The sequence below is a fragment of the Marinospirillum alkaliphilum DSM 21637 genome, assembly GCF_900119735.1.
Lineage (GTDB): Bacteria > Pseudomonadota > Gammaproteobacteria > Pseudomonadales > Halomonadaceae > Marinospirillum > Marinospirillum alkaliphilum.
Map to the genome: position 1 here is coordinate 55,915 of NZ_FPJW01000001.1, position 57,213 is coordinate 113,127.

Sequence of the window (57,213 nt, forward strand, 5' to 3'; positions counted from 1 at the left end):
GTTTGTTTAACCTGAGAAATGGCGGTGGGTGAATCATCCACCATCAGTATTTCCATGCCACGTGCGGCACTGACGATCTCTTCTTCCAGTTGCTCCGGGTCCAGCACGATGGTGTAGGGATTGATTTCAGCCAGCACTTTTTCAACATCAATGATCTCGATGATCTTTTCATCCAGCCGGGTAATGGCTGTGAGGTAGTGCTGGCGGCCGGTGGTGCGAGGTGGCGGCATGATGTCTTCCCAGTTCAGGTTGACAATCCGATCCACGCCGCCAACCAGAAAAGCCTGAATGGTGGAGTTGTATTCAGTGACAATCAGGTTGCTTTCCGGCTTGGCCTCCAGTGCAGGCATGCCAACAGCCTGAGCCAGATTGATCACAGGAACGGCCTGTCCACGCAGGTGGGCAACACCAACCACGTGAGGATGGTGCCCCGGCAGGCTGGTCAGCTTGGGGAGTCGCAGGACTTCCTGGACCTTGAAGACGTTGATGGCAAACAGCTGGCTGGAATGCAGCTTGAACATCAGCAGTTCAAGACGGTTTTGTCCAACCAGACGGGTGCGTGAGTCGACACTATCCAGTACCCCGGCCATGGGCGTTTCCTCGTTGTATTCTTCTGTCGGTGGAAATTTCTGACATACTAGAGAATATTTTGATGCCTGACTACTTCCTGTGGAGTTGTCAGGCCGGTTTGCCGTGTTTTTTATGAAGGTTTCTGATGCAAGTACCCCTGCCTTACGAGCAACCTCTATTTCCGCTGGTGGATATTGGCGTTAATCTGACCGACCGGGCTTTTGCCGAAGATGTTGATACTGTGCTGCAGCGAGCGATGCAGGCGGGTTTAACCGGTTTGTTGTTAACAGGCACCAATGGTTTGGTTTCTGAAACATCACTCAAGTTGGCAGAAAGCCACCCCGCACTTTTGAGAGCCACTGCGGGTGTGCATCCTCATCATGCCTCTGAGTGGTCTGCGTCATTGGCTGCAGATATTCGAGGGCTGTTGCAGCATCCACTGTGTGTGGCAGTGGGTGAAACCGGGCTGGATTTTAATCGCAACTTTTCCACCCCGACTGAGCAGGAAACAGCTTTTGAAGCTCAGCTTGGGTTGGCTGTGGAAAGTGGCAAGCCTTTGTTTATTCATGAGCGGGATGCCGGGCAACGCATGCTGGAAATCCTGCGTCACTGGCGTGATGACCTTTCCGGTGCAGTGGTGCATTGTTTCACCGGTGACAAAACCAGCCTGTTCGGTTATCTGGACCTGGATCTGTACATCGGCTTGACCGGCTGGGTTTGTGATGAGCGCCGAGGCACGCACCTGTGGCCTCTGGTGTCTTCAATCCCCGAGCAGCGGTTATTGATTGAAAGTGATGCCCCCTGGTTGTTGCCACGTAACCTGCGCCCGAAACCCAAAAAAGGCCGCAATGAGCCGGCATTTTTACCCTGGGTGCTGGTGCAGCTGGCACAATTACGGAGTGTTGAGCCACTGCAGCTGGCACAACAAACCAGCCAAAATGCCTGTAAGCTGTTTCATTTGCCTGATGACCTGCTGGAGATCAAAACCCCATGAGTCTGCCAACCTTTATTGCCATTGAAGCAGCCGCTGCGGATGCGCAGAGTTTCCCGGTCAGTATTGCCTGGTCACTGCCGGATGGCAGCATCAAGCATGCGCTGATTCAGCCAGATGACAGCTGGTTGGAGGCTGGTGATGAGCGACCGGTGATGCAGGATGCTGATCTGACTGTAGAGTCTTATTCGGCGGATGAGGTGGTGCGGGAACTCTTGTATGATCAGCAGGATGATGTGTACTACCTGGATCAGCTGCATCCACAGGAAGGCTGGCTGTTGAAGCTGTTTGCAGCTGCCGGGCAGGAAGTGACCTTTGAACTGGCAGAAGCCGTGCAGTTATGTGAGGCTGCTGACTGGTCACAGGCTTACCAGGAAACGCAGCAGTTTCTGGGATTAGACCCCACTCGCGCGGAAGATCAGGTGCGAGCCTTGCTGGAAACGCATGTGATGTTGACGGGCGAACAGCCGGATGAAACAGCCATTTAATAACAATAACGGGAGTCTGGTGTGATGCAACAAGTCGATTTTTATTATGATGTTGTCAGTCCTTACAGTTATCTTGCTGCCATCCAGATGGAGAGTCTGGCAGCAGAAACCGGCGTTCAGGTGGTATGGAAACCGATATTTTTAGGGGGGCTGTTCAAGCAGTTGGGTAATAGTGCTCCCTTGACCAACCTGCCTAAAAAACACTACATGCTGACGCAGGATTTGCCACGTCTGGCACGTTTTTATCAGGTGGCCTACACCCGCCCGGATGTTTTTCCAGCCAATACGCTGCTGGTGCAGCGGGCTTTGGCCGCAGCTCCAGTAGAGCAGCGCCCGGCGTTATCATTGAAGCTCTATGATTTTTACTGGGGGCAGGGGCAGGATGTGGCGCCCCCGGAAGTGGCTGAAGCTTTGCTGGGCACGGATATTGCTGCCCTGGGCCAGACTGAAACCGCTAAAGCAACCTTGAAGGCACTGACCGATGAGTTGATCGAGCGCGGTGGTTTTGGTGCTCCCACGCTGATCTGGCAGGATCAGTTGTATTTTGGTGCAGATCGAGTGCAGCTGCTGAAGGCTGATCTGCTGGCAACAAAAGGATAAAACGTCATGTTTACCGGTATAGTGCAGGGTGTGGCTGAACTGGCGAGCCTTGAGCGCAAGAGTAATCTCAGCACGCTGGGCATTTGTTTGCCGCCGGCAACCCGTGAGGGGTTGCAGGTGGGTGCCAGCGTTGCAATCAATGGTGTGTGCCTGACCGTGGTGCGCTGGGATGATCAGGCGGTGTATTTTGATGCCATGATCGAGACCTTGCGTCTGACCAACCTGGGTGGTTTGCAGCAGGGTGATCAGATCAACTTTGAACGGGCGGCACGTTTTTCTGATGAAATCGGTGGCCACCTGATGTCCGGTCATGTCATCGACCAGGTGGAGTTAACCGCTCGTCAGGAGCTGGATGAAAATAACCTGCGACTGGAGTTCACTGCAGCACCCAAATGGATGAAGTATATTTTTCCCAAGGGGTACATCGGCTTGAATGGCTGTAGCCTGACCCTGGGCGAGGTGGAGGATAACCGCTTCAGTGTTTATCTGATTCCGGAAACCCGTCGCGCCACCACCTTTGGCGAGATGCAGGAAGGTACCAGGGTGAACCTGGAAATTGACCCTCAGACTCAGGTGATCGTGGATACGGTTGAAAGAGTCATGGCATCACGCCAGTCTTTTGGGTAAGATGCGCGTTTTTTCAGCGCCTGACCATTCGTTCAGGAGTCATCCGATCCGGAATTGAGACACGCCCATGACCGCAGACCGTTACCGCAAGGATTTCACCATCACCTGGGATCAGTTGCACCGTGATACCCGTGAACTGAGTCATCGCCTGGTGGCGCGTGACTTTAAAGGGATCATTGCGGTGACTCGGGGAGGTTTGATTCCTGCCGGTTTGCTGGCGCGTGAGCTGAATGTTCGCTGGATCGATACGCTGGGGGTGTCGAGTTATGATCACATGAATCAGCGCAATCTGACTCTGATCAAAGCCCCGGATGAAAAGGTCGGAGATGGTGAAGGTTACCTGCTGGTGGATGACCTGGTGGATACCGGCAAAACTGCCAAAGTGGTGCGTGAACTCTTGCCAAAAGCCTGGTTTGTGACGGTTTATGCCAAACCGGAAGGACGTGAGCTGGTGGATGATTTCATCACCGAGGTCAGTCAGGATACCTGGATCCAGTTCCCCTGGGATATGGGTGTCAGTTATGTGGAACCGGTGATTAACCAGCATCGTAAAGGTTAAACCATGAAACAACCCTTGCCTGATGACTGGATGGCTTGGTTGGGCGCTGAATTTGAACAGCCCTACATGCAGCAGTTAAAAGCCTTTCTGCAACAGCAGAAAGCTGCCGGCAAGGTGATCTTTCCTCATTCATCCAACTGGTTCAATGCTTTTCAGCAAACACCCTTGTCGGGTGTGCGGGTGGTGGTGTTGGGGCAGGATCCTTATCATGGCCCCGATCAGGCCCATGGTTTGAGCTTTTCTGTGCTTCCGGGGGTTCGAATCCCTCCTTCACTGCAAAACATCTACAAAGAACTCCAGACGGATCTGGGTATTGCACCGGTCAATCACGGCTGTTTGCTGCCCTGGGCACAACAGGGTGTGCTGCTGTTGAATGCAGTGTTGACGGTAGAGGCTGGTCTGGCCAACAGCCATCAGGGTAAGGGCTGGGAGCAATTCACAGATCGAGTGATTCACCTGCTGAATGAGCAGTCACCGAGCCTGGTGTTTATGTTGTGGGGAAGTTACGCGCAGAAGAAAGCGGCTTTTGTGGATCGGCAGCGGCACCTGGTATTGCAGGCACCTCACCCTTCACCCTTATCCGCTCATCGTGGGTTTCTTGGTTGCCGGCATTTTTCACAGGCTAATGCCTGGCTGGAGCAGCGCGGACTGCCAGGCATCAACTGGCAGTTACCGCCACAGCTTTAAATCAACTTTAAATCAACGCATGTGAATGTCGTTGTCGCGCAGGAAGAAGGTGACCTTGCCCAGATCATTGCGGGGTGAAAAACTGGCTTCATCAATTTCTATCTGGGTGCCGGGGTAACAGGTCTTGCGTACCTGAATACGGGATGATTTGAGCTGGTTCAGCTCAGCGTTCAGTCTTGCCAGCTCTTCGTTCAGGCGTACTTCCTTCTGCTGCAGACTATCTCTGGCCTTGATGATCTGCTGTTTCTTTTCTTCGGTGATGGGTTTGCGCAGCTTTTTGATCTTGGCCACCACATCCATCAGCTGATTCTTTTGCACATCAAGCTGTTTCAACTGGTTATTCACCATGGCGATGTCCGCCTTGATATCCCGGGTATCGCCCACGCGTAATACTGTGGGCATATTGGCAGGTGCGCCGGTAACCGCAACATCAATCAGTTCACGTGCTTCGGCAACACCACCAACAATGGCGCCCTTGCCAGGCATGTGGATTTTGATACCGGCCTTGATCTGAGAGTGGAGGATCTGCTTCTGAACCACCACTTCCTGTCCAGCCACTACCTGAGCTTCCTGAATGAAGCGGGCCTTGATGATGCTGCCAGCTTCTAAAAAGGCGTCATCAATCTTGCCGGTTTTTTCTTCATCCGGTGCATTACGACCATTCTCGGAGCGTTTACGACCGATGATGCCGCCACCAACCTCGATCATGCCGCCTGCCTTGATGAAAGCGGCTTCAACCAGACCACCAACCTTCACATCGCCAGTAACTTCCACCTTCATGCCGGGGTTAACGTTGCCTTTGATGTGCACGCTGCCATCAAAACGCACATGACCACTTTTCAGACCCACTTCTTCGAGTTTCAACACCTGCTCGATGTGGGCACCCTTTTCATGCACTACCGGCATGCCGGAAACGGCTGACAGCAGCAGATCGTTGTCACCCGGGGCCAGCTTAACAGTGTCATCTTTAGGCTTTAACACCAGGTCTTTGCCGTTGCGCCCTTTCAGGGTGCGGCCGGTAACAGTCCAGCCAGACTTGCCTTGGGTGGGAGGGTGGCGGCGAACCAGTACCTGATCAGCATCCACATGTGGGAAGTCACCCAGCTCCAGAAAATCAACATGGCCTTCTTCATTGATCTGTGGGCGGCGATCGGTGATTTCATCCAGTAGGGTTTCCAGCCAGGCATCTTCACCGTCATATGCTGGCTCACCGTAGGCGACCACCATACAAATCGGTTTCCCGGTTTCGCGTAAATGTTTGCAGGTTGCTGGATCAGTCAGGTCTTTTAAGCTCTCATCCAGAATGCCACGAACGATCTTGGATTGTTTAAGTGAAAAATCCAGCGCTTCACGTGTCAGGTCCAGCCCTTTGCCCAGGGGGGGGTAAACCACCACACCTGCCAGCATCTGGTTGGGGCTGGCAAAAACTTCCACGCGTGCATCAACCGAGCCGCCCAGGCGCAGGTCAGTGGGTTGGCCACGGCGCATGGCTTCCAGCAGGGTAGCCAGTGCAGAGGCTTCGATGGGGTGTTCTGCTGCAGAAAAACCGGCTAACTCCACAATATGAGGGAAGTGCTCGGGATCAACCGGTAGTGCCAACCCGGACGGGGCGTAGGTGACGTAAAAATCTCCGTTTTCTTCATCAACGCGGAAAGTCAGGCCAAGCTCCTCGGGAGTCGGGATGCTCAACATGAGTTCTTCGGATAGTGGTTCCATGGCTGTTCCTGTTCTACCGTCCAGATGCTGCCTGTGTGCAGGCATTATAATAATACTTTTGGTTTGCTCTGAAAGAGCTTCCTTCATATTAACCAACTCGATGACTTTCTCCCATCCCCAACATCAGGCTCTTTTGTGACGCTTTGTTGCATCTTTAAGCAGAAAAGCACGCTGACGGGATCCGGTTGAAGGTTTATGATAGGTGCAAGGAACTGAATGGGATACCCCTCGTTATGGCGATGACCCGTATGGCAAAAATCCGCCGGGCCAGGCAGTTGATTGCTCTGACCCTGTTGGCGGAAATAAAAACCAATCAGCGCAATCTGATTAGCCTGATTCTTGATAAGGCCACCATCTGGACGGAAGATCGTCAAGCATTACGCTTGCCGCCGCTGCCGCGTCAGGTTGAAATTCAGCTGGCACGCAGTCAGGGCATGCGCTTGTTCCGCCTGCGTGAAGCTGTATTCAGTCTGGCGCCCAAGCGTCCGCTGGAAACTCAGCGCCTGATCTATCGGGACGATGTTTACCGGCCTGGTTTGCCGGGTAAAACACGCAAGCACTGATGACAACAAAAACGATTGTTCTGGAGTGAAAAAACGATGGATGCAGATCTTTCGATCGAGGAACTGGGAATTCTGCTGGTGGAGCCTTCTGCTGTTCAGCGCAAGGTGATCTGCCAGCACCTGATGGAACAGGGCATCCATACCCTGGAGGCAGTTGAAAATGCGCGTGAAGCACTCAACCGCATGCGTAGTTTTGTGCCAGACCTGATCATCAGCAGCCTTTATCTGCCCGATGCCAATGCGGATGAGCTTTTTGCACTGATGCAGAAAGAACCCCGTCTGGCTCAGGTGGCCAAGATGGTGGTATCCAGTGAACAGAAGCGCGAAAACCTTGAGGCTGTTCGTCAGGCCGGGGTACTGGCCCTGCTGCCCAAACCTTTTGATCGCAAGGATCTGGAGCGTGCGCTGAGCACAACACTGGAGTATCTGAGCCATGAGGAAGTGGAGCTGGAGCTTTATGATATTGCCAGCCTGCGGGTGCTGGTGGTGGATGATTCACGCATGGCACGCAAACACCTGTCTCGGGTGCTGCAGCAAATTGGTGTGCAGCAAATTGATGAAGCCGTGGATGGCAGTGAAGGCATACGCTGCCTGGAGCAGGCTGCCTATGATCTGGTGGTCACTGACTACAACATGCCGGTGATGGATGGTGAGGCACTGGTGAACCATATCCGCCAGTCTGCTGATTATTCCCATATTCCCATCATGATGGTCACTTCTGAAGATGAATCACGCCTGGCAGGTGTTCGTCAGGCGGGTGTTTCTGCCATCTGTGATAAACCTTTTGAAGTCAGTCAGGTGCGCCAGTTGCTGGTGTCTTTACTGGAACCTGAAGCGGGTTGATACCCAGCGGCTGCGGAGTAGCGTTTGAAATTTATTCATCAGTTGAATCAGCAGGTTCCACCACTCAAGTTAGGCGATGATCCGCAGATTGGTGCCTTGGTGAACAGTGGGTTGCTGACCTGTGAGCCAGATCTGCCTTTACGTGAGGTGGCGCGCAGGATGCGCAAAGCCAGAGTCAGCTGTATTCTGGTGGTTGAGGCTGGAGAAATAGCCGGTATCTGGAGCGAAGGGGATACCCGTCGACTGGACTTTTCCTGTGAAACCCTGCAAAACACCCCCATTCGTGAACTGATGAGTTCACCAGTCATCACTGCGCCCTGGGAAACCAGTTTGAGTGATGCCGCGAGTCTGATGAAAAAGAAACGTCTGCGCCGTTTGCTGGTATTGGATCAGCAGGGTGAACCGCTGGGCATGCTGACCCAGTCTGATCTGGTGCGCCATCAGGGGGTGGAACACTACCTGTTGATGCGTAATGTTGGCTCCAGCATCAGTCGGTCCCCCCTGCGCCTTTATGCCAGCCTGACCATTGCCGAGGCAGTGGCTCGCTTGCGTGAAGCGGGCGTTGAGGCGGCTGTGGTGGAGCGGGGGCGCGGGCAGCCGCCGGGTATTGTCACCGAGCGGGATTTGATTGCGCTGCTGGCCGAAGAGGTGCAGGCTTCAACCTTGCAGGAGCTGGTGCACAATGAGCTGCTCTGTGTACCACGTGATATGAGTCTGCTGCGTGCGGTGGATTTGCTGAGGCAGAAAGGGTTTCGTCATCTGGGTGTGCTGGAGTGTGATGAGTCCGGCCAGGCGACTGAAACTCTGTGTGGTCTGCTGTCTTTTAATGACATCCTGGCCAGTATTGAATATGAGTACGTCAACCAGTTGCGCGCCGCCATTGAGGCGCGTGATATGGCACTGCGCACGTCCAGCGAAAACCTGCTGCTGGCGCAGAAGGTGATTGAAGCCTCGTTGGATGGCATTGTGGTGACCAACCATGAGGGTGTGATTCAGGCGGTTAATCCGAGCTTTACCACCTTGACGGGCTACAACCCGGAAGAAGTGATTGGTAAAACACCGGCAGTGCTCAGTTCCGGACGCCATGGTGCGGATTTTTATCGCGAGATGTGGCTGGGACTCAAGAGTCAGGGGTATTGGCAGGGCGAAATCTGGAATCGCCGCAAGAATGGTGAGGTATATGCCGAGTGGCTGACCATTACAGCCATTCGTGGTGTGGATGGTGAAATCCGCCAGTATGCAGCCATTTTCAGTGATATCACGGATCGCAAGCTCAAAGAAGAACAGATCCATGCACTGGCTTATTACGATGAATTGACGGGGCTGGCCAATCGCCGTTTGTTGATGGATCGCCTGTCACTGGCGTTGGCCAATGCGCGCCGTCACCAACACAAGATGGCCATTTTGTTTCTGGATCTGGATCTGTTCAAGCGCATCAATGACAGCCTGGGGCACCAGGTGGGTGATGAGGTGTTGCAGCAGGTGGCAAAACGCTTGCAGCAAGCGGTGCGTGAAGGTGATTCGGTGGCACGCCTGGGGGGTGACGAGTTTACTGTGTTGGTGCCTGAGGTCGACTCCTTGCATGCATTGGAATCCCAGGCTGCTCGGCTGATCCGTGCAGTCACCCAACCCCTGACGCTACAACAAAAGCAGTTGGTGGTATCAACCAGTATCGGTATCAGTGTATTCCCTGATGACGGTGATACGGCAGAAGTACTGCTTAAGCATGCCGATACAGCCATGTATCGGGCCAAGGATGCCGGTCGTAACAGCTACTGTTTTTACAACGCGGTGATGGGGGAACGCAACTACGAAGACCTGGCGCTGGAACACGGTTTGCGCAAGGCACTGGAAGGCGGCCTGTTGCATCTGGCCTGGCAACCGAAAATTGATGTGGTGTCACGTCGCTGGGTGGGGATGGAAGCCTTGTTGCGTTGGCATGATCCAGACCTGGGTGAAGTATCCCCCCTGCAGTTTATCCCTCTGGCAGAAAAGCTGGGATTGATCGAAACTCTGGGTGACTGGGTGCTGGATCAGGTTTGTCAGCAGCTGGGGCAATGGATTAAGCGGGGTTATCGGCCGATGCCAGTATCCGTTAACGTGTCTGCCCGCCAGTTGGTGGATGCAGATTTTGCTGCGTGTATTTTCCGCCGCTTGAAAGCTTGTGGCGTGGGTAGTGAGTTACTGGAGCTTGAACTGACTGAAAGCTGCCTGATTCTGGAGCAGGAAGATGGTGAGTATCAGTTACTGGATCAGCTGCATGCCGGTGGTGTGACCTTGTCGATTGACGACTTTGGTACCGGTTATTCTTCACTGTCTTATCTGCGCAAGTTGCCTTTAAGTGTTATCAAGATCGACGCCAGTTTTGTCCGGGAGCTGCCGGGAAATCGTGAGGATGGTCAGCTGGTCAAGGCCATTATTGGCATGGCAACTGCACTGGGACTGGAAGTGGTGGCAGAGGGTGTTGAAACCCGTGCGCAGGCGACGTTACTGCAAGGCCTGGGTTGCCATGTTTGCCAGGGATACTGGCTGGCAAGACCGGCATCCACTGAGCAGATCAGCCAGTGGTTACGGGAAAGTGGTGAGTCAGGTTTGTGGCCCCATTTCCCGGAAGACTGGGAGCCGTTGCTCACTGAATCGTGAAAAATTTCTTCATGGTGCGGGTGATGGTGAGCAGCTCTTCATCACTGATCACATAACAGGGCATGGTGTAAGCGTAACGACCAAAGGGCCGCAACCATACACCCTGTGCTCTGGCCCACTGATTCATGCCTTTTAATCGATCGGCATGATCGACCTCAATGACTCCTGTTGCTCCCAGGGTGCGAGTGGCCACTACACCGGGTGCCTGAAAATCATCCAGCGCCTGTTGCAGTTGCTGCTGCATCATCGCAATGCGCTGCAGGTAGTGATCCCGTTCAAACACCTCGATGCTGGCCAGGGCAACACTGCAGGCCAGTGGATTCCCCATGAAGGTGGGGCCATGCATAAAGGCTTGTGCCGGGCCGCCATAAAAGCCTTCAAATACCTTTTCGGTGGCCAGGGTGGCTGCCAGTCCCAGATAACCTCCGGTCAGTCCTTTGGACAGCACCAGAATATCCGGGCAGATAGCGGCGTGTTCACAGGCAAACAGCTTACCGGTGCGCCCGAACCCGGTGGCTACTTCATCCAGTATCAACAAAATGCCGTAGTGATCACAGAGGCGACGAACCTCCTGCAGCCATAAGGGTGAATACATGTTAAAGCCACCGGCAGCCTGCAGCAGTGGTTCAACAATAAACGCTGCCAGCTGCTGGTGGTGTTGCTCAAAGCTTTGCTGCAGAATTTGCAGATCCTGCTGGAGTAACGGATCATCTGGCAGAGCATCGAAGCCGGCACGAGGTGCTGCTGTAAATGGGTGCTCCATCAGCCAGCCCTTGAACAACTGATGCATGCCTTCTTCTGGATCACAGACCGCCATACAACCGCTGGTGTCACCGTGATAAGCCTGTTTGACGGCCAGTATGTGGGTGCGCTCTGCCTGTCCTTGTTGTTTCTGGTATTGCACAGCCATCTTGATGGCCACTTCCACACCCACTGAGCCACTGTCACTGAAAAATACGCGGGTCAGTGGTGCGGGAGTGATACCGACCAGTTTTTCTGCAAGCTGCAGCGCAGGCTGATGAGTCAGGCCACCCAGCATGACGTGACTGAGTTGATCAATCTGGCGATGCAGTGCAGCATCAAGATCCGGATGCCGGTAGCCGTGGATCAGGCACCACCAGGCACTGGTGGCATCCAGCAGGCGGCTGCCATCTTTCAGGTGGATCCAGGCTCCCTTGCCACTGATCACTTCCGGGGGTTCGGTGAGGTTTTGCATCTGGCAGTAGGGATACCAGACAGCAGAATGGGGCATGGTGTATTCCTGAAATGTTGTTAACCTGCTCTTTATTTTAGGTTAACAGCGGGTGATGCCTGACTGCAAGTGAATGCCTGTTGATCTACGGCATGAATTGGAGTGGAAAACTCTTGCTGAAAAGACCATTATAGACTTGACAGCAGGTTTATTTTTTCAGGAGGGGAATGACATGCAGAGTGTGATAGATACTTTTCGTGAGCAGATGCAAAAGCAGCAATTGCCGATGGTTGAGTTTCAGCGCCAGTGGCTGGCAGCCATGGAAGCGGTAATGGAAACTGAGCTGGAAGCTGTGCGTCAGTACTGGGATACCTGGTTCCGCCTGAGTCAGGCCTGCATCCACAGTGGTGATGACAATAACCCGGTGAAGCTTGGACAGGATTGTGCTGATCTTTTCTGTCAGTTGAATAAGGCCATGCTGGAGCATGCCCACAAGCGTCAGCAACTGACCCAGAACTGGCGTGACCGTCTCACAGAAATCATGTGATTTTTCTGGCACCTGAAACCAGTAGGGTTCAGGTGCCTAACCTTAAAAAAACACTGATTAACTGCCTCCAATCACGGCCAGTGCCACAGACTTTATCACAAACCCCAGCACACCCAATCCCAGTGCAATAAACAGGATGGTGGTGCCAAAGCGCCCCGCTTTGGATTTTCTGGCCAGATCCCAGACAATAAACCCCATAAACAGAATCAGTCCGCCGATCAGGATTGGCATGGCCAGTGCTTCAAGTTCGGTATAGTGCATCATTTTTCCTCTGTGTTACCATAACCAACCAAATTACTTGGTTTATGCCTGTGGGTGAAATAAGAAAGGCTTATTTCGGTATCTGCTGGATTCTAGGGTGTTTCAGTGAAACAGGGGAGTGGCAGCGTGGCTGATATTCTGGTGTTGGTGGGTAGTGTGTATGGCGGTGCCGAGGAAGTGGCCGAGCAGGCGGTGCAGGTAGCTGAATCCAGGGGTTTCAAGGTTCGCATGACAACTTCGCCGGTATTGCAGGATCTGGATGGCCGCTCGGCCTTGCTGGTGGTGACCTCCACAACAGGGAGTGGTGAGCTGCCGGATGCCATTCAGCCACTTTATGCCGCATTACAGAATAACCCTGCCAGCCTATCTGGTCGCCCACTGGGTATTATTGCGCTGGGGGATTCGTCTTATGGTGAAACCTTTTGTGCTGCTGGTCAGCTGTTTGAGGAGCTGATGTCCGGCCTGGGTGCGGTGTGTTTGCAGGAGATGCTCAGGATTGACGCTTTAGAGCATTTTCAGGCCACTGATGCGGCACGGGAATGGATTGATGGCTGGCTGGAGGCTTTGCAAGAGTTCAACGGAAGGGACTGAGCATCACCAGTACCACCAACAGGGCACCCAATACCAACAGAATGTCCAATACCCAACGGCTGACGGAGCGCTTGCGTTTTTTGGGTTGGGGTCGCTGCGCCAGGGCGCGTTGAGCACTTGGGTTGCGTGTTGTGCCGCGTCCTGCCGTTCGTGTGCGTTCACGTGATGCTGAAGAGGAGCGACGAGCTGGACGTTTGTCGAGTCCAAGCTGTTTTTTCAGCTCCTTTTCTTCATGCTGGCGTTTACGTTGGAGGGCCTCCTCCTTCATTTTTGCCATATCAACCATGTTGACCATCTCCAATCTTGTGTCAAACAATCCTGGGAAACATTTGATTAACTATTGTGCTAGGTGATGCTGCGTTGAAACTGTTCTCAAAATGCTCATTTACTTCATGTAAACTCCGCTTTTTCGATCAATTTCTCCTTGCCTGACCCGCGCTCACAACGTTAATCAGATGCTTCCTGATGTTTTCAGTGGTATTCAGGATCAGCTGCGCAGTTTAACTGCTATCACGCCAGTCTGCTGCAATTGCTCGTGTTATTTCTGTCAATGATTCGTTGCAGGTTCAGGTTACTATTCGATAGCAGGGATTGTAAGCCTTGCCGGCCAGTTTCATGCGTCCCTGGCTGACAAATGCCTGCAGCAGGGCGTCGAGTAGTTGCATCAGCTCTGGCTCACCGTGCAATTGAAAAGGCCCATGCTGTTCAATGGCACGAATGCCTGACTCTTTGACATTACCTGCCACTATGCCGGAAAAAGCTCTGCGTAGGTTGGCTGCCAGCAGGTGAACCGGTTGATTGCGATGTAATTGCAGGGCAGCCATGGCGTCATGTGTTGGCTGAAAAGGCTGCTGGAACAACGGATCAATTCTCAGGCGCCAGTTGAAGTAAAAGGCATCATTGTGCTGGCGGCGATGATTGGTCACAGCCTCCATGCTGTTGCGCATGGCGCGGGCCACTCCGGCAGGATCATCAATCATGATGCGGTAACGACTGCGCTGTTCTTCACCCAGGGTGGTGACAATGAAGTGATCAATCTGCTCAAAATATTCGTGTGAGTCTGCCGGGCCGGTAAAAATCACCGGGAAGGGCTGTTGCTGGTTTTCTTCGTTACTCAGCAGTCCTAACAGGTAAAGGATTTCTTCGGCTGTACCCACTCCGCCGGGAAAAACAATGATGCCATGCCCCAGACGAACAAAAGCCTCCAGACGCTTTTCAATGTCCGGCATGATGACCAGCTCATTCACGATGGGGTTGGGTGCTTCTGCAGCAATGATGCCGGGTTCGGAAATACCGATGTAACGGCGCAGTGCGGTGCGCTGTTTGGCATGGGCGACGTTGGCTCCTTTCATCGGGCCTTTCATGGCACCGGGGCCGCAGCCTGTGCAGATATCCAGTCCTCTCAGTCCCAGGTGATAACCCACGTCCTTGGTGTATTCATATTCTTCACGGGAAATGGAATGACCGCCCCAACACACTACCAGGTTGGGTTGCAGGTTGGTGCGCAATACCCTGGCGTTGCGCAGGATATGGAACACGGCATCCGTGATACCGTCACTGTCATTCAGGTTGTAACGCGGATTCTGCTCAATTTCATTGCTGACGTAGACCAGGTCGCGCAGCACGGCAAACAGGTGTTCGCGGATACCACGGATCATCTCGCCATCCACAAAAGCTTCACTGGGTGCCTGTGTTAACTTCAGGCGAATGCCGCGATCCTGCTGCAGTACCTCAATATCAAAATCCGGGTGTGATTCCAGCAGTGCCTTGCTGTCATCCAGCGGGCTGCCGCAGGAAAGGACTGCCAGCGCACAGCGTCTGAGAATTTCATGGTGGCCATTGCTGGAAGTGTCTTTCAGTCGATTCACCTCATGCTGGGAAAGGACTTCAAGGCTACCTTCCGGTGAAACAAGGGCATTAACACCAACCTGGGCTGCTGGGTGCATCCTGAGTACAACTCCTCACTGCTAGTCAATAACAAAACAGCCAACATGATAATCCATCCATGCCTGCTTGTGCGGCATCTTTTTGTTTCTGATCAAGATATGGGGGTTTTATGAGGTGTTGATGACATCAAGAAAAGGTGGTACTGCCAAGTGCTGCGCTGCAGTAGTGAATTAGTCGTGTATTTGTTGCATAAATCGTATAATTATTCTGTGTTTTAGGCTTTTATATCAGGCATTTTCGCATTTTTGTCATTTATCTAGCGAGCGGTTGCTAGTGCCAAGGTCGAATAGGCTAAAGCGGGCAGGAAAGGTAAAAAGCTTCTGCTGAACGATCACACCTACAAAAACAGTAAAGTGACGTCGGTTCCATGTTGGGTTGTAACTGTCTGAATCAGGCTGTTGCAGCTTCATAAAGACAACTGAAGCAAGGAACTAGAGACGTGCTCCTGAAAAGAAAACACGGTGAAGAACACCCTTACTGGCCTGCCGGTCCTTTCAAGATTCGCCTGCCGTTCATTCACTATCGCTGGGAAATTCCAGAAACCATTCAAGCCCTGGTGATGTTTGTGATTGCCATGGGTATGATCCCGCTACTTGAGCAGTATCTGGGCCTGCCCTATGAAGTGGCGCTGGCTTACGTAGTGGTTTGTGGCATAGGTTTTATGTTGCCAACCCTGCTGGGCGTGCCTTTTGTGCCCGGCTGGATCACTCCTGCCATTCCGGTGGTACTGCTGTTTATCGGTCAGTTTGAACCGGGCCCGGAAGCCATACGTGCATTGGTGGCCCTGCAGTTGATGGTGACCTTTATTTTCCTGTTCATGGCGGTGACTCGCCTGGGCAGTAAACTGGTCAACAACATTCCCAACTCCATCAAGGCGGGGATTTTGTTGGGTGCCGGTATTGCCGCCATCAGTGGTGAGATCAGTCAGGGTGGGCGACTGTTTAATACTCCCATTTCCTTGACCATTGGTGGCCTGGTCACGGCCTACGTGTTGTTCTCCTTATCCTTCCGTGACTGGACGGAAAAACACCGTTGGGCCAAGTTGGTGGCCAGTTATGGCATGGTGCCGGGTATGCTGCTCACCATGTTCATTGGCTGGGGTGTGGCTGAATATCCGCTGCCGGATGTGCAGTGGGGCTTTAACGTACCGGCCATGGGGCAGATCTGGGCTTACCTGCCATTTACTGTTGGTTTTCCTGGTCTGGACCTGTTGTTGTTGGCTATTCCTACCGCCATTATTGCTTACATCATTGCCTTTGGTGACATCATTGTTGGCCAGAGTCTGATCAAGCGTGTTGACCACCTGCGCCCTGATGAAAAGATTGAAGTGAATGTGGATCGGGTGCATCTGGTCACGGGTATTCGTAACCTGTTGCATTCTTTCTTTGCGCCCTATCCGGGACTGGCGGGTCCGCTGTTTACCGGTGCCATGGCTACCATTGCCGAGCGTTACCGTTATGGCCGCAAAGCCATGGATACCATCTATTCCGGTGCCAGTATTTTCTGGATTGTCGGTTTTATTGCGCTGTTCCTGCTGCCGCTGGTCACCTTGTTCCGTCCGGTACTGCCGATTGCCCTGTCGATTACCCTGCTGATCACTGGTTACCTGTGTATTGCGGTGGCGGTGGAGCAAATTGACAATGCCACGTCGATGGGTGTGGCGGGCATCATGGGTGTCGTGCTGGCCACTCATGGCGCTGCCTGGGGTCTGGGCGCGGGTCTGGTGCTCTATTTCATGATCGAGTTCCGTGGCCGCAATAAAAAGGCGGCAGACGATACCGAGGAGCCCATTCATGTTGAAGACAATATGCCGGTTGATCAGGAGCTACCGGATAAGACCTGAGCAGGCTGTTTTCAGGCGCTGAATGCCTCTACAATAAAAACCCCGATCAGCCGGTCGGGGTTTTTTCTTGCCGCTGCCGGAAACCGCTGACCAACATGTTTAATGCCTTGTATTTCCAGACTTTTATCACGCTGGTAGAAACTGGTAGTTTCACCCAGACTGCGCGTAAGCTGGAAATGACCCAGCCGGGTGTCAGTCAGCATGTGCGTAAACTGGAAACCTATTTTGGCCTGGAGCTTTTGGAGCGCAAAGGCAAGCGTTTTGATCTCACCGAAGCCGGGCGTCAGGTGTATGACTATGCGTTGCGGCTTTTTGCTGATCATGAGCAGTTTCGTCAGGGGCTGGAACAGGATCTGCTGGAAGGTGGTGAATGCCGTATGGCCAGTATTGAAGTGCTGGGCGTGTTGTTTTATCCCTTTGCGCTGGGCTTGTTAAAAAATCATCACCGCCTGCGTTTACACCTGCGTTTTGCGGACAATGCCGAGGCGATTCAGGATCTGTTGAACCGACGCATTGAACTGGCGCTGGTCAGTGAGATGCAGCGCCATCCTGAGCTGGATTATATGGAATATCTGAGTGAACCGCTGATTGTGGTGGTGCCTGCCGATTTTCAGGGCAGCAGCCTGCATGAGCTGATCAGTCTGGGTTTTATTGATCATCAGCAGGGTCAGGAACAGGCCGGCAAGCTCTTGAAAGTCAACTTCCCGGAAGAATACCGGGGCTCGCGCCAGTTGACCCAGCGCAGTTATGTCAACCGGGTGCATCTGGTACTGGATGCTGTGGCACGAGGGCTGGGATTCAGTGTGGTGCCGCGCAGTGTCTGGGAGGCTTCAACCTGGCAACAGCAGACCCGTGAATGGCGTCTGCCGGAAGAAGCCAGTTGGACCATTTACCGGGTGACTTTAAAAGGCAAAACCCTGCCAGAGCGTTATCTGCATCTACTGGATGAATACCTGGCCTGGCGTCAGGGTGCGCTCAGCGGTAATCCTTGAGATAAACCACCTTGGGTCGGCGAGTGATTGGCTGGTCGGCTACTTTCTCTGCGCTGGTCATTACTTTGGGTGCTTCTACAGCAGTTGATCCAGAGAGTTTTTCCAGCTCCCGTCGCATTGACAACAAACCCTCATGCATCAGGCCGGAAAACTTCAGGCAGAGTGCCATCGGGCTGCGGTGTCTGGAGCGTTCAGCATTGATTCTGAATACCAGTTGTTCAAGCCGTTGACGCATGCCCTGATCCGGTGTGGCATCCAGCACCTCCTGTGTGAGCTGATCCCGTAATGCCTCTAACTGTTCAGGTGATTGCTGAGCCATGGTCAGCAGTTCATCAAAGCAAGGCAAGCGCGAGGATTGATGGATCATGACAGCCTCCGGGACTGGCCTATCAGATGGTTTTCTGTCAGTTTAGTCAATAATTGCTCATCCATCCTTTTTTCTGCTTTACTGTTTAGTGCCACAGCCAGACAAGGAACCGGCTTGATGAAATGTTTTCGCAACGGGTTAACGCCTCAGTGCCGTCAGGTGCTTAAAGTTGCCGGTATCTATGCGCTTACCAGCGCTTTATGGATCATATACAGCGACCGTTTTGTGGAATCGCTGGAGCTGGATGCCGCAACCCTGACACTGTTTCAGACCAAAAAGGGACTCATCTTCATTTCACTGTCCAGCCTTTTGATCGGTTGGTTGGTTTATCGCGCACTGGCGGTGCAGGATCATCTGATTGAACGTCTGGAGCACAGCCGCGACAAGTTGCGTCAGGCGGCGACCCTTTATCAGTCTTCTGGTGAAGCCGTGCTGTTATTAAATGCACGGCGAGAACTGGAAGCAGCCAATCCTGCTGCCGAAAGAATTTTTGGTCAGTCTGAAGCCTCCCTGCTGGGCCATAAACCCTCGATGTTGGTTAATGCGACTCAAACACCAGCCTTTTATCGTGATATCTGGCGTCAGGTATTGCGTCAGGGGCGTTGGCAAGGTCGCCTGACCCAGGTTCGTAAGGATGGTAGTTTTTGCCACCTGTGGGTGACCCTCAATCGGCTGGATGAACCCCGCCGCTACCTGTTTGTGATGACCGATATCAGCCAGTTGGAAGAGACTGAAAGCCGACTGGAGCGCCTGGTGTATTACGATACCCTGACCGACCTGCCCAATCGCAATCTGATTTCCATGCAGCTGGACAATGCCTTGATTCGTGCCCGGCGCTGGAATCGCAAGGTTGGGGTGTTGCTGGCTGATCTGGACGGTTTTAAAACCCTCAATGACAGCCTGGGCCATCAGGTGGGTGATCAGTTGTTGATGGCTGCTGCGCGTCGCCTGAATCAGGCAGTCGGGCAGGAGTGCCTGCTGGCCCGTCTGGGGGGGGACGAGTTTCTGCTGGTACTGGAGGGCATGGACTCACCTGAACCCTTGCAGGCTTTGGCGAATCAGGTGTTGGAGTTGATGCGCCAGCCATTTGAGCTGGCCGATGGCCAGCAGGTCTGGTTGACTGCCAGTCTGGGTAGCAGTATCTGGCCGGATGATGCGGCTTCAGTCGATGAGTTGCTGCGCAACTCGGATGCCGCCTTGTACCAGGCCAAGGATGCCGGACGTAACACCCTGAGCAGTTATACCAGTGACCTGACTGACCGGGCCCGCCGTTATCTGAATATGGATGTACGCCTGCGTCAGGCATTGGAGCAGGATCAACTGGTGGTGTTTTATCAGCCGCTGTTGGATCTGGACACCGGCCGCTGCAGTGGTGTGGAGGCTTTGGTCCGCTGGCAACAGGCAGATGGCAGCCTGGTGCCTCCGATGGATTTTATTCCTCATGCGGAACAGAGTGGCCTGATCCATGCTCTGGGGGACTGGGTACTGGAGCGGGCCATGCAGGACTTTCTACGCTGGCGTGCAGCAGGTGTTGAGCTGGATACCCTGGCCGTAAACCTGTCACCGCGCCAGTTCATGCAGCCTGATCTGGTTTCACACATTGCCGCAGCGTTGGAACGCTGGCGCTTTCCGGCTGCATGCCTGGAGCTGGAAATCACTGAAACGGCACTGATGGGGCAGGGGGCTCATGCCGAAGAGGCATTACAGGAACTGAAGGCGTTAGGTTTGCGCCTGGCCATTGATGATTTTGGTACGGGGTATTCGTCCCTGGCGTATCTGAAGCGTTTTCCGCTTGATAAACTGAAAGTGGATCAGAGCTTTGTCAGGGATTTGCCTGATGATGTGGCGGGCAGCGAAATTGTGGCTGCAGTCATTGCCATGGGGCGGGGGCTGGGATTGCAGGTGCTGGCGGAAGGTATTGAGAGTCGGCATCAGTTGAGTTTTCTGGCCGAGCGAGGCTGTCATGCTGGTCAGGGTTATTTGTTCAGTCGACCGGTACCGGAGTCACAACTTCTGCCCTGGCTGGAAAACAATAAAGCCCCGGTGGTGCAATAACCAGCGGGGCTTTGATGATGCCGGAAACAGATCAGCCTTTGTAGGCCGCTTCCGATTTCACAATCGCATCGCGGGCGTCAGCAGCAGTGCCCCAGCTTTCCACTTTTACCCATTTGCCTTCTTCCAGATCCTTGTAGTTCTCGAAGAAGTGAGCAATCTGCTTGCGCAGCAGCTCAGGTACATCATTGATGTCATTGATGTGATCGTAGATTTTGGTCAGTTTGCTGTGAGGAACTGCAACCAGCTTGGCATCAGAACCGGATTCGTCAGTCATGTTCAGTACACCCACGGCACGGCAACGAATCACACTGCCTGGCTCAACCGGATAGGGCGTGATCACCAGCACGTCCAGTGGATCACCATCTTCACCCAGTGTTTGCGGGATGTAGCCATAGTTGGCTGGGTAGAACATGGGGGTGGCCATGAAGCGGTCAACAACCAGCGCGTCCATGTCCTTGTCGATTTCGTATTTGACCGGAGAGTGATTGGCAGGAATCTCGATCACTACGTTGATGTCGTCAGGCAGAGATTTGCCGGCAGGAATCTTGTTGTAGCTCATCAGCTTTAGACCCTTTGAAAAGTGGAAAAATTTTGCGAGCGAATTATACGTGGCCTTCAACCATAACACCAATCTGTTACAGCTGCTTCCGACCAAGGGATAACAGGATTTTACCAACTGGACAGGGGTAAGCAGCGAAAGACTCGGGTATTATCAGATCTTGAATGGCAGTCAAGGCGTTGCACATGCATTTGGGTGAGTTGAGGGTCAGTTACGGTCAGGCTTATCTGGCACAGGACAGGCGCAGTGCGCGCTCCTCGATGGCAGTGTCCTGCCCGAAGGATTCACAGCTGGCGATCAAGGGGGTTGCCGGGATCATCGCTGACTCCACCTGGCGTAACGCCATAGCCAAACAGGCCGGTGAAACCTGCGTCAAAGGGTTTATTGCTGACTACTATGCTACGCCGGATAACTGGGATGTAAAAACCTCCGCCAACCGGGTCTTGTCAGCACTTAACAGCTGGCTGTTTGCGCAAAGCCGTACCGTCACCAACGGCTCTTACATCAGCTCCATGAGTGTGTTGCTACTGCGTGGCCGCCAGGCCAACCTGTTCCACATGGGTGATACCCTGGTGTATCGCTTGCGTGGCGCAGAACTGCAGTTGCTTAACCGTGAGCACACCACCTATCTGGGTGGTTATCGTTACCCTTCGCGTGCCATGGGCATGGACCCCAGTCTGGATATTGATTATCTGAATTTCAATGTGCGTCAGGGGGATATTTTCCTGTTCACCACCCAGGCGGTGAAAGGCACCCTGATGCCCTCGGACTTTGTGCAGTTGATCAGCCAGTATCCTGAGGACTTGAACCAGGCCTGTGATGCGATCCTGCAGCAGGCCATGGAAAAGGCCAGTAAACGGGGTTACTCCAGCTACAACTTCTGCTTCCAGTTGCTGCGTGTGGATCAGATTCCGCATGAGTCCAGTGAGGGATTGGGTGAAGCCTATTCGGCGCTACCGGTTCCCGAAGAGTTGCAGGCAGGTGATGAGCTGGATGGTTATCGTGTGCTGGAAGTCATCTCGCGCAGTGCCACGAGCCGTGTGTATCGGGTGCATGATCCAAAAACCGACCGGATTCTGGTGTTAAAAGCGCCTTCACCCCAGATTGCCCGCAAAAGAGAATTCATTGCCCACTTCATCATGCAGCAATGGGTGGTGGAGCGTGTCAGTTCACCCTATGTGGCGCGGGTGGTGGACTTGTCCCGGCCCAGGCGGCAGCTGTATTACCTGATGGAATCAGTTGATGGCCGTACGCTGGAAGAGTGGATGCAGCAAAACCCTGATGCGGATATCAAGGTACGGGTGGATCTGGTTGAGCAGCTCACCAAGGCAGTACGAGCCCTGCATCGGCGTGAAATCCTGCATCAGAATCTGACGCCCGCCAACATCCTGGTCGATCATCAGGGGGTGGTGAAACTGGTGGATTTTGCGGCTTGTGGTGTGGCAAAAATGAATGACCTGCCACCCTTGTTAACCCTGGCGCGGCGGGTGGGGTTGACACCCTACAGTGCACCTGAATATCGCCTGGGCCGTGAGCCAGGTGAGCGAGCCGATCAGTTTTCGGTGGCTGCCATTGCTTACCAGTTGTTAACCGGTCACCAGCCCTATGAAGGTCAGCTGGAAAAGCTCAGCTCCAAGGTGGATTTTTCGCGTATGGAGTACCTGCCTGCCTTTCAGTTGAACCCGGAGCTGCCGATCTGGATGGACGTGCCACTGCGCAAGGCATTACAGCCCAATCCAGAGCTGCGTTACCGGCGTTTGTCCGAGTTTATTTATGATCTGAAAAAACCAGCCCCGACGGCAGTGGCCCCCGAAAGCAATGAGTCCAATCCGCTCACCTTCTGGAAAGGGCTGGCGGGTGTATTGCTCTTGCTTTTGCTGCTGAGTCTGTTTTACTGAAATGAATAGATGACCAAAAGGGGAACGCATCATGTCTGATCAAGCCGAACGCCTGGTTGAGCTGTATGACCGGCTGGTGGAGCGCCTTTATGAGGTGCGCATGGATCTGGAAAAAACCAGCCAACAGTTGGACCTCGATAAAGAAATTGAGCGGCTGGTGGAGGCTGAACAGGAAGTTGAGCGCTTAACCCGTGAGGAAACCGAACTGCTGACCCAGTGGTTAAAGCGTGACCTGAAGGACTTGCGTGGTTATCTGGCTGAAACGGGACTGGGTGTGCGCGAATGGTTGGCACAGGAAACCCAGTTGATCAGTGAGCAGTTCATGCACTGGTTACGTCAGGTGGCTGATCCATCCATACTGGATGCACGCACCCTGCAAGAGGATCTGGACAGTCGTGACGATTCCACTCTCTACCATGCCGGTGAGCTGGCCATTGCCGGCACCTTTGTTTGTGCCGGTTGCGAAAAGGAAGTGCAGGTGGCTTATACCCATCGGCTGGAGCCCTGCCACCGTTGTGATGGCAGGGTGTTTGTGCGCAAAACCGACTTCAGTGAAGCATCAGATCAGACGTAATTAAAGGCGCGAATGGTGGATTCGAGCTGTCGGCTCTGGCTGCGCAGCTCTTCCAGTGCCTGAGTTGCCTTACGGGCACCTTCCAGGGTGGTGGCAGCCTGATGACTGATCGACAGGATGCGTTGATCGATCTCTTCTGCCACCATGCGCTGTTGACTGACTGCTGCAGCCACCTGAATTTCCCGCTCTCCAATGCCGCTGAATGCCTGCTCAATGGCACGAAAGCTGTCAATGGCATGGAGGATCTGTTCACGACTTTCCGCGACGCTGGATTCACTGGTGTCCATGCGACTCACCACCGTTTTGACAATCTGGCGGATCTGCTCCAGCGTCTGGCGGATGTCCTCAGTGGAGGACTGGGCGCGGGCAGCCAGCTGGCGGACCTCATCTGCAACCACAGCAAAACCGCGACCGGCTTCACCGGCACGGGCAGCTTCAATCGCTGCATTCAGTGCCAGCAGGTTGGTCTGTTCGGAAATACCGGCAATCTGATCCATCACCGCATCCACCTTGTCACTGGCCTGGCTCAGCTTGTCCACTTCCGTTGAGGTGTCATGCAACTGGCTGCACACCTGCTGGATTTTTTCCGCACTGGTTTCAATTTTGCTGCGCCCGGTGAGGCATACATCCGATGAGCCTTCAATGTGCTGGCTGTTTTCCGTAATGCTGCTGTCAATTTCACGGATACTGGCAGACATCTCGTGGATGGCAGTGGCAATCAGCTCCAGATCGTTTTCCTGGCGATCCAGCGACTGGTAGTTATTGGCAACCTGTTCATTAAGCTGCTCAGTCACCTGGCGCAAGGCTGCCAGGGTGTCATCCATACGACCCAGAATGGTACGGGTTCTGGCTCGGTAGGTATAAAGGGCCAGTTGGGCTGCACCGGTTTCATCCCGATGGCGAGTGAATATTTTTTGTGCCAGCGGATTGTTGATGATTTCCAGTCCCATCTGCTGCAGCCGGCGAATCGGTGCCAGGCTGAGCCAACCCAGAGCCAGAGCAACCAGTGGCATGGCAATCAGCCACAGGACTGCAAGGCCCGGCAGTTGTTGCATCCCCAGGGCGGAAAGCAGTGGAGCAAGGGCTGCCAGTGCCATCACTTTCATGTGCATGAAAGGTCGGGGAGTAGCATGCACTGACTTGCCAGCTTTCAGGCGCTGGTAAATTGTTTCGGCATCAGCAATGCGGCGGCTGGAAGGTTTGGTGCGTACGGACTGGTAACCAACAATCTGATTACCTTCATAAATCGGCGAAATATAAGCATCCACCCAATAATGGTCACCATTTTTGCAGCGGTTCTTCACCACTCCGATCCAGGAGTTACCAGCTTTCAAGGTATTCCATAGGTCTGCAAAAGCTTCCGGCGGCATGTCAGGATGGCGGATCATGTTGTGGTTCTGACCCACCAGCTCATTCAGTGAATAACCACTGACTTTGCAAAAGTCGGCATTGGCAAAAGTGATGACACCATTTAAATCGGTGGTTGAAACCAGGCGAACGCCTGAGGCGTATTTGTGTTCTTGCTGAGTGACTGGAAGATTGATTTTCATCGGCAACTTTCTTGTTGATTGTTGATCCTGGGGGCTGCTGCATGTCCCTGAGCCGGTGAAATCACTATAGTGTAAGAATGGCTGAATGGACGGCTGAGCAGTTAAAAAACACGCGCATTATGATCTGTGACAAAAAGGTGTCAATGCTGCTTTTGACTGGCGTCATGATTTGATTCAAATAATGTAAATGATATGTGGGGATGTACATATCATCTGCTGCATTTTTTTTGGTAAGTTGCTGATTTCATTAAAATAGAATATTTATGCAATAAATATTCTATTTAACATGGGATATTAAAAATTACAAAAATAAACCCTTGGTAAAGTTATCCTGACGCCAGAAACTGAGCGTTTGTCTGGTTCTGACTATCCACTTGTTTCAAAAAGTCGTTGATCAATGACTCAATGCGCTTTTTTACGCCGCCTTAACCCATAGCGCTGCCACTCCAGCAACAGGATGCAAGCTAACCATAAGGGCAGGGGGCCGGTCAGCATGAAGGGGGTGCTGCCTTCACGGGGTTGCAGGCTGCCAGACAGGACTGCAGCTTCAAACTGGGGCAGGCGATCCTGTACCTGGCCGCGATGATCAATCAGGGCCGTGATGCCATTGTTGGTGGCCCGTGCCATCGGGCGGGCGGTTTCCAGTGCACGCATGCGGGCAATGTCAAAATGCTGCAATGGGCCAATCGAGGTGCCGAACCAGCTGTCATTGGAAACCGTCAGCAACCAGTGGCTGTCACGTGCCTGGCGAGCAGTGAAGCCAGCGTAGGCCACTTCATAACAGATCAGCGGTGCAATGTGAGTGCCAGCAAAAGTCAGCTGTGCCGGGTGCTCTGTACCGGGAATGAAACTGGACATCGGTAGATCAAAAAAGGCTATCAATCCACGCAGCCAGTCTTCCATCGGCACGTATTCACCAAAGGGCACCAGTTTGACCTTGTGGTAACGGCCTTCGGCTGCTCCGGCAGTGATCAGGCTGTTGTGGAAACGCCCTGCTGATTCACTGCGGCTGGCCAGTCCTGTGATCAGTCCGGCATTGGAACCCGCCTGGCTCAAAGCGGTTTGTAAAATGCCTTCTGCCTGTTCTGGCAAGAGTGGCAGCGCTGTTTCTGGCCATAACAATAAATCAGGTGTGTCGCCCAGTTGATGGCTGAGGTCCAGATACTGCTGGATGATCTGGCGCCGCTGGCGTGGGTCCCATTTATCCTGCTGGGCAATGTTGCCTTGCACCAGCCCCAGTTGCAAAGGCTCACCAAAGGGTTGGGTCCATTGCTGTTTTTGCAGCAACACTCCGGCGGCGGGGAGTAGCAGGGCTAGCGTCAATAGTGACAGGCGTATGCAGGATAAACGATGGGTGTGCAAGCTGGGTTGCAGCAGTCGGAAGATCAGCAGGCCGGTCAGTGCACTGAGTCCGGATACACCATATACACCCAGTACCGGCACCCAGCCACTGAACGGACTGTCAAGGTGGGCATTGCCGAGCAGTAGCCAGGGAAAACCGGTCAACAGCCAGGCTCGCAGGCCTTCCATTAACACCCAGAGTGCAGGCCAGCTGATCAGTGCCTGGGTGTCTCGGAAAAAACGCTGCCATAACCATCCGTGCAGGGCAAACAGCAGTGCCAGTCCGGCCACAAACCCCCAGGTCATGCTGCCAGCCAGCAGTGGTGGTGCATGGCCGTGTTCGTGAATGCTGACATACACCCAGGAAACACCGCTGCCAAACACACCGACACCAAATAGCCAGCCACGCAGCAGCGCATTGCGGGCATTACAATCCTGTAATAACCACAGTAGCAATACCGGTGCCACCAGGCTTAATGGCCAGAGGTTAAAAGGTGCCAGGGAGAGGGTGATCAATGCACCTGAAGGCAGTGCCAGCAGGTGCTTGATGCGGGGGTTGTGCAGGGCTTCTGGCAGCACCGGTCAGTCCTGTTCAGGCAGTTCGGCAATTTCCTCGCTGGTCAGGCGGCGAACCTGCAGCAGGCGGATGCGGCGGTTGTCAGCATTGATGACGGTAAACTCAAAACCGGCAATGACCACACTTTCACCACGACGCGGCAGGTGGCCGAACTTCTGCATCAGGATCCCGCCAAGGGTATCAAACTCTTCGTCACTGAAATCACTGTCAAAGAACTCGTTGAAGTCCTCGATGGGTGTCAGGGCCTTGACCAGGTAATTGCCTGCTTCCACCGGGCGGATATCGGCTTCTTCTTCAACATCGTGCTCATCCTCAATTTCTCCGACGATCTGTTCCAGCACGTCTTCGATGGTGACCAGGCCAGCGGTGCCACCGTATTCATCCACTACCACGGCCATGTGGTTGTGGGTTTCACGGAACTCACGCAGCATCGAATAGAGGCGCTTGTACTCAGGAACAAAGGTAGCCTGGCGCAGTACCTGGCGGATATCAAAGTCTTCCATGGCCTGATGATCAATGATCAGCGGCAGCAGATCCTTGGCCAGTAGAATACCAAGCACCTCATCGGCCGTTTCACCGATCACCGGGAAACGCGAATGGGCGGATTCAATCAGGGTTGGCAGGAAGTCACGCGGGTGCTGGTCGATTTTCACCACCACCATGTGGGAGCGGGGAATCATCACATCCCCGACCTGCATGTCGGTGAGTTGCAAGGCACCCTCAATGACAGTAAGTGCCTCGTAGTCGATCAGCTTGCGATCGGAAGCATCCTTCAGAAAATCAAGCAGCTCCTGACGGTTGCGGGGTTCAGCGGAAAAAGCCCCCAGCAGTTTGTCAAACCAGTTTTTCGGGGGCTGCCCCCGGCTCGATCGGTCTTCGTTCATGATGTCTATGGATTAACCTGCACATCGTTGCTGACGGGGTTGTCGGCATAAGGGTCAGGAATGCCCAGTTGTTGCAGCAAAGCTACTTCAAGGCGTTCCATAACCTCAGCCTGGTGTTCTTGTTCGTGATCAAAACCTTGCAGATGCAGCATGCCGTGGATCACCAGATGCGCCCAGTGATGCAGAGGTGGTTTGCCCTGTTCGGTGGCCTCCCGCAATACCTGCGGCAGGCAGATGACCAGATCACCCAGTAAACTTAACTCAGCCTCGGGCGGCAAATCAATGGGCGATTCGAAGGGGAAGGAGAGTACATTGGTTGGTTTGTCCTTGCCCCGGTAATCATGATTAAGCTGGCGGCTTTCCGCATCATCCACAATTCGGATGGTCACTTCCGCCTGTTCCGGTGCATCACTTTGCAGTGCCAGGCTGGCCCAGCGGTTGAACAGGCTTTCATCCGGGCAGGCGTCGGGCTGTTCGGTGGCCAGTTGCAGGTCGACCCACAGTGATGGGGTTTCAGTGGTCATCAGATTTTGTCCGTTGGGCCAGTCGTTCGGCTTCCCGCTGCTGCTGTTGCAGGCGTTCATTTTCTTCTGCCGTTTCAGCCACATCATAGGCTTCCACGATGCGCTGTACCAGCGGATGACGAACCACGTCGCGGTTTTCAAAACGGGTGATGCCGATGCCCTGAACACCCTGCAGCACGTTCATCACATGGGTCAGACCGGAGCGGGTGCCGCGTGGCAGGTCGATCTGGGTGACATCGCCGGTGATCACTGCGGTGGTCCCGAAACCGATGCGGGTCAGGAACATTTTCATCTGTTCACGGGTGGTGTTCTGGCTTTCATCCAGAATCACAAAGGCATTATTCAGGGTGCGGCCACGCATGAAGGCCAGGGGTGCCACTTCGATGACATTTTTTTCAATCATCTTGCCGACCTGCTCAAAACCGAGCATTTCATACAGGGCGTCGTACAGGGGGCGCAGGTAGGGATCGATTTTCTGAGCCAGATCACCGGGCAGAAAGCCCAGTTTTTCACCGGCTTCCACCGCCGGTCGCACCAGCAAAATGCGACGGATTTCATCCTTCATCAGGGCTTCAACCGCACAGGCCACAGCCAGATAGGTTTTACCGGTACCGGCCGGGCCGATGCCAAAGTTGATGTCGTGCTGGCGAATCATGCGCACGTAACCCTGCTGGTTGTGCCCGCGGGGTTTGACGTTGATGCGGGGCGTGCGGATGCTGACCGGAATGCCGGTGTCTTCAACACCCTCTTCTTCCAGCGCTTCCAATCCGGCTTCCTGCAGGTGCAGGTGCACACTTTCCGGGTGCAGCTCTTCAGTGGCTGCATCCTTGTAAAGCTGCTCAATAATGGCTGCGGCCACATTGGCACGCCGGGCTTCGCCGGTGATTTCAAAATCATGGCCACGATTGCGCAGGCTGACGCCCAGGCGCTGCTGGATCAGTTTCAGGTGATCATCATGCAGGCCGCAGAGATTGGCCAGGCGACGGCTGTCCAGCGGTTGCAGAGACAGGCGGATGACCCGTTGACCGGGTTGGGCGTCATCGGCTGCCGCTGCAGCCGGTTTGCCAGAAGGGTTATTGCTGTTCAAGTAAGGGCTTTCCTCAGTCGGCCAGACGGCCACGCAGTGAGTTGGGATAGGCTTCCTCGATGATAACATCAACAAACTGACCGATGTAATCAGTTGGATGATCGCTGCTGACGTTTACCACGCGATTGTTTTCAGTGCGCCCGGAGAACTGGCCGGGGTCCTTGGGTGCCAGACCGGTCACCAGAATGCGCTGACGGCTGCCGACCATGCGGCGACTGATCTGCATGGTCTGCTGGTTGATACGCTCCTGCAGGATGTGCAGGCGTTGTTTCTTGACACTTTCCGGGGTGTCATCGGGCAGTTCGGCAGCTGGGGTGCCGGGGCGAGCGCTGTAAACAAAAGAGAAGGACAGATCAAAACCGATGCGGGCAATCAGGTCCATGGTCTGTGCAAAATCTTCTTCAGTTTCTCCCGGAAAACCGACAATGAAATCAGACGAAAAACTGATGTCCGGGCGGTTGGCGCGAATGCGCTCCATCTTGCTGATGTATTCATCACGGGTGTGGCCACGCTTCATGGCGGCCAAAATACGATCCGAGCCGGTTTGCACCGGCAGGTGCAGGTGGCTGACCAGTTCTGGTACCTGCTTGTACACCTCAATCAGGCTGTCGGAAAACTCCACTGGATGGGAGGTGGTGAAACGGATGCGATCGATGCCATCTACGGCTGCAACACAGGTGATGAGTTCAGCCAGATCAATTTCATCACCTTCAGCATTCAGACCGCGGTAGGCATTGACATTCTGGCCCAGCAGATTAACTTCCCGAACGCCCTGGTCAGCCAGTTGCTGGATTTCCAGCATCACTGCTTCAAACGGGCGCGAAACCTCTTCACCACGGGTGTAGGGCACCACGCAGAAGGTACAATATTTGGAGCAGCCTTCCATGATGGATACAAAGGCAGTGACACCTTCTACCCTGGGGGCCGGTAGCCGGTCGAATTTTTCAATTTCCGGGAAGGTGACATCCACCATCGGGATTTTACTGCTGCGGGTGGCATCAATCATTTCCGGCACCCGGTGCAGGGTTTGTGGACCAAATACCAGGTCAACATAAGGAGCACGCTGGCGCAGTTTTTCACCTTCCTGGCTGGCCACACAGCCGCCCACACCAATCAGCAGCTCCGGGTTTTTTTCTTTCAGTTGTTTCCAGCGGCCCAACTGGTGAAAGACCTTTTCCTGTGCTTTTTCACGAATCGAGCAGGTGTTCAGCAGAATGACATCCGCTTCATTTTCATCATCGGTCAGTTCCAGTTGGTGAGAAACACCCAGCAGATCGGCCATGCGAGCCGAGTCATACTCATTCATCTGGCAGCCGTGAGTTTTAATGAACAGCTTCTTGGTGACTGTAGCGGGGCTGGATTGTGACATGGGTTGGCAGAAAACCTCAGTTCAGGAGCAGGGTAAAAATCGGGGTTGAATTATACGAGCCGGATGCTTTCAGTGCCAGTGAACAAAAATTCGGCAGTTTGTTATAGTGGCTGCAGATTCGGGAATCGGAGGGCTTACTCTGAGGATGCTCCCAGGTTTATCCACAGATGATGTGGATAGTTGAGACGATAGGAGAGGGTGTGGACAGAAGTTATTGGGAAGTCGTCTGGCGGGATGATGATCTGGGTTTTCACCAGCCGCAGGTGAATCGTCATCTGCAGCGTTTCTGGTCACGGTTAAAGCTGGCACCCGAGTCCAGGGTGCTGGTGCCCTTGTGTGGCAAAAGCCTGGATATGGACTGGTTGTTGTCTGAAGGCCATGAAGTGATTGGTGTGGATCTGTCAGAAAAGGCCCAGCAGGATTATCTGGCCAGCCATGCCGAGCCAGTGCGGTATGCCGAGGAAAACAGCCTGAAGCTGGCCTGGCAGGGGCGGTTGTTGTTTGTGGCCGGCGACGTGTTTCACCTCAAACAGGAAATGCTGCGCTCGGTGGATGCGGTGTATGACCGAGCTGCTCTGGTTGCTTTGCCCAAGGCGGTGCGCCAGAACTATGCGCTGTTTTTGGCGCAATGCTTAAAACCCGGTGCCAAAATGCTGTTGGTGACCCGCCAGGCACCTGAAGCCAGACAAAGTCCACCCTTTAACCTGACGGCTGCTGAAGTGGATGAGCTTTATGGTGGCAATTTCCGTATTGAATGCCTGCACCGGGAGGAACGGGAAGATGGTGTGGTGGAGGAGGTGTTTATGCTGAAACGCAAAGCGCCCCTTGCTGCGGGGCGCTTGCCGGTGGAGGCTGGGGAGAGCCAGCAGTCAACCAGTTAATCAGTGGCTTTTCAGCTCAGTTGGCGCTGGAAACCATCCGGCTGAAATCCACCAGGATGCGGCCGGTTTCTTCCAGAATGGCCAGATCAACGGGGGTCGGTTCGCGCTGGGTGGCGTGATCTTCTTCCGTCTCTTCTTCCAGTTTTGCCAGTGGCTCCAGTCCCAGTCCCTGACGGCGACGGTTTTCCATCGCCAGCTGTTCAGCTTTTTCCTTTTCCTGTTCCAGTTGCCGCTGTTGGCGGTTCAGGCTGATGCTGGGTGCACCATCATGGCGGCGCAACCAGTCAGACTGTTCAGACAGAAAACGGAAGTTGGGGTCGCTGGCAATACGCTGCTGGTGACGATCCTTTAATTGTGTCAGGGCGCGTTGCACGATGGAGTGGCGCGGTGGTAGCACGGCCTGGACCTGATCCCAGGGCAGGGCATTGGGGGATGCACTTTCACCAATGCGGTTCGGATCAAACAGTGGTGGGAACAGGATGTCCGGCACGATGCCGCGGTGCTGGGTGCTGTCACCGGAAATGCGGTAGAACTTGGCACGGGTGATTTTCAGCTGGCCATAACTCAGATCCATGATGGTCTGAACGGTGCCCTTGCCAAAAGACTGTTCTCCCACCACCAGGCCACGGCCGTAATCCTGGATGGCGCCGGCAAAAATTTCCGAAGCTGAAGCAGACAGGCGGTTGATCACCACCGCCAGTGGGCCGTCATAATGCACACGGCCACCATTGTCACCGAGGATGTTGACGTTGCCATCGGCATCACGCACCTGTACGGTCGGGCCGCGCGGAATGAACAGCCCAACCAGACTGTTGGCTTCCTGCAGGGCTCCGCCACCATTGTTGCGCAGGTCAATCACCAGACCATCAATGCCTTCTTTTTTCAGTTCATCAATCAGGCGTGCCACATCACGGGTGGTGCTGCGGTAATCACGACGATTAGTACGCTGCCCCTCAAAGTCCAGGTAGAAGGTGGGGATTTCGATCACACCAATACGACGGGTTTCACCGTCCAGCGTGGTTTCAATCACGCGTTTGCTGGCGGCCTGGTCTTCCAGTTGTACCGCATTGCGTTCGATTTCAATCAGGCGGCGGTTGGTGCTGTCGGAAGACAGGACTTCCAGGCGCACAATGGAGCCGCGCGGACCACGAATCTGATCCACCACTTCATCCAGACGCCAGCCGATCACGTTTTCGATTTCACCGTCCTTGCCCTGACCGACGCCAATGATGCGATCGGTGGGACGCAGCTGGCCTTGGCGATCAGCCGGGCCGCCGGGTACCAGGCTGACCACCTTGGTGTATTCATTTTCACTTTGCAGCATGGCACCAATGCCATCCAGTGAAAGTTTCATCTGGATGTTGAAGCTTTCACTGCGACGCGGTGAAAAATAGTTGGTATGGGGGTCCACGCTGGTGGTGAAGGCATTCATGAAGCCCTGGAAAATGTCATCAGCGTTGGTCTGGCGCAGTCGATTCAACTGATTCTGATAACGCCGTACCAGCAGATCACGTGCTTCCTCAACACTCTGATCGGCATCCATCAGGCTCAGCAGCTCATGGGTGAGGCGCTGTTGCCAGTAAAGATCCAGTTCGGCCTGGGTTTCCGGCCATGCCACTTCCCGGCGGTCGGCGCTGAAACGCTGGTCCTGGTCGAAGCGGAAGCTGTCCAGTTTATTGTTCAACTGGCGCAGGTTCTGCTCAAGACGCTCCTTGTGCAGTCCGGTCACATGGATAAATACCTCAAAGGCAAATTCCAGGTCGCCTTTCACCAGTGCCGCTTCCAGATCACCGGTGCGGGCCAGAATCTGACGCGCTTCGGCAGCAGTCAGCAGGGCCTTGTTGGGGTCCAGTTGTTTCAGGTAGTTATCCAGCGCCTGTTGTTCCAGGCTACTGTTTAATGTGACATCAGCAAAATGCTGGCGGGTCATCAGGCGAGTGACTTCGCGGGCAACCTGTCGGTGTGCGCTGGTCGGCTGGAGTTCTTCCAGCGGTGTATACTGGCGTGTAGAGGGTTCAGTGGCCAGTGCAAGAGGAACAAGCCCCAGCAGCAGCCAGCCGATCATCAATCCACGCAGAAGGTGCTTGCGCATCCGTTGTTACTCCCAGAACTGGTTCAAAATCATCAGTTGTAAAACACTGTCAGCTATAGATTGCAGCAATTAGAATTAGTTTTATCGGGTTCTGCCAAGCATAACCCATCAGGGCAGGGATGACAGCCTTGTGCACAAACCATTACACAGCCACAACACAGCTGGAGCATTCAAGTGACGCAGCAACAAGCGGTATTCAATCAGGGTTTGATCAGTTTTTTGCAGGCTTCCCCTACACCGGCTCATGCCGTGGAAAACATGGTGCGCCAGTTGCAGGAAGCGGGTTTCAGTCCACTGCACGAAGGCGAAAGCTGGGTGCTTGAGCCGGGTCAGGGCTATTTTCTGGTACGGGGAGGGCGTTCACTGCTGGCTTTTCGGCTGGGGCAGCAACCTGTAGTGGAAGCGGGTGTTTGCATGATGGGCGCTCATACTGACAGCCCTTGTTTAAAGGTTAAACCCAACCCTGAGCTGGTGCGTCAGGGATACTTGCAACTGGGGGTGGAGGTTTATGGTGGGGTATTGATGCACCCCTGGTTTGATCGTGACCTGTCGCTGGCCGGGCAGGTGTATTTCCGCAATGAAGCCGGGCAGCTGCAACAGGCGTTGGTGGATCTGGGTGAGCCGGTGGCGGTGATTCCTTCTCTGGCGATTCACTTGAACCGTGAAGCCAATAAAAGCTCGGAAGTGAATGCCCAGTTGCATTTGCCGCCGGTGCTGGGTGCAGCAGAGAGTGCGGTAGACGGCGAGGTTGCTGAGCCGGCGCTGAAACGCTTGTTGGCCAGCTGGTTGAAGCGTGAAGGGCATCAGGTGGCCGAGGTGGTGGATTTTGATCTGTGCTTTTATGACACCCAGCCGCCGGCACTGGTTGGTCTGGAGCAATCTTTCATCAGTTCGGCACGGCTGGATAATCTGTTGTCCTGTTATGTGGGGCTGCAGGCTCTGTTGGCGACTGATCAGGGGCAGGCGGCAACTTCCCTGCTGGTTTGTAATGATCACGAAGAAGTGGGTAGCGCTTCTGCCATTGGTGCTGAAGGGCCGTTTCTGGAAAGTGTATTGCGTCGCCTGAGTGGTGATGAGCAGCAGTATCAGCGCATGATTGCGCGTTCGCTGCTGGTGTCCTGTGATAATGCTCACGCCGTGCATCCCAACTATGCTGACAAGCATGATGAAAATCACGGCCCTAAAATGAATGCTGGTCCGGTGATCAAGTTGAATGCCAATCAGCGTTATGCCACCAGCAGTGAAACAGCTGCCCTGTTTGCCGGTTTTTGTGCGACCGCCGGGGTGCCGGTACAGCGTTTTGTGGTCCGTTCGGATATGGGCTGTGGCAGCACCATTGGTCCGATTGCTGCGACCCGGCTGGGCGTACGGGTGGTGGATGTGGGTGCGCCACAGTGGGCCATGCACTCGATTCGTGAAACGGCTGGAACGCAGGATGCCTGGTATCTGTGTCAGGCCTTGCAGGCTTTTATCACCGGCTGGACCGGGCAGGAATAAGTCAGGACTCAGGCACTTCCGGGGCATCCGGTTGCTGGTTGTGCATGCCAAACAGGTCGTATTCATCCAGCAGCCGGTAAAGGATTTCCGGGTTGGCATTCAGGCTGTAGCGGATGGCCGAAGGAATGGCTTTGCGGGTCTTGCGGCAGAGCCCCGGCTGTTCGTGAACCTGAATCTGAATGCCTCTGGCGCTGCGCACTTCACCAAAACCTGGGTTGATATCCATCTGCAGCCCCAGTTGTTCAAACATCCGCTGCTGCATGTGCCGAAGGTCATCCAGGTCGCGCAAGCTTTTCAGGCGCTCCAGCAGCTTTTTTTCTTCGGCGCGGGTCAGGCGCAGGATGCGATGATCAGAATTGGCGGTCGAAGACAGCAGCTGTTGCAGCCCGCAGATGCAGGCACCGGGTGGGCAGGTGGGGCGTAACACAACAGAAGCAGTCATGGCTGCTGATCATAGGAAGCAGGAGTACGCCTGTCCAGCAGTCTGCAGATTAAAAATAAGAGGGGATTCAGCGGTTGACAAGGTTGGCTCCCGGAGCAGGACTCGAACCTGCGACCAATTGATTAACAGTCAACTGCTCTACCGACTGAGCTATCCGGGAATATAGGGCCTTGCAAGAAAAGATATTGAGTCTGGCTCCCGAAGCAGGACTCGAACCTGCGACCAATTGATTAACAGTCAACTGCTCTACCGACTGAGCTATTCGGGAACACTTCTGCCTGAAAAGGCTTTGCTCAACAGAGGGTTGCATTCTAGGGTAATTTTCCCTGAGGTCAAGTGACATTTGATTTCACTGAACTCGACGCTGCAATCCACTCATCTTTTTCACCTTTCATTGGTGAATCCGGGGATTCGGAAAGGTGGTGGCTATGCCCTGACTCGAACAGGGGACCCCATCATTATGAGTGATGTGCTCTAACCAACTGAGCTACATAGCCAACGGCTGCGCATTATAATGATCTATGGCGCTTTCGCAACCCTGATGCCAAAAAGAGTCTGATTTTTTTGATGAGGTGCTTGCTGCACCCCTGTGTGCATGCCAGAGTTGAAGGTAATAGATTTGCTTTATTCATCGGAGGAAACACCATGACCAGTCTGGATACATCACTGCGCGAGCATGTCAGGATTCTGGGTGAGAGTCTGGGGCGCACCATGAGTGCGGCTCATGGGGAAGAATTTCTGGAACAGGTGGAATCCATTCGGACCCTGTCCAAGCAGGTGCATCAGGGTGAAGCCACACCGCAGCAGTTGAGTGAGTCCTTGCGCCAGCTTGATGATGAAGCCTTGTTGCCGGTGGCAAGAGCCTTTACCCAGTTCCTTAATCTGGCCAATGCCGCAGAACAGCACTACCGTGCCCGTGAGCGGGTGGTGGAGGATTATCGTCGTGGCGAACAGCCGGGTTTAACCCTGTTGCTGAACAAGCTGCTGGAGCAGGGTGTAGCCCCCCAGCGCATTGCTGAAGCCCTGGACGCCCAACGTGTGGAGCTGGTGTTCACTGCGCACCCCACTGAAGTCAGCCGCCGCACCCTGATTCAGAAATATGACGCACTGGATGCTTGTCTGGCACGTTATGAGCAGGACAGCAGTGAAAAAAATCGTGCCCAGGTGTTGCGCCGCCTGGAAGAAATCATTGCCCAGGCCTGGCACACCGATGAAATCCGCAGTCAACGCCCTTCACCGGTGGATGAAGCCAAGTGGGGTTTTGCGGTGATCGAAAACTCCCTGTGGCAGGCCGTGCCCGCCTATTATCGGGCGCTGGATGAACAGCTGCTGCGGGTTTGTGGTCAGCCGTTACCGTTGGATGCAGCCCCGGTGCGTTTTGCATCCTGGATGGGTGGCGACCGTGACGGTAATCCACGTGTGACTGCACGGGTAACGCAACAAGTCTTGTGGTTGTCACGTTGGCAGGCTGCTGATCTTTATCATCGTGATATTGATCAGTTGAGGGCCGAGCTGTCCATGCATCAGGCCAGTGAGGCGCTGGTGCAAAGGGTTGGGCCAGTGCGCGAACCCTACAGGGTGTTGCTGGGGCAGGTACGGGAAAGGCTGCGGGCCACGCTGGACTGGCTCAAGGCGCAGCTGGATGGTAAGCCTTATGACGATGAGCGCATCCTGTTTGACGTGGATGGGTTGCGTGAACCCCTGATGCTTTGTTATGAATCCCTTTGTGAGTGTGGCATGCAGGTCATCGCTGATGGCCTGTTGCGGGATATCCTGCGGCGCCTGTCTGCTTTTGGCATGAGCCTGATGCGGCTGGATGTGCGCCAGGAAGCACCGCGTCATGCCCAGGTGTTGTCGGAAGCTACCCGTTATCTGGGACTGGGTGATTATGCCGAATGGGATGAGCAGCGCCGAGTGGACTTTCTGCTGCACGAATTGACCAATCCACGGCCGCTGTTGCCGGAAAGTTGGCCCTGCAGTGATGAAAGCCGGGAGGTGCTGGATACCTGTCGGGTGATTGCCGCTGAGCGTCATGATGCGCTGGGTGCTTATGTTATTTCGATGGCCGGGCAGCCCTCTGATGTACTGGCCGTGGCGCTGCTGCTGAAAACCGCCGGGCTGGAGCGCAGCATGCGGATCGTGCCACTGTTTGAAACACTGGCTGATCTGGAGCGTGCGCCCAGAGTGATTGATGGTCTGTTGTCCCTGCCCTGGTATCAAACCTACACCCGTGGTCGGCAAGAGGTGATGATTGGTTATTCGGATTCTGCCAAGGATGCCGGCCAACTGGCGGCCAGTTGGGCCCAGTATCGTGCTCAGGAAGCAGTGACCGAGGTTTGTGCCCGCCATCAGGTGCACCTGACCCTGTTTCATGGTCGTGGTGGCACTGTGGGCCGTGGTGGTGGCCCGACTCAGGCAGCGATTCTGGCGCAACCGCCGGGGTCAGTGCAGGGTCGTCTGCGGGTGACTGAACAGGGTGAAATGATTCGCTTCAAATTTGGTTTGCCAGCCCTGGCAGAACGGGCGCTGGAGGTTTACACCTGCGCGGTACTGGAAGCCACGCTGGCACCGCCACCGGCACCGCGCCCGGAATGGCGTGAGCTGATGAACCGGTTGGCTGCGGATGCAGTGGCCAGTTACCGCGGCATGGTGCGTGAAACACCGGATTTTGTGCCCTATTTCCGTCAGCTGACACCAGAACAGGAGTTGGCCAAACTGCCGTTGGGCAGTCGCCCGGCGAAACGTAAACCCGGTGGTGGCATTGAATCCTTGCGTGCCATTCCCTGGATTTTTGCCTGGACTCAGGTGCGTCTGATGTTGCCCGCCTGGCTGGGCAGTGACACGGCCTTGCAGCAAGCGGTGGCGCGTGGAGAAACCCAGGCACTGCGTGAAATGATCGAAGGCTGGCCATTTTTTGCCAGTAACATCAACATGCTGGAAATGGTGTTGACCAAAGTGGATCTGGCTTCGGTGGTGGAGTATGAAGAGCTGCTGGTGGAGGATGCACTGAAACCTCTGGGTGCAGGCCTGCGTGACCGTGAACAGCAGTTGGTGAGCTGCCTGCTGACGCTGTTGCAGCAACAGGAATTGTTGGAGCAGGTGCCGCTGACCCGTCAGGCGATCAGTGTCCGTAATCCCTATATCATTCCATTGCATCAATTGCAGGCGGAGTTGCTGGCGCGAGTGCGTGCCTGTGAACAGCAGGGGGTCTGCAGTGCCAATCCGGCGATGCTGGAGCGGGCGCTGATGGTGACCATTGCGGGCATCGCAGCAGGATTACGCAACACCGGGTGACAGGGTGGCTGCCCTGCACCCTTGGGATCTGCTATGCTTGGTGGCTGAAAATTCGCAACAAGTGAGTAAGTTTTTATGACCGCCCAGACTGCCGGAATCCTGCTTGCAGCAGCCATTGCCTTTTTGATCCCGCTGGCAGGTTATGCCCTGCATCTGCATCTGGAAGCAAAACGCCAGATGATGCTGGCGCGTGAAAGTCGCGCAAAAGAGCAGCAGCAGGCCCGTGACAATATTATGGAAAACCTGCTGGTGCTGGTTCGCGCCATAGAGGATCGCCAGGTGAATTTAACCGAAGGCTGTCTGCGGGTGCGGGTGTTTCTGGATCTGTTGGATGAAGGCAAGCATGTGCACCATGAAGCCTGGGCCGTGATTGATCAGGTGCATCAGAAGGCGCGTCAGTTTGCGACCCATGCTGAGCGTGAAGCCTTGCCGGAAGCCGAACGTGAAAAACAGGATCAGCAGCGACGGGCACTGGAAGAGCAGTTTGAAGCTCAGGTGCATCAGGCCGCAGTGGCCCTGCGCGAGTTTTGTGAGCAGCAGGGATACCAGGCGAAGTCGCCCCTGTTTGTGAATGCCGCTGACGGAAAATAAGCCATGTTGCCGATCAACACCATGTTGAAAAACCTGCGCTCGGACCGCCAGAAAGGGCGTCCATCCGGGGCGGTTGGCCGCATGGACTCTGATACTCCCAGCTTTGGTGATCAGTTGCTGCATCAGATTGCAACCGGCGGCCGTACAGATCTTCGCAAGGAGCTTAAACAGTTGCAGGATCTGCTGGGCAAGGCGGGTGATGAGTTGGAGCGTCATCCTACCATTGGTAACCTGGAAGTGTTTCGAGCACTCTTGTCGAACCTGGTCGCCAAGGTGGTCAAGGGTGGTTTTCAGGTTGAAAGTGTTGGACCTGGCTGGCATCCGGCGGATCGTCATCAGGTGATTCGCCGTATTGATGAAGAAGCTGAAGAATTGCTGCAACTGGTTATGAATGAACAGAAGGACAGGGTATCGATTGCCCGCAGCCTGGTCACCATCAAGGGGCTGGTGGTCGATCTGCTGTCGTGATGCGGCCTTGGCCGCTGACCCGTGTGGAGTGAACATCCAAAATGTCCAGTGTTACACCTGACTGGCCAACCATTGCTGATCTGGTTGGCAATACCCCGCTGGTACGCCTGCAGCGCATGACTGCAGGTCAAAACAATACCATCCTGGCCAAGCTGGAAGGGGACAACCCCGCCGGATCGGTCAAGGATCGTCCGGCCTTTTCGATGATCCGCGAGGCAGAAGCCCGCGGTGATATCAAACCCGGTGACACCATCATTGAAGCCACTTCCGGTAATACCGGCATTGCGCTGGCCATGGCGGCGGCAGTGATGGGTTACAAAATGATCCTGATCATGCCGGAAAACTCTTCTGAAGAACGCAAATGGTCGATGCAGGCTTACGGTGCCGAGCTGATTCTGGTCAGCAAGGAAGCCAGCATGGAAGGAGCTCGGGATCTGGCCTTGCAGATGCAGGCTGAAGGCAAGGGCAAGGTGCTCAACCAGTTTGGCAACAGCGACAACCCACTGGCGCATTACCGCAGCACCGGGCCGGAAATCTGGCAACAGACCCGGGGCCGGGTGACCCATTTCATCAGTTCCATGGGCACCACCGGCACCATCATGGGTACCGGACGTTATCTGAAAGAACAGAATCCGGCAGTGCAGATCATCGGTTTGCAACCCTCTGAAGGTGCCAGCATTCCCGGTATCCGCCGTTGGCCGCAGGAATACCTGCCGACCATTTTTGATCCGGCCAGTGTGGATCGTGTGATGGACATGAGTCAGCAGGAAGCAGAAATCACCATGCGTCGTCTGGCGCGTGAAGAAGGGATTTTTGCCGGTGTATCCTCCGGTGGTGCCATCGCCGGTGCCCTGCGTCTGGCCGCTGAGGTAGAAAATGCAGTGATTGTGGCGATCATCTGTGACCGGGGTGATCGTTACCTGTCGACGGGCGTGTTTGCCGCTTCAGGTCAATAACAATAAAGCCTGAGATCAAAAACAGGCCAATCACCTCAGCGGCAGGGATGTCGGATGGGGTTTTCGGAAAAACAGCAGCGGAATGAACGATGGTAAAAGTAAGAGACGATCAGCCCCTCCGGCCTGATGGCAGTGTTGATCTGGATCTCTGGTTAACCCACCTGCAGGAGGATGTGCAACTGGCACATCCCCAGCGTGTGCGGGAAGCCTGCGACCTGGCCGCCGAACTGGAACAACGGGCGGAGGCGGAAAACCGCCAGTGGTATGAAGGTGCCAGCAACCTGCGTACCGGTCTGGAAATGGCCGATATCCTCGGTGAGCTGCGCATGGATGATGACACTCTGATTGCTGCGATTCTGTACCGGGGTGTGCGTGAGGAACTGATTACCATCGACGCAGTGGAAAAACGTTTCGGCAAAACCGTGGCCAAGCTGATTGCCGGTGTACAGCAGATGGCTGCCATCAGCCAGATTCAGACCAGTGATGCGCCTGCGTTCGGTCAGAAGCAGAACCAGTTGGAGCAGTTGCGCAAGATGCTGGTGGCGGTGGTGGATGACGTGCGAGTGGCACTGATCAAGTTGGCCGAACGAACCTGTGCCCTGCGTCAGGTGAAAACAGCACCGCGTGACAAACGTCTGCGTGTGGCGCGGGAAGTGTTCGAGATTTATGCACCGCTGGCGCACCGCCTCGGCATCGGTCACATCAAGTGGGAGCTGGAAGACCTTTCGTTCCGTTATCTGGAAGAAGACAGCTACAAGTACATCGCCCGCCTGCTGGCAGAAAAACGCATGGATCGGGATGAGTACATCCAGCAGGTGATCCAGTCGCTGCATCAGGCCATCAAGGCGCAGGGCATTGATGGTGCCGACCTGCAAGGACGTGCCAAGCACATCTATTCGATCTGGCGCAAGATGAAGCGCAAAAAGATCGACTTTTCCCAGGTTTATGATGTGCGTGCGGTGCGAGTGCTGGTGCCGGAAGTACGGGATTGTTATGCCGTGCTGGGCATCGTGCATTCAATGTTCAAGCACATCCCCAACGAATTTGATGATTACATCGCCACCCCCAAGGAAAACGGTTACCGCTCCCTGCACACTGCAGTGATTGGCCCCGGCGGCAAGGTGCTGGAAGTGCAGATTCGTACCTTCTCCATGCATGATGAAGCCGAGCTGGGTGTGTGTGCGCATTGGCGTTACAAGGGCACTGATGCCAGTGGCAAGAGCAACGCCTACGAAGAAAAAATCGCCTGGCTGCGTCAGGTACTGGAATGGCACGAAGAAGTGGGGGATGCCACCGGTATCCGCGAAGAGCTGCAGAATGATGTGGCACCGGATCGCATTTATGTCTTCACCCCGGACGGCCATGTGGTGGACTTGCCGCAGGATGCCACCCCGATTGATTTTGCCTACCGGGTGCACACTGAAATCGGTCACCGTTGCCGGGGTGCCAAGATCAATGGCCGCATTGTACCGCTGAACTACGCCTTGAAAACCGGTGAGCAGGTGGAGATTCTCACCACTGCCGGAGAAGGGGGGCCCAGCCGTGACTGGCTTAATCCTTCCCTGGGTTACGTGCGCACTTCACGTTGCCGCGCCAAGATTCAGCACTGGTTCAAACTCCAGGACCGTGACAAGAACATTGATGAAGGTCGCCAACTGATCGAGAAGGAGTTCAAGCGCCTGGGGCTGGAAGGCCTGGACATGAGTGCACTGGCCCATGCCCTGAACCTGCATGAAGCGGCTGATCTTTATGCTGCATTGGGAGCCGGTGATCTGCGCGCAGGTCAGGTGTTGTCAATGGCGCAACACCTGTTTGGTGAAACCGAAGACGTGGATCAGTTGGATCGCCTGCTGACCCGTCCGGGCAGCCGCAAGGATCCGGGCAAGGATGACATCACCATTCTGGGTGTTGGTAATCTGATGACCCAGATGGCCAAGTGCTGCCAGCCGCTGCCGGGTGATGAAATCATTGGTTACATCACCATCGGGCGAGGTGTCACCATTCACCGCCATGACTGCACCAATGTCAATCAACTCCGGGCGGAAGATCCCAACCGCCTGGTGAATGTTGAATGGGGCACCAAAAAAACGCAGATGTACCCGGTGGAAATTCGCATCAAGGCCTGGGATCGCACCGGTCTGCTGCGTGACATCACCATGATTCTGGCCAATGAGCGGGTGAATGTGCTGTCGGTCAACACCCTGACTGACAAGAAGGAAAACCTCGCCAATATCCTGCTGACCCTGGAAGTATCCGGATTGGAAGCACTGGGGCAGGTGCTGAACAAAATCAGTCAGTTGCCCAACGTGGTGGATGTGCAGCGTTTTCGTCAGCATGCCAAACATGAGGAAAAGCGTTGAGTGCCCGTTATCACCTGGAAGACCTGCTGTTGTTGATGGCGCGCTTGCGTGATCCGCAGCAGGGTTGCCCCTGGGATCTGAAGCAGACCTGGCAAAGCATTGTGCCGCATACGCTGGAAGAAGCTTATGAAGTGGCAGAGTGCATTGAGCAGGGTGATTATGATCACCTGAAGGAAGAGCTGGGTGACCTGCTGTTTCAGGTGGTGTATTACGCCCGTTTTGCTGAAGAAGAAGGGCGTTATGATTTTGCTGACATCGTGGATGGCTTGACTGCCAAGCTGGTTCGCCGCCATCCGCATGTGTTCCCTGACGGCACCCTGCAGAGCAGCAGCGCAGGTGATGCCAGCCAGATAGACACTGCAGCAGTGAAAAGCCGCTGGGAAGCCATCAAGGCCGAGGAGCGTCAGCAAAAACAGCAGGCTGAGTCGGTGTTGGATGGTGTGCCACAAGCCCTGCCCGCCATCACCCGTGCCCTGAAGCTGCAAAAACGTGCTGCTACGGTGGGTTTTGACTGGGGTGATCCACTGGCTGTGCTGGACAAGCTGGAAGAAGAGCTGGCAGAAATCCGCGAAGCTCTGGCCGGTGGTGATGCCCAGCAGGTGTTGGATGAAACCGGTGATTTCATTTTTGCTGCGGTGAATCTGGCACGTCACCTGAAGATTGACCCGGAAGCCGCAGTGCGCAGCACCAACCGCAAGTTTGAGCAGCGTTTTCGGGTGGTGGAAGCCCTCTGTGCCGAGCAGGGACAAGCGCTGACAGTTGCCCGACAGGAAGATCCCGCTACTCGCATCGATCTGCAACAGCTGGAAGCCTTCTGGCAGGAAGCCAAGCGCCGTGAGCGCCAGGAACAGGCTGATGAAACTTTCCCTTAAAGGCTGGATTCTTTTTGGCTGTTTTTTACCTCTCTGGTTGCTGGTGCTGGTGCTGGGGCTGGGTGGCTGGCTGCTGAAAAACCACTTTGATGCCATGGACCGGCAGATGCTGGAACGCGGGCAGTTGACGCTTAAACATCTGGGACCATCGCTGGTCAACAGTCTGGCGGAGACGGATCGCAGCAGCCAGATTCCACGTTTGCGGCAACTGGTTGATCAACTGCTGGAAGCCCCGGATGTGCGTGCCTTTTCCCTTTATGATCATCGTCAGACCAGCCTGCTGCATGCCGGGCCCAGTATGCGCAGCCTTGAGCTGAATCCGGATGCCCGCTGGAATCGGGAATCAGTGACAGCAGTTGAGCGGGAAACCGTGCGCTTTATTGAACCCCTTTATGCACTGCCGACACAGCGTTTGCGTCCGGGTGAAAACAATCCGCTGGTGGGCTGGGCAGAACTGGAGCTGAATCGCAGTTCAGTGTTGTTGGACAAGTACCGCTTACTGCTGCTGGGTGGTGGTCTGGTAACGGGGTTGCTGTTGTTTAGCCTGATGTTGACCCATCTGCTGGTGCAGCACCTGCAGCGCTATCTGGAACAGATGGGTGTCAATCTGCAGCGGTTTGCCGAAGGTGAATCCCTGCAACAGGCTGATACTGAGGCTGTGGTTGAATTGAACCAGTTGCAGCAGGCAGTGCACAGCATGGCTGAAGTTGTGCAGCAGCGAGAAGCCAGTTATCGCCAGGCGATAGAAGAAACCCGCGAAGATGCCCAGCGCAGTCTGGAAACCATTGAAATCAAGAACATCGAACTGGATCGTGCACGCAAGGATGCCTTGCAGGCCAGTCGCATCAAATCCGAGTTTCTGGCCAACATGAGCCATGAAATCCGCACCCCCTTAAATGGCATCATCGGCTTTTCCAATCTCTTGTCCCGCACCCGGCTGGAGTCCCGCCAGAAGGAATACCTGACGCATATCCTTGGGGCGTCGGAAACCATGCTTGGCATCATCAATGACATTCTTGATTTTTCCAAGATCGAGGCAGGCATGATGGTGCTGGAAGAAGTGCCGATTGATCTGCGGGAATTGCTGGCAGATAGCCTTTCACTGCAGGCTCCCCATGCCCATCGTCAGGGGCTGGAATTGCTGGGGCTGGTGTATGACGATGTGCCCGCCGTGGTGCGTGGTGATCCGCTGCGCCTCAAGCAGTTATTGGGTAACCTGGTCAGTAATGCACTGAAATTCACCGGGCAGGGTGAAGTGGTGGTGCGCATCATGCTGGATGATGAAAAAGAAGGGGCTGCCGTCGATCTGCAACCGGGTAAAAGTTGTCGCCTGCGTTTTGCTGTCAGTGATACCGGCATCGGTCTGAGTGAGCCCCAACGCCAGAAGCTTTTTCGGGCCTTTACTCAGGCGGATGCCAGTCAGGCTCGCCAGTTTGGCGGCACAGGACTGGGGTTGGCGATCTGCAAGCAGCTGGTGCAGCAGATGGGTGGCGATATCGATCTGGAGAGTGCTGAGGGTGTGGGCTCCACCTTCTGGTTCAGCTTGCCGATGCAGCTGCTGGACATGCCACCGGAAGCTCAGCCCTGGTTGACCGGCAAAACTTTTGGGGTGCTGGAAACACACCGTTTAACCAATCAGTCCTGGTGCCACCTGTTGCGCAGTTGGGGTGCTCAGGTACTGGCCTGGGACAGCCCGGAAAAAATGCTGCAGGCAGTGGCAGATGAACCACAGCTGCAGGCTGTGGTGATTGGCCTCAGTGCCCGCCAGGCTGCTTCACCACTATGGCTGGATGCCATCGGTCAACTGCATACCAGAAAAATGGCAGGGTTATTACTGGTGAACAGCTCGGAAGCCGAAATTCATCAGCGTCTGCGTCAGGCTGGTGGATTGCATCTGCTGACCAAACCCTTGTTACCCAAGCGTTTTTGTGAAGCGCTCAAGTCTGTGATGGAGCAGCGAAAGTTTCCTGATCAGGGATTGTTGACACTGACCACGCAGCAACCCGCTACACAGAAGCAGCCCGTGATTCTGGCTGTTGATGACACGCCATCCAACCTGCTGCTGTTGGTGACGCTGTTGGAGCAGTTAGGGTTTGCCACCCTGCAGGCTAAAAATGGTGTGGAAGCGCTGGAGCTGGTACAGCAGCAGGTGGTGGATCTGGTATTGATGGATATCCAGATGCCGGAAATGAATGGTGTACAGGCGACCCGTCATATCCGTAGGCTGGGCCAGAGCTGGCGCACCCTGCCGGTGATAGCCCTGACGGCCCATGCGGTGGCGGAAGAAAGGGAAAAATGGCTGGAAGCCGGCATCAATGATGTACTGATCAAGCCTCTGGATGAACGCCAACTGGTTGACCTGTTACAGCGCTGGCTGGGTGATCGTTACCAGACACCGGGCTTGCCCGTTTTGCCGGAACCCAATCACTCCGAAGAAGCCTGGCAGACCTGTCCGGTGGATCGTGAGCTGGGCATCAAGCTGGCAGCAGGACGAACCGAGCTGGCTGATGAATTGCTGGCAATGTTGCTGAGCTCACTGCAGCAGAGCCGTGATGCCATTGAAGCAGCTCTGCGTCAGCAGAATGATCAGAGCCTGCTGGATGCCGTGCATCGCCTGCATGGTGCCAGTCGTTATTGTGGTGTGCCGGATCTGGCGCAGACCACCGAAGCCCTGGAAACCCAGCTCAAGGCCGGACAACAGCAACTGGTGGCCCGCAGCCTGGAGCAACTGTTTTATGAAATTGACCGGTTGCAGGATTGGAAGGAGCGGGAGTATCGCACCGACTGGCACCAGGACGGTTAATCCGGGAAGGTTGGCTGCAGGCAGCGAATCAACCAACTGACCTTATGAAAGGTTTCTTCATATTCAGTCTGACCATCCGAGTCAGCCACCAGCCCACCCCCGCCCCATACATGCAGTTGGTTGTCACTGGCAATAAAGGTGCGGATGGCAATGTTGAAGTCCATCCGGCCGCTGCGATCCAGGTAACCGATGCTGCCGCAGTAGATGCTGCGTCGGCAAGGTTCCAGTGTCTCGATGATTTCCATCGCCCGCAACTTGGGTGCACCGGTGATGGAACCACCGGGAAAACATGCCTGCAGCAGATCCAGTGGATGTTTTCCCGGTGCCAGTTGTCCGGTCACATGGCTGACCAGATGATGCACATTGGTGTGGCTTTCCAGTGCAAAAAGTTGTGGTACGCGAATGCTGCCCGGTTCACACACCCGCCCCAGATCATTGCGCAGCAGATCCACAATCATCAGGTTTTCGGCCCGGTCCTTGGCACTGTGCAGCAGTTCATCGCGGTAGTGCTGGTCTTCTTCGGGTGTTTGTCCGCGCGGGCGGGTGCCCTTGATCGGGCGGGTTTCCACCCGGCCATCAGGCTCGGCCAGCAGGAAGCGCTCTGGTGACAGTGACAGCAGGGCTTTGTCCTGCCATTGCATGAAGGCAGCCCAGGGAGCATTGATGTCGCTGCGAAGTTGTTGCCAGGCCTGGTAGAGGCTGCCTTTATAAGAAGCGGTGAAACGCTGCGCCAGATTGACCTGGTAAGCATCACCGCTGCGCAACCAGGCCTGCACTTGCTCAAAATGTTCCAGATAGGCCTGGTGTGAAAGATTGCTGACAAAAGGGTTGGTCAGCTGGAAATCCGCTTCATCTGCTACTTGAATAGGGCTTGCCTGCAGGTGTTGCAGCAGTTGTTCAGCCAGTTCGGGATTAAAACTGCCAACCAGCCAGGTCTGTTGCAGTTGGTGATCGGTCACCAGTGCCCAGGGATAAAGCCCCATGCGAATCAAAGGCAGTGCCAGATCATCTTCAGCCTGTTGCGGCAGCTGTTCAAACAACCTGCCAGCGTCATAACTCCAGTAACCCATCCAGCCGCCAGTGAAAGGCAGGTGCTGGATCTCCGGTGCTGTCAGTGGCGGCAGTGGCTGGCGCAGTTTTTCCAGTAACAACAACTCGGCTGCAGAATGAATTTCAAGCACTTCGGTGGGTGTCGCGCAGGCTATCGAAAAGCGCCCGGCGTTGTCTGATGGATGGCAGGAGTCCAGCAATATCGGATCAGGCAGGTGACGTACGGCATGCAGCAGTTCGGTCGCAGAAGCATAAGGCAGTAGTTGTGCCTTTGTGGATGCAGAAACCTTGTTGCTCATCAGAAAAAAGCCCGGGTTGTTGACACTTTGAGAAAGCTAGGGTGAAGCGTGACTGATGAGTTCAAGATAAAATCCTTTATTAACAATGCTTTGAATTTCATGGCCTGATTTTTAGACTAAGGTGTGTGTTGACCTGTCTGGGGTAGGTGTCTACAGTGCTGAATCAATCAAAGATTGTCGACAATGTTGGGTCTGTGCAATGTTGAGCCCAGTAATAAACCTGCACCAGTAATAAACCTGCAAGAGTGCACATGTGAACCGTCAGGCCAAAATGATAAACGATTCCGACCTTGATGAGCAGTTATCTGCACTGGATTCCACTGCAGAGCTGCAAAGTGAGCCCGTGGATGGGCGCACCCTGGCGGATCGGGTGTTTGAAGAAATTCAGGATGCCATTGTCACCGGCAGCATTGCACCCGGCACCAAAATCACTGAGCCAGGTCTGGCCAAACAGTATGGCATCTCTCGTGGTCCCTTGCGGGAAGCCATGCGGCGGCTGGAAGGTCGGCACCTGGTTACGCGTATTCCTCATATCGGTGCTCGTGTGGTATCCCTGTCGCTGGAAGAGCTGCTGGAGCTTTATGAAGTGCGTGAAGCCATGGAAGGAATGGCTTGTCGCCTGGCAGCCCGGCAGATGCCGCAGGTTGAAATCGACAGCCTCAAGGCGTTGCTGCAAAAACACGAACAACAAGCTGAGCTGCAGGAAAACATTGCCTATTACCAGAAAGAAGGCGATCTGGATTTCCACTATCGCATTGTGCTGGGCAGCGGCAACAAAAAGCTGATGGAATTGTTGTGTGGTGAGCTCTACTACCTGGTACGCATGTACCGTTACCGCTTCAGTGCCACCAGTGGCCGCCCACAACGTGCCTTCACCGAACACCACCGCATCGTGGATGCCATTGAGCAGCGCGATGAGGAACTGGCTGAAATGCTGATGCGTCGGCACATCCGTGCCTCACGCGACAACGTTGAACAGCGCCTGCGGGAAGCCGCCGGACAAACCACCCCTGAAAACCGGATTTTGAACAAGAGGAAGCAGACATGACCCAGAAACTGACCGCTGGTGGCCGTTTTCGCAAGGCCCTGAAAGACAACAACCCGCTGCAGATTGTTGGCACCATCAATGCCTACCACGCCATGATGGCGACCCGCGTGGGTCATCAGGCCATTTACCTGTCCGGTGGTGGTGTTGCCAATGCCTCTTATGGTCTGCCGGATCTGGGCATGACCAGCATGAATGACGTACTGGAAGACGTGCGCCGCATCACCAGCGCCGTGGAAACCCCGCTGCTGGTGGATATCGACACCGGTTGGGGTGGTGCCTTTAACATGGCGCGTGCCGTGAAAGAGATGATCAAGGCCGGTGCAGCAGCTGTGCACCTGGAAGATCAGGTGCAGCAGAAGCGTTGTGGTCACCGTCCCAACAAGGAAATCGTTTCCCTGCAGGAGATGGTGGATCGCGTGAAGGCTGCCGTGGATGCCCGTACCGATGACGACTTCTTTATCATTGCCCGTACTGATGCCTTCCAGATGGAAGGTCTGAATGCTGCCGTTGAACGTGCCCAGGCCTGTCTGGAAGCCGGTGCTGACGGTATCTTTGCTGAAGCCGTACACACCCTGGAAGACTACAAGGCCTTTGCTGACGGCATCAAGGGTGCTCACCTGCTGGCCAACATCACCGAATTCGGTGCCACGCCACTGTTCAACAAAAAAGAGCTGGCAGAAAACGGTGCCACCATGGTGCTTTACCCCCTGTCCGCCTTCCGTGCCGCCAACAAGGCTGCCCTGAATGTATTCCAGCACCTGCTGGATGACGGTGACCAGAAGGCGGTGGTGGATACCATGCAAACCCGCATGGAACTTTACGATTTCCTGAACTACCACGACTTTGAGCAGAAGCTGGACCAGCTGTTTGCCCAGGGTAAGAACAAATAAAAGTCGTCGAAGAATAACGAGGAGTATCCGATGTCCGAGAACAACTCAAACCTGCCCAAGCCGAAGAAGTCTGTTGCCCTGTCTGGCACTGCTGCCGGTAATACCGAACTGTGTACTGTGGGTCGTAACGGTAACGAGCTGCACTACCGGGGTTACAACATTCTGGACCTGGCTGAGCAGTGTGAATTTGAAGAAGTGGCTTACCTGCTGGTGCACGGCAAGCTGCCGACCCAGGCTGAACTGACCGCTTATAAAACCAAACTAAAAGCCCTGCGTGGCCTGCCAGCTGCGGTGAAAGTGGCACTGGAACAACTGCCGCCTTCTGCCCATCCGATGGATGTGATGCGTACCGGTGTCTCAGTGCTGGGTTGTGTCAAGCCTGAGAAGGACGATCACAACCACCCGGATGCCCGTGATATCGCTGACAAGCTGATGGCCTGCCAGGGTTCCATGCTGCTCTACTGGTACCACTTTGCTTACAACGGCAAGCGCATTGATGTGGAAACCGATGATGACTCCATCGGTGGTCACTTCCTGCACCTGCTGCACGGCGAAAAGCCGCGTGAATCCTGGGTTCGTGCCATGCACACCTCGCTGATTCTGTATGCAGAGCATGAGTTCAATGCCTCCACCTTCACCAGCCGTGTGATTGCCGGTACCGGTTCTGACTTCTACAGCTGCATTGCCGGTGCCATTGGTGCCCTGCGTGGTCCGAAACACGGTGGTGCCAACGAAGTGGCTTTTGAAATCCAGAAGCGCTACGACAACCCGGACCAGGCTGAAGCCGATATCCGCGAGCGTGTGGGTCGTAAAGAAGTGGTGATCGGTTTTGGTCACCCGGTTTACACCGTCTCTGATCCCCGCAACGTGGTGATCAAAAAGGTCGCCAAAGAACTGTCAGAAGAACAGCAGAACACCAAGATGTACGACATTGCTGAGCGTCTGGAGTCGACCATGTGGGAAATCAAGAAGATGTTCCCCAACCTCGACTGGTTCTCTGCGGTGAGCTACCACATGATGGGTGTACCGACTGACATGTTCACCCCGCTGTTTGTGATCTCCCGCACCTCCGGCTGGAGCGCCCACGCCATTGAACAGCGCATCGACGGCAAAATCATCCGTCCCAGCGCCAACTATGTGGGTGAAGACTGCCGTCCGGTGCCGCCGATCAACGCGCGCAGTTAAACGGTTTCAGTGGGTGGCGGTCACACTTGCCAGTTTGTCGCCACTCACTGCTTTTTCAGCTTTAGATGCTGTTGTTGCTGATCCCCTTTGCCTGATGATGAGCTGCCATGAATACAGAATTCCGCAAACCCCTTCCCGGTACCAGCCTTGACTACTTCGACACCCGTGCGGCGGTTGAAGCCATCCAGCCCGGTGCTTATGAAACCCTGCCTTACACCTCCCGTGTACTGGCCGAACAGCTGGTGCGCCGCTGTGAACCCGAAGACCTGACCGATGCGCTGAAACAGCTGATCGAGCGCAAGCAGGAGCTGGACTTCCCCTGGTATCCCGCCCGCGTGGTGTGCCACGACATTCTGGGTCAGACCGCTCTGGTGGATCTGGCCGGTCTGCGTGATGCCATCGCTGAAAAAGGCGGTGATCCATCCAAGGTCAACCCGGTGGTACCCACCCAGCTGATTGTTGACCACTCGCTGGCTGTGGAAGCGCCCGGTTTTGATCCGGATGCCTTTGAAAAGAACCGTGCCATTGAAGACCGTCGTAACGAAGACCGTTTCCACTTCATCGAGTGGACCAAAACCGCATTCAAAAACGTCGACGTGATTCCTGCCGGTAACGGCATCATGCACCAGATCAACCTGGAGAAGATGTCTCCGGTGATTCAGGCGCGTGATGGTGTGGCTTTCCCCGATACCTGTGTCGGTACGGACTCCCACACCCCGCACGTGGATGCACTGGGTGTGATTGCCATCGGTGTCGGTGGTCTGGAAGCCGAAACCGTGATGCTGGGTCTGCCTTCCATGATGCGCCTGCCGGACATCGTTGGTGTGGAGCTGGTGGGCAAGCGTCAGCCCGGCATCACTGCCACGGATATCGTCCTGGCCCTGACCGAATTCCTGCGCAAGGAGCGAGTCGTCGGTGCTTATCTGGAGTTCTTCGGTGAAGGCGCTTCCAGCCTGTCCATCGGTGACCGCGCCACCATCGCCAACATGACACCGGAATACGGTGCAACAGCAGGCATGTTCTACATTGATGAACAGACCATTGACTACCTGAAGCTGACCGGTCGTGAGCCGGAACAGGTGGCACTGGTGGAAAACTACGCCAAAACCACAGGCCTGTGGGCCGACAGCCTGAGCAAGGCCCAGTACCCACGCGTATTGAAGTTTGACCTGTCCAGCGTGGTTCGCACCATGGCCGGTCCTTCCAACCCGCATGCCCGTGTCTCCACCAGTGACCTGGCGGCCAAAGGCATTGCCGGTAACCTGGACGCAGCACGCAAGCAGGAAGAACAGGGCCTGATGCCCGATGGCGCAGTGATCATTGCGGCCATCACCTCCTGTACCAACACCTCCAACCCGCGCAACGTGGTAGCGGCCGGTCTGCTGGCGAAAAAAGCCAACGAACTGGGTCTGGTCCGCAAGCCCTGGGTTAAATCTTCCTTTGCGCCTGGCTCCAAAGTCGCCCGCCTGTACCTGGAAGAAGCCGGTCTGCTGCCTGAACTGGAAAAACTCGGTTTTGGTATCGTGGCTTATGCCTGCACCACCTGCAACGGCATGTCCGGTGCACTGGACCCGAAAATCCAGCAGGAAATCATCGACCGTGACCTGTACGCCACGGCGGTGCTGTCCGGTAACCGTAACTTTGATGGCCGCATTCACCCCTACGCCAAGCAGGCCTTCCTGGCATCACCGCCGCTGGTGGTGGCCTACGCCATTGCTGGTACCATCCGTTTTGATATCGAAAAAGATGTGCTGGGCATCGACAAGAATGGCAAGCCAGTGACACTGAAGGACATCTGGCCATCGGATGAAGAAATTGATGCACTGGTAAAAACCAGCGTGAAGCCTGAGCAGTTCAAGCAGATCTACATCCCGATGTTTGATCTGGACAAGGGTGAAGCTGCCAAGAGCCCGCTGTATGACTGGCGTCCGATGTCCACCTACATCCGTCGTCCGCCTTACTGGGAAGGTGCTCTGGCCGGTGAGCGCACCATGAAAGGCATGCGTCCGCTGGCCATCCTGCCGGACAACATCACCACCGACCACCTGTCACCGTCCAACGCCATCATGATGGACTCTGCCGCCGGTGAATACCTGCACAAGATGGGCGTGCCGGAAGAAGACTTCAACTCTTACGCCACTCACCGTGGTGATCACCTGACTGCTCAGCGTGCCACCTTCGCCAACCCGAAGCTGATCAACGAAATGGCCGTAGTGGATGGCAAGGTAAAACAGGGTTCACTGGCTCGGGTGGAACCGGAAGGCAAGGTCATGCGCATGTGGGAAGCGATTGAAACCTACATGGAACGCAAACAACCGCTGATTATTGTGGCCGGTGCGGATTATGGTCAGGGCTCTTCCCGTGACTGGGCAGCCAAGGGTGTACGTCTGGCGGGTGTGGAAGTGATTGCTGCCGAAGGTTTTGAGCGCATTCACCGCACCAACCTGATCGGTATGGGTGTGCTGCCGCTGCAGTTTGAAGCTGGCACCACCCGCAAGACTCTGGGTCTGGACGGTACTGAAACCTACGACGTTGAAGGCGAGCTGGCACCCCGTGGCACCATGACCCTGGTCATCAATCGCAAGAATGGTGAACAGGTCAAAGTCCCCATGCTCTGCCGTCTGGATACCGCTGCTGAAGTCCGCGTTTACAAAGCCGGTGGTGTATTACAACGCTTCGCCCAGGATTTCCTGGAAGGTAGTGTTTAAATCACCCTGCTCTGATTTTTGAGCTGGGTACGGGGCATGTCTGTTCGGACACGCCGTGAACCCTTCCCTGGGGGCTCGCTGTTGCATCTGACTGCCATGGATGGCAGAAATGTCGCAAACGCAGGAGCAGTATTGCGACCATGGCAACAGGCGGTCCGCCCAGAAACGTCCCCGCACCCATCCCGCGCTGGTTTTCTGGCGCGGTTACTTTTTTTAAGGAGCCTAATGATGTCCAGTGTTCCCCAGATTAAAATCCCCGCCACCTATATGCGTGGCGGTACTTCCAAGGGTGTGTTTTTCAGCCTGACCGACCTGCCCGAAGTGGCGCAGGTGCCGGGCGAAGCGCGTGACAAGATTCTGCAGCGGGTGATCGGCAGTCCTGATCCTTATGGTCAGCAGATTGACGGCATGGGTGGTGCCACCTCCAGCACTTCCAAAACCGTGATTCTGGCCAAAAGTGAACAGCCGGATCACGACGTGGATTACCTGTTTGGTCAGGTCGCCATCAATAAAGCCTTTGTCGACTGGTCCGGTAACTGCGGTAACCTCACCGGTGCCGTGGGTGCCTTTGCCATCAGCAAGGGGTTGGTGGATGCTTCACGCATTCCGGAAAACGGCATCTGCACCGTGCGTATCTGGCAGAAGAACATCGGTAAAACCATCATTGCCCATGTGCCCATCACCAATGGCGAAGTTCAGGAGACGGGTGACTTTGAGTTGGATGGCGTGACCTTCCCGGCCGCCGAGGTGGTGATCGAGTTCATGGACCCCGCCGATGGTGAAGGCTCGATGTTCCCCACCGGCAATGTAGTGGATGAGCTGGAAGTGCCTGGCATCGGTACCTTCAAAGCCACCATGATCAACTCCGGTATTCCGACCATTTTTGTCAATGCCGCTGATATCGGTTACACCGGTACCGAGCTGCAGAAGGACATCAACTCGGATGCCGAGGCGCTGGCAAAATTTGAAACCATGCGTGCTTACGGCGCGGTGAAGATGGGTCTGATCAAGGATATCTCCGAAGCCGCTGCCCGTCAGCACACCCCCAAGATCGCCTTTGTTGCCCCGGCCACAGACTATGTCACCTCCAGTGGTAAAAACCTGCAAGCCGGTGACATTGACCTTTGTGTTCGTGCGCTCTCCATGGGCAAGCTGCATCACGCCATGATGGGAACGGCTTCTGTGGCGATTGCCACGGCCGCCGCTGTGCCCGGCACACTGGTGAACCTGGCTGCCGGTGGCGGAGAGCGGGATGCCGTGACCTTCGGTCATCCTTCCGGCACCCTGCGCGTCGGTGCCGCGGCTGCATTGGTGGACGGTGAATGGACCGCCACCAAAGCGGTGATGAGCCGCAGTGCGCGGGTACTGATGGAAGGCTGGGTGCGCATTCCCGGTGATAGTTTCTAAGCCTTGTTTTGTTGATATGCCCAGTTGAAAGCTGGCAATGAAAACCGCCTGACACTGAAGTGTCAGGCGGTTTTTTTATGGCTGTTTCCACTTCGCCCGGTAAGTCACTCGCTGAGTGTGCGGTGAACGGCAGGCCTGGCTGCTATAGTGATTCCATCAGGTCAACCAGTTGTGGAGCATGCCATGAGCAATAGTCTGAACCCGGTGCAACAAGACGGTGAACATATCAGTAAACCCTGCCCGGCCGTTGCACTGATCCTGCAGCCTCGAGTGGCTGACCTGGGTGGTTTTTCCGTGCGGCGGCTGTTACCCAGAGCCCAGCGCAAAATGGTGGGGCCGTGGATCTTTTTTGATGAAATGGGGCCGGCAGATTTTGCTGCCGGTCAGGGCATCAATGTGCGACCTCATCCTCACATCGGTATTGCCACGGTGACCTACCTGTTTGAAGGTGAGGTGCTGCATCGGGATTCAGTCGGCAGCTTGCAAACCATTCAGCCGGGCGATATCAACCTGATGGTGGCCGGGAAGGGCATCACACATTCCGAGCGGGAGCGACCGGAAACCACTCAGCAACCACATCACCTGCATGGCTTGCAGCTGTGGCTGGCATTGCCGGAGCAGGATGAAGAAACCGAACCGGCCTTTTTCCATTACCCAGCGGCAACCCTTCCTGCCCTGGATGTGCAGGGTGTGGCGGTTCGCGTCATGATTGGCAGTGCTTATGGTGTGACCTCTCCAGTGCAGACCTTTGCCACTACGCTTTATGTGGAGGCAGCTTTAAAAAAGGGTCAGCAACTGGTGTTGCCACAAGCCCGTGAACGGGCCGTTTATGTGGTTCAGGGTCGGGTGAAGGTGGATGACAATGAACTGACAGCTCATTCACTGGCGGTTTGTTCCGAACAACCGGATATCACACTGGAGGCGCTGGAGGCCAGTCGCATTGCCCTGATTGGTGGTGATCCGGTAGGACATCGATTTATTGAGTGGAATTTTGTTTCATCACGCAAGGAGCGGATTGAACAGGCCAAGGCAGACTGGCAAGACGGGCGTTTCCCGCTGGTGGCAGGTGATGAGCTGGAGTTTATTCCTCTGCCCGCAGCCCCATCATCCTGATCTGGATACCGGTTGATTTCAGCCCTTGCGCGCCGGGCAGAAGCTGGTTTGGCATTGCAGGTGATAGAGGCGTACGTTGGGGTCATCAAAAAAGGCCACTTCCCAGGGGTTCTTTTCGATGAAGGCATTTTTCACCGGTTCATAAATCGGGTGATCCACCGGTACTTCATGCGCTATGGCATCAATCAGGGTGTAGTTCCACTGAATCGCCTTGTCGAAGGTGAAGTTGGCGCGTTCATCAATGGCAAAACAGCAGGAAGGATTACGCTGCAACTGCTGAACCTTGAAGGTTGAGGGAAAGGAAATGATGAAAATGTCATCATCCCGGGTGGATAAAAACGCCATCACCGTGGTGTGGGGTTGCTCTGCAGTGCGGGTCACCAGCACACCGATCTTGTTGTCGCGCTGATCCGGGTCCAGTTGTGGCAGTGCGGTCAGCGGGGTGATCGGCAGTGGCTGCAGCGGGCGTTCATCTGCCGGGAAGGCATAACCGGGTGCACGGTGAGCCAGCACTTCACTGATACCATGCACCAGACTGAAATCACGACACTCCACCAGCAGCCGGTTGTCACTCAGCCGCTGCAACAGCTGTCCCTTGTAGGAAGTACGGTAAACCCGCAGCTCAGCATCATAACTGTCCACACCGGTGCGGTTATCCAGATGCAGGGTCAGCAGGTCTCCTGCCCGAAAATCATGGCCTTCCGGCAGCCATAACCTCAGTCGGAAATCCTCATCAAACCACACCTGCCCGATGTGCAGTTGAATCGGAGCAGTGGTTGGGTCTGCCGCATCGTCCCCGGCATAACTGGCAA

The 57,213-nt window shown here is 54.9% G+C and carries 49 protein-coding genes and 3 tRNA genes (2 of these 52 cut by a window edge); 31 read left to right on the forward strand and 21 right to left on the reverse strand.

Annotation, left to right across the window (positions count from 1 at the left end; genetic code table 11):
* On the reverse strand, positions 1-590 hold the 5' portion of the coding sequence (locus BT114_RS00290) for a chemotaxis protein CheV (RefSeq protein ID WP_072324331.1). 355 nt of this gene lie to the left of the window's left edge; only the first 590 of its 945 coding nucleotides appear in the window; its start codon is at positions 588-590; the stop codon falls past the left edge of the window.
* A gap of 125 nt (positions 591-715) precedes the next feature.
* Between BT114_RS00290 and BT114_RS00295 the strand changes: the two genes are divergently transcribed.
* The 6 genes from BT114_RS00295 to ung all read left to right on the forward strand — a co-directional run bounded on the left by BT114_RS00295 (position 716) and on the right by ung (position 4,522).
* Complete coding sequence (locus BT114_RS00295; RefSeq protein WP_072324332.1) at positions 716-1,564, forward strand: TatD family hydrolase; 849 nt, start codon at positions 716-718, stop codon at positions 1,562-1,564.
* Positions 1,561-2,049, forward strand: a complete 489-nt coding sequence (locus BT114_RS00300; RefSeq protein ID WP_072324333.1) for a hypothetical protein — start codon at positions 1,561-1,563, stop codon at positions 2,047-2,049. The genes BT114_RS00295 and BT114_RS00300 overlap by 4 nt, the downstream gene beginning before the upstream one ends.
* Positions 2,050-2,073: 24 nt before the next feature.
* Positions 2,074-2,649 (forward strand): 2-hydroxychromene-2-carboxylate isomerase, encoded by a 576-nt coding sequence (locus BT114_RS00305; RefSeq protein WP_072324334.1) that lies wholly within the window; start codon positions 2,074-2,076, stop codon positions 2,647-2,649.
* A 6-nt stretch (positions 2,650-2,655) separates the two neighbouring features.
* Positions 2,656-3,276: a riboflavin synthase subunit alpha gene (locus tag BT114_RS00310; protein ID WP_072324335.1), complete on the forward strand. Its 621-nt coding sequence runs from the start codon at positions 2,656-2,658 to the stop codon at positions 3,274-3,276.
* A gap of 67 nt (positions 3,277-3,343) precedes the next feature.
* Positions 3,344-3,835: a xanthine phosphoribosyltransferase gene (gene gpt / locus BT114_RS00315; RefSeq protein ID WP_072324336.1), complete on the forward strand. Its 492-nt coding sequence runs from the start codon at positions 3,344-3,346 to the stop codon at positions 3,833-3,835.
* Between the two features lie 3 nt (positions 3,836-3,838).
* A complete protein-coding gene (ung, locus tag BT114_RS00320) occupies positions 3,839-4,522 on the forward strand; it encodes a uracil-DNA glycosylase (RefSeq protein ID WP_072324337.1) in 684 nt (227 codons plus the stop codon).
* 12 nt (positions 4,523-4,534) lie between these two features.
* On the opposite strand, the gene BT114_RS00325 is transcribed toward ung, so the two are convergent.
* A complete protein-coding gene (locus BT114_RS00325; RefSeq protein ID WP_072324338.1) occupies positions 4,535-6,238 on the reverse strand; it encodes a FapA family protein in 1,704 nt (567 codons plus the stop codon).
* Positions 6,239-6,471: 233 nt separating this feature from the next.
* On the opposite strand from BT114_RS00325, the gene BT114_RS00330 reads away from it, so the two are divergent.
* Genes BT114_RS00330 through BT114_RS00340 form a run of 3 tightly spaced genes read left to right on the forward strand, consistent with a single transcriptional unit; the run spans position 6,472 to position 10,287 of the window.
* On the forward strand, positions 6,472-6,801 hold the full coding sequence (locus BT114_RS00330; RefSeq protein WP_143142734.1) for a hypothetical protein: 330 nt from the start codon (positions 6,472-6,474) through the stop codon (positions 6,799-6,801).
* Positions 6,802-6,837: 36 nt separating this feature from the next.
* Complete coding sequence (locus BT114_RS00335) at positions 6,838-7,644, forward strand: response regulator (protein ID WP_072324340.1); 807 nt, start codon at positions 6,838-6,840, stop codon at positions 7,642-7,644.
* Between the two features lie 24 nt (positions 7,645-7,668).
* Complete coding sequence (locus BT114_RS00340) at positions 7,669-10,287, forward strand: EAL domain-containing protein (RefSeq protein WP_143142735.1); 2,619 nt, start codon at positions 7,669-7,671, stop codon at positions 10,285-10,287.
* Here BT114_RS00340 and bioA read toward each other — a convergent pair.
* Positions 10,274-11,539 carry an adenosylmethionine--8-amino-7-oxononanoate transaminase gene (gene bioA / locus BT114_RS00345; protein ID WP_072324341.1) on the reverse strand — a complete coding sequence of 422 codons (1,266 nt, stop codon included), beginning with the start codon at positions 11,537-11,539 and terminating at the stop codon, positions 10,274-10,276. The genes BT114_RS00340 and bioA overlap by 14 nt on opposite strands.
* Positions 11,540-11,711: 172 nt before the next feature.
* On the opposite strand from bioA, the gene BT114_RS00350 reads away from it, so the two are divergent.
* Positions 11,712-12,026, forward strand: a complete 315-nt coding sequence (locus BT114_RS00350) for a phasin family protein (protein WP_072324342.1) — start codon at positions 11,712-11,714, stop codon at positions 12,024-12,026.
* A 57-nt stretch (positions 12,027-12,083) separates the two neighbouring features.
* Here BT114_RS00350 and BT114_RS00355 read toward each other — a convergent pair whose 3' ends face one another.
* Positions 12,084-12,287 carry a DUF2788 domain-containing protein gene (locus BT114_RS00355; protein WP_072324343.1) on the reverse strand — a complete coding sequence of 68 codons (204 nt, stop codon included), beginning with the start codon at positions 12,285-12,287 and terminating at the stop codon, positions 12,084-12,086.
* Positions 12,288-12,413: 126 nt separating this feature from the next.
* On the opposite strand from BT114_RS00355, the gene BT114_RS00360 reads away from it, so the two are divergent.
* Positions 12,414-12,878, forward strand: a complete 465-nt coding sequence (locus BT114_RS00360; protein WP_072324344.1) for a flavodoxin domain-containing protein — start codon at positions 12,414-12,416, stop codon at positions 12,876-12,878.
* On the opposite strand, the gene BT114_RS00365 is transcribed toward BT114_RS00360, so the two are convergent.
* Together BT114_RS00365 and ppnN are read right to left on the reverse strand one after the other, a co-directional pair.
* On the reverse strand, positions 12,862-13,164 hold the full coding sequence (locus tag BT114_RS00365) for a hypothetical protein (protein ID WP_143142736.1): 303 nt from the start codon (positions 13,162-13,164) through the stop codon (positions 12,862-12,864). The two genes, BT114_RS00360 and BT114_RS00365, sit on opposite strands and share 17 nt — an antisense overlap.
* 280 nt (positions 13,165-13,444) lie before the next feature.
* Positions 13,445-14,824: a nucleotide 5'-monophosphate nucleosidase PpnN gene (gene ppnN, locus BT114_RS00370; RefSeq protein ID WP_072324346.1), complete on the reverse strand. Its 1,380-nt coding sequence runs from the start codon at positions 14,822-14,824 to the stop codon at positions 13,445-13,447.
* A 440-nt stretch (positions 14,825-15,264) separates the two neighbouring features.
* Between ppnN and BT114_RS00375 the strand changes: the two genes are divergently transcribed.
* Both BT114_RS00375 and BT114_RS00380 read left to right on the forward strand, forming a co-directional pair.
* The gene (locus tag BT114_RS00375; protein WP_072324347.1) at positions 15,265-16,668 is read left to right on the forward strand and encodes a solute carrier family 23 protein; all 1,404 of its coding nucleotides are present in this window, start codon (positions 15,265-15,267) and stop codon (positions 16,666-16,668) included.
* 95 nt (positions 16,669-16,763) lie between these two features.
* Complete coding sequence (locus BT114_RS00380) at positions 16,764-17,660, forward strand: LysR family transcriptional regulator (protein ID WP_072324348.1); 897 nt, start codon at positions 16,764-16,766, stop codon at positions 17,658-17,660.
* Here BT114_RS00380 and BT114_RS00385 read toward each other — a convergent pair.
* The gene (locus BT114_RS00385; protein ID WP_072324349.1) at positions 17,644-18,027 is read right to left on the reverse strand and encodes a DUF3135 domain-containing protein; all 384 of its coding nucleotides are present in this window, start codon (positions 18,025-18,027) and stop codon (positions 17,644-17,646) included. The two genes, BT114_RS00380 and BT114_RS00385, sit on opposite strands and share 17 nt — an antisense overlap.
* Before the next feature lie 117 nt (positions 18,028-18,144).
* Here BT114_RS00385 and BT114_RS00390 point away from each other — a divergent pair, with 117 nt between their 5' ends.
* A complete protein-coding gene (locus BT114_RS00390) occupies positions 18,145-20,082 on the forward strand; it encodes a putative bifunctional diguanylate cyclase/phosphodiesterase (protein ID WP_072324350.1) in 1,938 nt (645 codons plus the stop codon).
* A 31-nt stretch (positions 20,083-20,113) separates the two neighbouring features.
* Here BT114_RS00390 and ppa read toward each other — a convergent pair whose 3' ends face one another.
* On the reverse strand, positions 20,114-20,641 hold the full coding sequence (gene ppa / locus BT114_RS00395; protein WP_072324351.1) for an inorganic diphosphatase: 528 nt from the start codon (positions 20,639-20,641) through the stop codon (positions 20,114-20,116).
* Between the two features lie 185 nt (positions 20,642-20,826).
* Here ppa and BT114_RS00400 point away from each other — a divergent pair, with 185 nt between their 5' ends.
* Together BT114_RS00400 and BT114_RS00405 are read left to right on the forward strand one after the other, a co-directional pair.
* Complete coding sequence (locus BT114_RS00400) at positions 20,827-22,539, forward strand: serine/threonine-protein kinase (RefSeq protein ID WP_072324352.1); 1,713 nt, start codon at positions 20,827-20,829, stop codon at positions 22,537-22,539.
* A gap of 31 nt (positions 22,540-22,570) precedes the next feature.
* Positions 22,571-23,113 (forward strand): zinc ribbon-containing protein, encoded by a 543-nt coding sequence (locus tag BT114_RS00405; protein WP_072324353.1) that lies wholly within the window; start codon positions 22,571-22,573, stop codon positions 23,111-23,113.
* On the opposite strand, the gene BT114_RS00410 is transcribed toward BT114_RS00405, so the two are convergent.
* From BT114_RS00410 to miaB, 6 genes are all read right to left on the reverse strand, one after another.
* Positions 23,104-24,663 carry a methyl-accepting chemotaxis protein gene (locus tag BT114_RS00410; protein WP_072324354.1) on the reverse strand — a complete coding sequence of 520 codons (1,560 nt, stop codon included), beginning with the start codon at positions 24,661-24,663 and terminating at the stop codon, positions 23,104-23,106. The two genes, BT114_RS00405 and BT114_RS00410, sit on opposite strands and share 10 nt — an antisense overlap.
* Positions 24,664-25,065: 402 nt before the next feature.
* Positions 25,066-26,583 (reverse strand): apolipoprotein N-acyltransferase, encoded by a 1,518-nt coding sequence (lnt, locus tag BT114_RS00415; protein WP_245770362.1) that lies wholly within the window; start codon positions 26,581-26,583, stop codon positions 25,066-25,068.
* A gap of 3 nt (positions 26,584-26,586) precedes the next feature.
* Entirely contained in the window at positions 26,587-27,465 is an 879-nt protein-coding gene (locus tag BT114_RS00420; RefSeq protein WP_072324355.1) for a CorC family transporter, read from the reverse strand.
* Between the two features lie 5 nt (positions 27,466-27,470).
* Positions 27,471-27,989 carry an rRNA maturation RNase YbeY gene (ybeY, locus tag BT114_RS00425; RefSeq protein WP_072324356.1) on the reverse strand — a complete coding sequence of 173 codons (519 nt, stop codon included), beginning with the start codon at positions 27,987-27,989 and terminating at the stop codon, positions 27,471-27,473.
* Positions 27,979-29,004 (reverse strand): PhoH family protein, encoded by a 1,026-nt coding sequence (locus BT114_RS00430; RefSeq protein WP_072324837.1) that lies wholly within the window; start codon positions 29,002-29,004, stop codon positions 27,979-27,981. Before BT114_RS00430 ends, ybeY begins: the two co-directional genes overlap by 11 nt.
* An 85-nt stretch (positions 29,005-29,089) precedes the next feature.
* Entirely contained in the window at positions 29,090-30,445 is a 1,356-nt protein-coding gene (gene miaB / locus BT114_RS00435) for a tRNA (N6-isopentenyl adenosine(37)-C2)-methylthiotransferase MiaB (protein ID WP_072324357.1), read from the reverse strand.
* A 167-nt stretch (positions 30,446-30,612) separates the two neighbouring features.
* On the opposite strand from miaB, the gene BT114_RS00440 reads away from it, so the two are divergent.
* Positions 30,613-31,326 (forward strand): class I SAM-dependent methyltransferase, encoded by a 714-nt coding sequence (locus BT114_RS00440; protein WP_084661750.1) that lies wholly within the window; start codon positions 30,613-30,615, stop codon positions 31,324-31,326.
* A gap of 16 nt (positions 31,327-31,342) precedes the next feature.
* Here BT114_RS00440 and BT114_RS00445 read toward each other — a convergent pair whose 3' ends face one another.
* The gene (locus tag BT114_RS00445) at positions 31,343-33,418 is read right to left on the reverse strand and encodes a carboxy terminal-processing peptidase (protein ID WP_245770363.1); all 2,076 of its coding nucleotides are present in this window, start codon (positions 33,416-33,418) and stop codon (positions 31,343-31,345) included.
* Between the two features lie 174 nt (positions 33,419-33,592).
* Between BT114_RS00445 and BT114_RS00450 the strand changes: the two genes are divergently transcribed.
* The gene (locus BT114_RS00450) at positions 33,593-34,915 is read left to right on the forward strand and encodes a M18 family aminopeptidase (protein ID WP_072324358.1); all 1,323 of its coding nucleotides are present in this window, start codon (positions 33,593-33,595) and stop codon (positions 34,913-34,915) included.
* 1 nt (position 34,916) lies between these two features.
* On the opposite strand, the gene BT114_RS00455 is transcribed toward BT114_RS00450, so the two are convergent.
* The 4 genes from BT114_RS00455 to BT114_RS00470 all read right to left on the reverse strand — a co-directional run bounded on the left by BT114_RS00455 (position 34,917) and on the right by BT114_RS00470 (position 35,854).
* Positions 34,917-35,357 carry a hypothetical protein gene (locus BT114_RS00455; protein ID WP_072324359.1) on the reverse strand — a complete coding sequence of 147 codons (441 nt, stop codon included), beginning with the start codon at positions 35,355-35,357 and terminating at the stop codon, positions 34,917-34,919.
* 84 nt (positions 35,358-35,441) lie between these two features.
* A tRNA-Asn gene (locus BT114_RS00460) sits at positions 35,442-35,517 on the reverse strand.
* Positions 35,518-35,549: 32 nt separating this feature from the next.
* Positions 35,550-35,625 (reverse strand) — tRNA-Asn (locus BT114_RS00465).
* Between the two features lie 152 nt (positions 35,626-35,777).
* Positions 35,778-35,854: transfer RNA gene (locus BT114_RS00470), tRNA-Met, on the reverse strand.
* A 148-nt stretch (positions 35,855-36,002) separates the two neighbouring features.
* Here BT114_RS00470 and ppc point away from each other — a divergent pair.
* The 7 genes from ppc (at position 36,003) to BT114_RS00505 (ending at position 46,701) form a co-directional block, all read left to right on the forward strand.
* Positions 36,003-38,651, forward strand: a complete 2,649-nt coding sequence (gene ppc / locus BT114_RS00475) for a phosphoenolpyruvate carboxylase (RefSeq protein ID WP_072324360.1) — start codon at positions 36,003-36,005, stop codon at positions 38,649-38,651.
* Between the two features lie 75 nt (positions 38,652-38,726).
* A complete protein-coding gene (locus tag BT114_RS00480; protein ID WP_072324361.1) occupies positions 38,727-39,242 on the forward strand; it encodes a DUF2489 domain-containing protein in 516 nt (171 codons plus the stop codon).
* Between the two features lie 3 nt (positions 39,243-39,245).
* Complete coding sequence (locus BT114_RS00485) at positions 39,246-39,710, forward strand: YaaR family protein (protein WP_072324362.1); 465 nt, start codon at positions 39,246-39,248, stop codon at positions 39,708-39,710.
* Positions 39,711-39,751: 41 nt separating this feature from the next.
* Positions 39,752-40,666: a cysteine synthase CysM gene (gene cysM / locus BT114_RS00490; RefSeq protein WP_072324363.1), complete on the forward strand. Its 915-nt coding sequence runs from the start codon at positions 39,752-39,754 to the stop codon at positions 40,664-40,666.
* An 89-nt stretch (positions 40,667-40,755) separates the two neighbouring features.
* Entirely contained in the window at positions 40,756-43,026 is a 2,271-nt protein-coding gene (relA, locus tag BT114_RS00495) for a GTP diphosphokinase (RefSeq protein WP_072324364.1), read from the forward strand.
* The gene (mazG, locus tag BT114_RS00500; protein ID WP_218163427.1) at positions 43,023-43,898 is read left to right on the forward strand and encodes a nucleoside triphosphate pyrophosphohydrolase; all 876 of its coding nucleotides are present in this window, start codon (positions 43,023-43,025) and stop codon (positions 43,896-43,898) included. Before relA ends, mazG begins: the two co-directional genes overlap by 4 nt.
* Positions 43,882-46,701, forward strand: a complete 2,820-nt coding sequence (locus BT114_RS00505) for a response regulator (RefSeq protein ID WP_072324365.1) — start codon at positions 43,882-43,884, stop codon at positions 46,699-46,701. The genes mazG and BT114_RS00505 overlap by 17 nt, the downstream gene beginning before the upstream one ends.
* On the opposite strand, the gene pabB is transcribed toward BT114_RS00505, so the two are convergent.
* Complete coding sequence (gene pabB / locus BT114_RS00510; RefSeq protein WP_072324366.1) at positions 46,698-48,050, reverse strand: aminodeoxychorismate synthase component I; 1,353 nt, start codon at positions 48,048-48,050, stop codon at positions 46,698-46,700. The two genes, BT114_RS00505 and pabB, sit on opposite strands and share 4 nt — an antisense overlap.
* 271 nt (positions 48,051-48,321) lie before the next feature.
* Between pabB and BT114_RS00515 the strand changes: the two genes are divergently transcribed.
* From BT114_RS00515 to BT114_RS00540, 6 genes are all read left to right on the forward strand, one after another.
* Positions 48,322-49,098, forward strand: coding sequence for a GntR family transcriptional regulator (locus tag BT114_RS00515; RefSeq protein WP_084661828.1), 777 nt, complete (start codon positions 48,322-48,324; stop codon positions 49,096-49,098).
* Positions 49,095-49,988 (forward strand): methylisocitrate lyase, encoded by an 894-nt coding sequence (gene prpB, locus BT114_RS00520; protein WP_072324367.1) that lies wholly within the window; start codon positions 49,095-49,097, stop codon positions 49,986-49,988. Before BT114_RS00515 ends, prpB begins: the two co-directional genes overlap by 4 nt.
* A 30-nt stretch (positions 49,989-50,018) precedes the next feature.
* The gene (prpC, locus tag BT114_RS00525) at positions 50,019-51,173 is read left to right on the forward strand and encodes a bifunctional 2-methylcitrate synthase/citrate synthase (RefSeq protein WP_072324368.1); all 1,155 of its coding nucleotides are present in this window, start codon (positions 50,019-50,021) and stop codon (positions 51,171-51,173) included.
* A 107-nt stretch (positions 51,174-51,280) separates the two neighbouring features.
* On the forward strand, positions 51,281-53,881 hold the full coding sequence (gene acnD, locus BT114_RS00530) for a Fe/S-dependent 2-methylisocitrate dehydratase AcnD (RefSeq protein WP_072324369.1): 2,601 nt from the start codon (positions 51,281-51,283) through the stop codon (positions 53,879-53,881).
* A 228-nt stretch (positions 53,882-54,109) separates the two neighbouring features.
* Positions 54,110-55,288, forward strand: a complete 1,179-nt coding sequence (gene prpF, locus BT114_RS00535) for a 2-methylaconitate cis-trans isomerase PrpF (protein ID WP_072324370.1) — start codon at positions 54,110-54,112, stop codon at positions 55,286-55,288.
* Positions 55,289-55,471: 183 nt separating this feature from the next.
* The gene (locus BT114_RS00540; RefSeq protein ID WP_072324371.1) at positions 55,472-56,401 is read left to right on the forward strand and encodes a pirin family protein; all 930 of its coding nucleotides are present in this window, start codon (positions 55,472-55,474) and stop codon (positions 56,399-56,401) included.
* A gap of 18 nt (positions 56,402-56,419) precedes the next feature.
* Here the strand turns inward: BT114_RS00540 and BT114_RS00545 are convergent, their stop codons facing one another.
* Positions 56,420-57,213, reverse strand: partial view of a pyridoxamine 5'-phosphate oxidase family protein gene (locus BT114_RS00545; protein WP_143142737.1) — the 3' portion only. It continues 49 nt past the right edge of the window; 794 of the gene's 843 nt are visible here — the last part of the coding sequence; its start codon lies off the right edge, out of view — the gene reads right to left on this strand; its stop codon occupies positions 56,420-56,422.

What these genes read in the sequence shown, in the direction of transcription:
- BT114_RS00505 (WP_072324365.1), top strand. Translation starts at nt 43,882, where the DNA reads ATGAAACTTTCCCTTAAAGGCTGGATTCTTTTTGGCTGTTTTTTACCT.
- ybeY (WP_072324356.1), bottom strand. Translation starts at nt 27,989, where the DNA reads ATGACCACTGAAACCCCATCACTGTGGGTCGACCTGCAACTGGCCACC.
- BT114_RS00440 (WP_084661750.1), top strand. Translation starts at nt 30,613, where the DNA reads ATGATGTGGATAGTTGAGACGATAGGAGAGGGTGTGGACAGAAGTTAT.
- BT114_RS00295 (WP_072324332.1), top strand. Translation starts at nt 716, where the DNA reads ATGCAAGTACCCCTGCCTTACGAGCAACCTCTATTTCCGCTGGTGGAT.
- pabB (WP_072324366.1), bottom strand. Translation starts at nt 48,050, where the DNA reads ATGAGCAACAAGGTTTCTGCATCCACAAAGGCACAACTACTGCCTTAT.
- BT114_RS00455 (WP_072324359.1), bottom strand. Translation starts at nt 35,357, where the DNA reads ATGACTGCTTCTGTTGTGTTACGCCCCACCTGCCCACCCGGTGCCTGC.
- ppa (WP_072324351.1), bottom strand. Translation starts at nt 20,641, where the DNA reads ATGAGCTACAACAAGATTCCTGCCGGCAAATCTCTGCCTGACGACATC.
- BT114_RS00515 (WP_084661828.1), top strand. Translation starts at nt 48,322, where the DNA reads ATGATAAACGATTCCGACCTTGATGAGCAGTTATCTGCACTGGATTCC.
- ppnN (WP_072324346.1), bottom strand. Translation starts at nt 14,824, where the DNA reads ATGCACCCAGCAGCCCAGGTTGGTGTTAATGCCCTTGTTTCACCGGAA.
- ung (WP_072324337.1), top strand. Translation starts at nt 3,839, where the DNA reads ATGAAACAACCCTTGCCTGATGACTGGATGGCTTGGTTGGGCGCTGAA.
- BT114_RS00405 (WP_072324353.1), top strand. Translation starts at nt 22,571, where the DNA reads ATGTCTGATCAAGCCGAACGCCTGGTTGAGCTGTATGACCGGCTGGTG.
- BT114_RS00410 (WP_072324354.1), bottom strand. Translation starts at nt 24,663, where the DNA reads ATGAAAATCAATCTTCCAGTCACTCAGCAAGAACACAAATACGCCTCA.
- BT114_RS00305 (WP_072324334.1), top strand. Translation starts at nt 2,074, where the DNA reads ATGCAACAAGTCGATTTTTATTATGATGTTGTCAGTCCTTACAGTTAT.
- BT114_RS00420 (WP_072324355.1), bottom strand. Translation starts at nt 27,465, where the DNA reads ATGAACGAAGACCGATCGAGCCGGGGGCAGCCCCCGAAAAACTGGTTT.
- BT114_RS00480 (WP_072324361.1), top strand. Translation starts at nt 38,727, where the DNA reads ATGACCGCCCAGACTGCCGGAATCCTGCTTGCAGCAGCCATTGCCTTT.
- BT114_RS00400 (WP_072324352.1), top strand. Translation starts at nt 20,827, where the DNA reads ATGCATTTGGGTGAGTTGAGGGTCAGTTACGGTCAGGCTTATCTGGCA.
- miaB (WP_072324357.1), bottom strand. Translation starts at nt 30,445, where the DNA reads ATGTCACAATCCAGCCCCGCTACAGTCACCAAGAAGCTGTTCATTAAA.
- prpB (WP_072324367.1), top strand. Translation starts at nt 49,095, where the DNA reads ATGACCCAGAAACTGACCGCTGGTGGCCGTTTTCGCAAGGCCCTGAAA.
- BT114_RS00485 (WP_072324362.1), top strand. Translation starts at nt 39,246, where the DNA reads ATGTTGCCGATCAACACCATGTTGAAAAACCTGCGCTCGGACCGCCAG.
- cysM (WP_072324363.1), top strand. Translation starts at nt 39,752, where the DNA reads ATGTCCAGTGTTACACCTGACTGGCCAACCATTGCTGATCTGGTTGGC.
- acnD (WP_072324369.1), top strand. Translation starts at nt 51,281, where the DNA reads ATGAATACAGAATTCCGCAAACCCCTTCCCGGTACCAGCCTTGACTAC.
- BT114_RS00310 (WP_072324335.1), top strand. Translation starts at nt 2,656, where the DNA reads ATGTTTACCGGTATAGTGCAGGGTGTGGCTGAACTGGCGAGCCTTGAG.
- relA (WP_072324364.1), top strand. Translation starts at nt 40,756, where the DNA reads ATGGTAAAAGTAAGAGACGATCAGCCCCTCCGGCCTGATGGCAGTGTT.
- bioA (WP_072324341.1), bottom strand. Translation starts at nt 11,539, where the DNA reads ATGCCCCATTCTGCTGTCTGGTATCCCTACTGCCAGATGCAAAACCTC.
- BT114_RS00355 (WP_072324343.1), bottom strand. Translation starts at nt 12,287, where the DNA reads ATGCACTATACCGAACTTGAAGCACTGGCCATGCCAATCCTGATCGGC.
- prpF (WP_072324370.1), top strand. Translation starts at nt 54,110, where the DNA reads ATGTCCAGTGTTCCCCAGATTAAAATCCCCGCCACCTATATGCGTGGC.
- ppc (WP_072324360.1), top strand. Translation starts at nt 36,003, where the DNA reads ATGACCAGTCTGGATACATCACTGCGCGAGCATGTCAGGATTCTGGGT.
- BT114_RS00385 (WP_072324349.1), bottom strand. Translation starts at nt 18,027, where the DNA reads ATGATCCATCAATCCTCGCGCTTGCCTTGCTTTGATGAACTGCTGACC.
- BT114_RS00300 (WP_072324333.1), top strand. Translation starts at nt 1,561, where the DNA reads ATGAGTCTGCCAACCTTTATTGCCATTGAAGCAGCCGCTGCGGATGCG.
- BT114_RS00540 (WP_072324371.1), top strand. Translation starts at nt 55,472, where the DNA reads ATGAGCAATAGTCTGAACCCGGTGCAACAAGACGGTGAACATATCAGT.
- BT114_RS00445 (WP_245770363.1), bottom strand. Translation starts at nt 33,418, where the DNA reads ATGCGCAAGCACCTTCTGCGTGGATTGATGATCGGCTGGCTGCTGCTG.
- BT114_RS00380 (WP_072324348.1), top strand. Translation starts at nt 16,764, where the DNA reads ATGTTTAATGCCTTGTATTTCCAGACTTTTATCACGCTGGTAGAAACT.
- BT114_RS00390 (WP_072324350.1), top strand. Translation starts at nt 18,145, where the DNA reads ATGAAATGTTTTCGCAACGGGTTAACGCCTCAGTGCCGTCAGGTGCTT.
- BT114_RS00365 (WP_143142736.1), bottom strand. Translation starts at nt 13,164, where the DNA reads ATGGTTGATATGGCAAAAATGAAGGAGGAGGCCCTCCAACGTAAACGC.
- prpC (WP_072324368.1), top strand. Translation starts at nt 50,019, where the DNA reads ATGTCCGAGAACAACTCAAACCTGCCCAAGCCGAAGAAGTCTGTTGCC.
- gpt (WP_072324336.1), top strand. Translation starts at nt 3,344, where the DNA reads ATGACCGCAGACCGTTACCGCAAGGATTTCACCATCACCTGGGATCAG.
- BT114_RS00335 (WP_072324340.1), top strand. Translation starts at nt 6,838, where the DNA reads ATGGATGCAGATCTTTCGATCGAGGAACTGGGAATTCTGCTGGTGGAG.
- BT114_RS00325 (WP_072324338.1), bottom strand. Translation starts at nt 6,238, where the DNA reads ATGGAACCACTATCCGAAGAACTCATGTTGAGCATCCCGACTCCCGAG.
- BT114_RS00330 (WP_143142734.1), top strand. Translation starts at nt 6,472, where the DNA reads ATGGCGATGACCCGTATGGCAAAAATCCGCCGGGCCAGGCAGTTGATT.
- BT114_RS00350 (WP_072324342.1), top strand. Translation starts at nt 11,712, where the DNA reads ATGCAGAGTGTGATAGATACTTTTCGTGAGCAGATGCAAAAGCAGCAA.